Consider the following 56,064-nt stretch of genomic DNA (forward strand, 5'->3'; position numbering starts at 1 on the left):
GGCCGTCGCCGGAACGCCCGCCGAACACCTGGTGGCCGCGGGCCGCGACGCCGACCTGCTGGTCGTCGGACGACGTTTCCGTCGCTCGCCGATGGGCACGCGGCTCGGGGCGGTCGCCCACGCGGTACTGCACCACGCGCCCTGCCCGGTCGCCGTCGTACCGCACGAGTAGGGGGGACGACGGCGCCACGGTGGACGGGTGACGGAACGGAGAGCGGGTGAGCGCCATGGGCGCCACGGTGAGGTTGTGGAAGGGGCGGCACAATCCGCTGATGCGGCGGACGGACGTCGCGGAGGCATGGCTCGGCGTGGCCACGGCGGTGCTGGTGACCGCGCTCGCTCCGCTGGCCGGAGCGGTCCTCGCCGGAAACGTCGACGCCGAGTTGCTGCATGAGCAGCAGGGCTGGCACCGCACCGCGGCCGTACTCACGGAGAACGCGACGGCCACCGAGACCGGTGTGGCGGTCGGCGAGGACACCGCGCGCGCCGATGCGTTGGTGCGCTGGACGGCCCCCGACCACTCGGTGCGCACCGCCATGGCACAGGTGCCCGCGGGCGCCAAGGCCGGTGACACGACGGTGGTCTGGACCGACGCCGGGGGTCGGCTCCGGCACCAGCCCATGACCCCGCACCAGGCGGAGGTGCTGGGTGACCTCGCGGGCGCCTGCGCCGCCGCCGGGGTGTGCGTGCTGCTCGTCGGCGGCCGTCGGGTCGTCGTCCGGGTGGGGCTGGACCGTTACCGCGCCCGGGCCTGGGAGCGCGCCTGGGCCGAGGTCGAACCGCGGTGGACGCACCGCCACGCGTGAGAGCGGAACCGTCGGCTCGCGGCCAGGAGACCACGCTGGAGGTGGCAGATGACGCAGGAAAGGCCTTCCCCCTCGCGCATGGTCGAACTGAGCGAGGCCGAGGCACTGGAGTTGCTGGCGGGTGTGTCGTTGGGGCGGGTGGTCTTCTCCCAGCAGGCGCTACCGGCGATCCGCCCGGTGAGCCACATCGTGGACGACGGCCAGGTGGTCTTCCTGGTGCACGACGGCGCCGCCATCCTGAGCCCCACCGCGGAGCGCGGCGTGGTCGCCTACGAGGCCGACGAGTTGGATCCGTCGCGGCACACCGGATGGAGCGTCATCGTCACCGGCACCGCCCACCTGGTGAGCGACAGCGCGGAAGTGTCCCGCTACCGAACGAAGTTGACGCCCTGGACCGAGACCGGAACGGCGCATGTCATCCGGATCAGCCCGGAGATCATCACCGGTTACCGCCTGGAGGCGGACGCCGGGTGACCGCCGGGCTAGTGCGGCTTCCTGGCCACCAGGGTGGGCTGCCCGGCGTGGATCTCCACCCGCAGCTGGTTGAAGATGGCCGGCAGGGTGGACTCGGTGTATGCGGCCGGTACCTCGACCTCGGCCACCTCCTGGCCGTCCGTGGCGAGCAGCTGATGGGCGGGCTGGCCTTCCTCGACGGCCGTGCCCGACAGGGCGACGAGGTTGCCTTCGGTGTCGTAGAGCACCTGGACTCTCATGCCACTCCTTGTCCTTCGTCCGGGGCGTGAACCTCTTGCCTCAGGGCGTCACCACGGTCATGACGGCCTGGAATTCCTGTGCGTTGAAGTGTGCGTTGTGCCAGGTGACGAGACTGTCGTAGCGCCGGTCGCCGGAAACCACGTCCCAGTCCTGGGCCTCTTTCTCGATTTCGATCGGAATTCCGTCGCTGCGCGGGGTGGGGGTGGCGGAAAGGCGTTGCCAGGTTCGCCAGTCCGCCACCCCCGGCCAGTAATACGCCACCGTCACGTGGGCGTCCGCGGCCAGCACCGAAGGGGGCAGGATCCCGCAATGAACGGTTGCCATGGGCTCGTTTCTTTCTTTTGTGCGATGACCCATGACGTCTTTCGATAGATGGGCCAGACGCGTTACTCCTCATTGTGCTCGCCACCCAAATGTCCGATACCTTCGCCGCCCGTTATTCACTCGGTCGGCCTACTCGGATTATTTATCGCCGGAATCCGGCGCTCCGCCCGTGACAGGAGCAGGATGGACGGTGATGGCAGTCAAGCTCGCACTGGCCGGTGACACGATGCTCGGCCGAGGGGTCGCCGAATGGCTCACGCGGTACGGGCCGGGGGCACTGTTCGCGTCCGAGCTGAGGGAGGCCGTGGCGGAGGCGGACGCCTTCGTGCTCAACCTGGAGTGCTGCGTCTCCGACCGCGGCCGACCCGCCCCCGTAACGGGCAAGCCGTTCTACTTCCGGGCGCCGCCCAGCGCCGTGCGGGCGCTGTCCGAACTCGGCGTGGACGCCGTGTCGTTGGCCAACAACCACGCCCTGGACTTCGGCCCGACCGCGCTCGCCGACACCCGGGAGCTGCTGGCCGCCGCCGGTATCCAGGCGGTGGGCGCGGGCGCCACCGAGGAGCAGGCCCGCGCCCCCGTCGTGCTGACCGTGCGCGGGCTGCGGATCGGGCTGCTGGGCGTCGTGGACCACGCGGAGGAGTTCGCCGCCGGTCCCGACCGGCCCGGAACCGCCTACGCGGACCTCACCGGCGGAGTACCGTCCTGGCTCACCGCGGCGGTGCGCGAGCTGCGCCGGCGCACCGACATCACCCTGGTCGCCGCGCACTGGGGGCCGAACATGGTCGGCCACCCCGTGCGCCATGTCCGCCGGGCCGCGCCCGAGCTGACGGCGGCCGGTGCCACCCTGGTGGTAGGACACTCGGCACATGTGTTCCACGGATTCACCCGCCAAGTCCTCTTCGACCTCGGCGACTTCATCGACGACTACGCCGTCCATCCCCAACTCCGCAACGACCTCGGGCTGTTGTTCCTGGTGACCCTGGACGCCGACACCGTACGGCGGGTGGAGGCCGTCCCGTTGACCCTGAAGTACTGCCACACACGGCTGGCCCACGGTGGCGACCACGCCTGGATCGGTGACCGGCTCCGCCGGGTGTGCGCCCCCTTCGGTACCGAGATCACCGAGCGGGACGGCCGGCTCACCGCCTCCTGGGCGGACGGCTCATGACCGGGCGGCGCGTGCCGCGGCGCCCGAGGGGTGACCGTCGCCCGGCCGCTGCTCCTGGCGCAGCACCTCAAGGACCGCCGAGCCGTCCACCGTCTCCCGTGCGACCAGCAACTCGGCCAGCTGGTCCAGGGCCGCCCGGTGGTCCCGCAGCAGGCCCACCGCGCGTTGCTCCGCCTGCCGCAGCAGCCGGGCCACCTCCTCGTCCACCACGCGCTGGGTCTGCTCCGAGTAGGGCGGCCGGGTCAGCTCCTCGGGGCTCTGGCCGAGGTACTGCGGATTGGACGACGCGTAGCCGATCGGGCCCAACTCCGGTGACAGGCCGAACTCCCGGACCATGCGGGTGGCGATCTGGGTGGCGCCGGCCAGGTCGTTGGCGGCACCGGTGGAGCCCTCGCCGAAGACCACCAACTCCGCGGCCCGGCCGCCGAGTCGTACCGCCAGCAGATCCGTCAGATACCCCTCGCTGTACAAGTGCCGCTCCGCCTCGGGCAGTTGCTCGGTGACGCCCAGCGCCATCCCGGAGGGCAGGATGGTCACCTTGGCGACCGGGTCGGCGTGCTCGCACAGCGCCGCTACGAGCGCGTGCCCGGACTCGTGCACCGCCACCGAGCGCCGCTCGTCCGGCAGCAGGGCGTTGGAGGTCTCCCGGCGGCCCAGCAGCACCCGATCGCGGGCCGCGTCCAAGTCCTCGGCGCTGATGATGGAGCGTTCGGCGCGCACCGCGTTGATGGCCGCCTCGTTGATCAGGTTCGCCAGGTCGGCGCCCGAGAACCCCGGGGTGCCGCGGGCGACCGTGTCGAGGTCGACATCGGGGGCGAGCACCTTGCCGCGGGCGTGCACGGCGAGGATGGCCGCCCGCTCGGACTGGTTGGGCAGCGGTACGGTCACCTGCCGGTCGAACCTGCCCGGGCGCAGCAGCGCGGGGTCCAGCGCCTCGGGCCGGTTGGTGGCGGCCAGTACGACGATGCCGGTGGCCTCGTCGAAGCCGTCCATCTCGGCGAGGAGCTGGTTCAGGGTCTGCTCGCGCTCGTCGTTCCCACCGAGCCGTACCCCGCTGCGTCGGCTGCCGACGGCGTCGATCTCGTCGATGAAGATGATCGACGGCGCCCGCTTGCGCGCGTCGTCGAACAGGTCGCGCACCCGGGAGGCGCCCACACCGACGAACATCTCCACGAACGCCGAACCGGTCACCGACAGGAACGGCACGTCCGCCTCCCCGGCGACCGCCCGGGCCAGCAGCGTCTTGCCGGTGCCCGGCGGCCCGACCATGATCACGCCACGGGGTCCCTTGGCGCCCGCCGCCGCGTAGCGGGCGGGGTTGCGCAGATAGTCGACCACCTCGCTGATCTCCTGCTTCACCCCGCCGTACCCGGCGATGTCGTCGAACCGGGTGGTCGGCCGCTCGGCCTCGATGATCTTCGCGCGGGACCGGCCGATGGCGCTCAGCCCGCCGGTCAGCGAGCTGGCCGTGCGCCGCGCGGTCCACAGGAAGAAGCCGATGAGCAGCAGGAACGGCAGGAAGCCCAGCAGCACCGACAGCAGTGCGTTGCCCCCACCGCCCTGGGTCGCGGTGACCTGCACATGGTGGGACTGCAACTGCTGCTGGAGCTGGCCGGTGCCCAGCGCGGTCGGGATACGGGTGGTGAACTTGGTGCCGTCCTTCAGGGTGCCGTCCACCGCGCCCTTGTCGTCCACGTCGACCGACTGAACCTGGCTGGCGCCCACCTTGCTGACGAAGTCGCTGTAGCTCAGCTGGGTGTGCGGCGCACCGGTCGGCGCGCGCGCCAGCAGCACGATGATCGCCAGGGTGGCGAACACCAAGGGCAGCAGCCAGCGCCGCCACGGCGACGGCGGCGGCGTGTCCGGCCGCTTCAGCGGGTCCTGCGGCGGCCCCGGCTTCACCGGTGGTGTCAGATGCCGATGCGGCAGGCGTACTCGTGTGATCACGGGAGCGATCTCCTCAACGGCCGAGGACGTGTGCGCCGGGCGCACCCGCGCACCACGATGCCGTCCACGGCCCTCTCCTCCCAGTGTCGCCCTCCACGGCCGGGGAGCGGACCGACGTCACACCGGCACGACCACCACCGGGCACCGCGCATGGTGCAGCACCCGTCGCGTCACAGGTCCCAGCGGCAGCCCGAACCGGCCACGGTGCCGACGCGCCCCCACCACGACCAGCGACGCCTCCCCGGAGGCGTCGACCAGCGCTGCCTCCGGCTCCGCGAGCCCCACCTCGATCCGCACCGCCACCGTGGGGAAGCGCTCGCGTACCGGGGCCAGTAGGGCGGTCACTTCCTTGCGCTCGGCTCGATCGATTTCCACGGCCTCCACCGCCGGCACCACCACATGGCCGGGCAACGTCTGCGGGTACAGCCAGCCGCGCACCGCCCGCACCGGGACGCCCCGCCGTTCGGCCTCCGCGAAGGCGAACTCCACCGGCTCTTGTGGCTCGTCCGGCGCCACGCCCACCACCAGCGGCCCCTCTCCGGAGGCGGTGGTGCGCACCACCGCCAGCGGGCAGGTCGAGTGTGCCGCCAGCGTCTCGCTGACCGATCCCAGCAGCAGCGCCGTGAAACGGTTCAGCCCACGCGCCCCCACCACCAGCAGGTCGGCGCCCTCCGCCATGCTCATCAGGTTGACCGCCGGTTCGCCGGGGAGCAGTTCGGTGCTCACGTCGAGTTCCGGGTGGCGTTCGCGTACCCGCCGCTCAGCCCGCCTCACCAGTTCCTCCGCGGCCTCGCGGGCAGCTTCCACCAGATGGCCGCGGTCGGCGTCCAGCAGCGGATGGACGGCCACCCGCCAGGCGTGGCAGATACGCAGTTGGTCATGGCGGGCGACCGCGACGTCGGCCGCCCAGTCCAGGGCCGCCTCCGCGCCGGGCGACGCGTCGATGCCCACGATGACGTTCGGGTCAGCGGCCATCGGTCATCCCGGCTGCACGGCCCGGCGCAGTGCGGGAACGCGGTGTCCGGCGACGGCGGCACCGTGCGCGACGAGCGCCTCCTCCAGCCCGCCGTGCACCTCGAACGCCCTGGACAGCCCCGCGAGGGACAGAGTGCGCAGCACCCGCGGATCGTCGATGACCAGCCCCAGTCGGCCGCCGCGGGCCCGCACCCGGCGCCGCGCCCGGCACAGCACCCCGAGACCGGCGCAGTCGATGAAGGTCACCGGACGCAGGTCCATCAGCAGCAGCGGGCGCCGCCGGGCCGTCAGCCGGTCCACGCAGGCCTTCGTCGCACCGGCGGACACGAAGTCGACCTCGCCGTGCAGTTCCACGACGAGAACGCGGCCGACCGCCCACTCGCGAACGTAGGTCGCTGACTGGCCGTCGTACGACGGCTGGCTTTCCGGCATGGCAGCCTCTTGGTGGCGTTGGCGCCCGGACCGTTCCTCGGCCTGCGGTGCACCTTCAGCAAAGCCGCGCGAGGGGGTCCGCGTAAGGGCGGATGGTCCTCGCTGGCGGGGCCGATGGTCCCTGGCCATGACGGTCCGCAGCCGGGTCATGCGTGGTCGTGCGGTGAGGTGAGGGTGTTCTCGCCGGTGCGTCCGGCCAGGTAGTCCTCGACGTTGCGCGCGGTGGCGTCGACGATCTGGGCGACGGCCTCCTGGGTGAAGTACGCCTGGTGGGCGGTGACCAGCACGTTCCGGAAGCTCATCAGCCGGGCCAGGGTGTCGTCGGTCATCACCTCCAGGGACCGGTCGAAGAAGAAGACCCCGGCCTCCTCCTCGTACACGTCAAGGCCGACACCGTCGAGACCGCCCCGGCGCAGCGTATCCACCAGCGCGGCCGCGTCGATCAGGCCGCCCCGGCTGGTGTTGATCAGGATCGCGTCGCGCTTCATCCGCCCCAACGCCTCCGCCCCCACCAGGTGGTGCGTCTCCGGCACCAGCGGAAGGTGCAGGCTGACCAGGTCGGATTCGGCGAACAGCCGCTCCCGCTCCACGTACTCCATGCCGAGCGCCAGGCACCGCGCGTTCTGTGTGGTGTCCCAGCCGAGCAGCCGCATGCCGAAGCCGTTGGCGATGCCGGCGAACGCGGTTCCGATCCTGCCCGTGCCCAGCACGCCGGCGGTACGGCCGTGGAAGTCCCGGCCCATCAAGCCGGTCAACCGGAAGTCGAACTCCCGGGTCCGCCCGACTGCCCGTACCACCTTGCGGTTGACGGCGAGGGCGAGCGCCCACGCGAACTCCGCGACCGCGTACGGGGAGTACTGCGAGACCCGGGCGACGGTCAGTCCGACCTTGCGCGCCTGGTCGAGGTCGATGTTGTTGTAGCCGGTGGCGCGCTGGGCCACCAGCCGGGTGCCGCCCTGCGCCAGTGCCTTGAGCACGTCAGCGTTCAGGCGGTCGTTCACACCGCTGATCACCGCCTCGTACCCGGCGGCCGTCGGCACGGTGTCCTGGTTGAGCACGAACTCCAGGCAGCGCAGATTGTGCCGGCCCTCGAAGGCCTGCTCCAGCATGGAACGCTCATCCGCGAGCACTCCGTAGGCGATGATGTCCACGCGGGCGGCCGGTCAGTGCTTGCCCTCGACCAGGTCCTTGAACTGTTCGAGGTCGTGCTGGACCAGTTCCTGGATCGCGTCGGACTGCGCGAAGCCCCTGGGACCGCCGAAGGCCTCCCGGGTCCTCTCCGGGTCGTACTCCACCCGCACCTGGACCTGGGTGTGCTGGTCGTCGATCGCCCGCACTGTGAAGGCGCCCTTGAGGTCGGCGCTCTCGCCCTTGGCGGTGTGCCAGAGCATCACGTTGCCCTTCTCGCCGCCCTTGGCCCGGTCGGTGATCTCGGTGTCCACCTCCCGCACCCGGGCGCCGGTCTCCAAGTCGAGATGTGCTTTGCGTTTGCCCTCTGGTCGTGCCTCCCGTACACCGTCCACGAACTGCGGATAGCTCTCCACGCTGTGCAGACAGTCCCAGGCGACTTCGGCGGGGACGTCGACGTCGATCTGCTTCTCGATCGTGCTCATCGTGCACCTCCGTGCTCGCAGGGCCGGACCTCCCTCCACGATGCGCCGTCCGGGGGATGGCCGCACCCTGAAGGTATGAAGGACACCGCGAGCGGGACCGGCCAGGACTACCCGGTCGAAGTGGCCCCGTACGAGAGCGACAACCGCTACCGGCGTGTGCACCTCCAAGGACGCGGGTGGGTACCGCTGGAGCGGGAGGAGTTCGAGCCCCGGGTGCACCAGGCGTTCCCAGGGCTCGACCTGAGCGACCCCAGCAAGGTGCACTGGGACGACCACCCGTGGGAGTGGCCGCCCTGGCACCCGGGGGAGGCGTGAGGCAGGCGCCGCCGCCCAGCACCGCCGCGGCGTGAACCGCTCGGCGAGCGCGGTGTGTTGGCGGTGTCCGGCGGCGGGCGGGCACGCCGGTGTCGGCGCGCGGAAGCCCTCCTGGCGCCGCGCGGGAGACTGGCGGCATGACGACGCGCGGCGCGAAGCGCCTCTATGTGCTCCGGCACGCGAAGTCCGCCTGGCCGCAGGGGGTGGCCGACCCTGATCGGCCGCTGGCCGGGCGCGGGCGGGCGGGACGCCCCGGCCGCCGGGCGCTGGCTGCGGTCCGCCGGCCGCCCGCCGGAGCTGGTGGTCTGCTCCCCGGCCCGGCGCACCCGCGAGACCTGGGAACTGCTGCACGGCGAACTGGCCGCCGACCCCGAGGTCGTCCACGACGACCGGGTGTACGCGGCCGAGCCGCCGGAACTGCTCCGCGTACTACGCCAGACGCCCGAGCGGGTGCGCACCGTACTGCTGGTCGCACACCAGCCCGGAGTGCAGGAGCTGACCCTGGCGCTCGCCGGTGCCGCGGAGGGCGACGCGCTGGAGCGGGTACGGGAGAAGTTCCCGACCTCCGCGATCGCCGTGCTGGACCTGGATGTCCCCTGGCCGCGGCTGGGCGGCGGGTGCGCCGTGCTGGCGCAGTTCGTTGTTCCGCGTGGTGAGAAGAAGCCGGGGTAGCGGACGGCGAGCGCCGGGTCGACACTGGATGTGGCGCTCGCGGCGTTGAGGGACGCCAACCGCCGTGCGAGCGGCGCCAGTTGACGCGGCACGAGTGGAGGACGATGTGCGCCTCACCGACGCCCGAACCGGGCAGCGTGCCGAGCTGCGTACCGCCGGCCGTGGCCTGCTGCGGGTGTGCGTCCATCTGTCGGCCGGCGACCGCCCGGCCGGCCTTGACGATCTGCGGGCGCTGCTGGCGGCCGACGTGCTGTCCAGGACGGCGGAGACCGAGGGCGCCCAGGTGCTGCTCGGCTATGCCGCTCCCGGTCTCACCGAGGAGCGGGCCGAGGCCTGGGCGCGGCACGCCGGTCCGCTCGGCGTCCACCCGCCCGCCGGTCACACCGACTCACTGGATCCGCGGGCGCTCTTCGGCGCCCCGGTGGACGTCCACGTGGGCGCCGGGCAGCCCACGGCCGACGGTCCGTGGTTCCGCACCGGCCCGGTGCGCGCCCCGGGCGTCGACGCGTGCGCGGGCGGCGACGAGCCGCTCGCCGTCCGCCTCGCGCTGCTGGGCCAGCCGCACCAACGGCCCGCCGCCCTCGACCCCGCGGCGCTCACCGAGTCCCAGGCCCTGCTGTTGCACTGGCGGCGGCTGGTCGCCGACTGGGCCGACGCGCCCTCCCGGCCCCCGCACACCGAGGCGCTTCGCCGGGCCTTCAGCGGGTTCCACGAAGACCTGGACACTACAACCGCGCTCACCGTGCTACGGGACCTGGAGTCCGATCCCGGCGTTCCGGACGGCGCCAGGTTCGAGAGCTACCTGCGACTGGACCGGGTGCTCGGCCTCGAACTCCCCGCGGACATCGGGCGTCAGCGAATACGGTGAGCGTCCATCAGGTTGTAATTTCTCCGCGTCGCGTGGGATGTCCGCCCCGCCGGGGGAACCATCCGCCAAGGTGAACAGTCCCTGACTCCAGAGGCGTACGAACGCAACCACAGCCCGAATGTGGGGGGAGCCAAGATGACACGAAGAGTGGCACAGCAGCGCACGGCACGTAAGGCACACAGAGCGGCCGCCGGATCGGCGATGGCGCTGACCGCGGGGCTGGCCCTGGTGGTGGGCACCGCCGGGACCGGCCAGGCCGCCACCACGGTCGGCGGTGCGCAGGCCGTGCCGAACTGCGGCGCCGAGCAGCGAGAGGCGGCGACCGCGGCAGCGGACTCCGCGGCCCCGTCGCCGGCCGCGGTCGGCACCGCCGGGCAGAAGATCTCGTACGGCCTGGCCGGGCAGGCGCCGATCGGCCTGTGGTCGTCCTCCAGCATCACCCTCCGCACCCCCGTATCCAAGGGCACGGTGCGGCTGGACGTCAGCAGCCGGGGCTTCAGCACCGACTCCCTGGAGGTGCAGCGGTACGTTCCGCGCAGCCACCGCTGGGTCGATCTCGACACCAGCCCCGGCGGCGGCAGTTCGCCGCAGCACGGTGTCTTCACCTTCCCGGTCAGCGCGACCGCGAGCGCCAGCCACCCGTACACCGTGGCGCTACGGGTGCAGGACCTCGACCGTCCCGGCAGCTTCACGGTTGCCGCCTCCGTGAAGGACGGCCATGGCCACACCTACCGGGCGGCGGCCCGTACCGCCACGGCCACCCGTCCCACGGTGACGGTCAGCGGCTGGCAGCGCGACACGACGCTGGTGCGGGGCGGTGCGGCGCGTGACCTCACGCTCACCGTGAAGAACACCACCAACCGGGCCTACCCCGCGCTGAACGCCGGCTACTTCGCCTACGGGCAGGGGAACCAGCACGCGCTGGTGCCGAAGGACCTGGTGCTCAAGGAGTACCAGCCAGGGCGTGGCTGGACCCGGATTCCGCTGGTCCCCAACGGTTGCGACCCGGGTATGGCCGCCGCCCTCCACCCGACCGGCAGGACCCCGCTCGCCCCGGGCGCCACCGCCGTCTACCGGCTGCGCCTGTCCGTCGCGAAGTCGGCCCCCGCCGATGTGAGCCACGCGGACGCGGGCCTTTCGGTGGGCAACGGTGAGCAGCAGTTCGCCTCGCAGGAGCTGCCGTTCACCATCCGCCGGTGACAGGTCCCTGCGGCCGATCCTGACCAGGGGCCGCGGCTCCGCTTGTACGTGGTCACTCGCCGTCGCGGCGGAGTTCGGCGCCGCGGCCTCGCGGAAAGCTTTCACCGCCGCGACGGCGAGATCAGCCTGCGCTGACGCGCCAGGCGCGCTTGGCGCGCCGGATGGGACGGCACGGTCGTATCGTGGCCGAAAGGCGCCCTGGAGCGCCACGCCGCAAGCCGTACCGCGGAGGCCGCGATGGCCGATCCCAAAGCCTTCCTGAACATCCCCCGGCGCACCTGCGCCCGCCGCCCGGTCGAGGAGCGGATCGGGGACTGGAAAGAGGTCTACGACGGCCGGAGCCTGCTCCCGATCATCAACGCGCAGGCGGGCCGCTGCATGGACTGTGGAATTCCGTTCTGCCACAGCAGTTGCCCGCTGGGAAACCTGATCCCGGAGTGGAACATGCTGGTCTCCCGGGACGACTGGGACGAGGCGAGCCAGCGGCTGCACGCCACCAACAACTTCCCCGAGTTCACCGGACGGCTGTGCCCGGCCCCCTGTGAGAGCGGTTGTGTGCTGGCGATCAACGCGGATCCGGTGACGATCAAGAACATCGAGATGGCGATCGCCGACCACGCCTGGGAGCACGACCTGGTCCAGCCGCTGCCCCCGCAGCGGCTGTCCGGCCGGACCGTCGCGGTGATCGGTTCGGGCCCGGCGGGCCTGGCCGCCGCCCAGCAGCTCACCCGTGCCGGGCACACCGTCGTGGTGTACGAGCGCGACGACCGGGTCGGCGGGCTGCTGCGGTACGGCATCCCCGAGTTCAAGATGGAGAAACACCACCTCGACCGCCGGATAGCCCAGATGCGGGCCGAGGGGACGAAGTTCCGCACCGAGGTGGCCGTCGGCGCCGATGTCGACGCCGCCGAGCTGAAGGAACGCCATGACGCGGTGCTGGTCGCGGTCGGCGCGACCGAGTGGCGGGAACTGCCCGTGCCGGGAAGGGATTTGGCGGGCGTCCACCAGGCGATGGAGTACCTTCCGCTGGCCAACCGGGTGCGGGAGGGAGACTTCGCCGAGCCGCCGATCACCGCCGAGGGCAAGCACGTGGTCATCGTCGGCGGCGGTGACACCGGCGCCGACTGCCTGGGCACCGTACTGCGGCAGCGTGCGGCCTCCGTCGTCCAGTTGGACATCAATCCCAGGCCGAGCGACTACCGTTCCGACGACGAACCTTGGCCCACCTATCCACGGGTGCACCGGGTCTCGCCCGCGCACGAGGAGGGGCATGTGCTCGCCCAGCAGCGCGGCGAGACGGACACCGGCGGGCTTCCGCTACCGCAGACCGAGGCGGACGTGCGGGTGTTCTCCGCCTCCACCCTGCGCTTCGAGGGCGACGACGCGGGGAGGGTGCGGGCGCTGCACCTGGCCGACACCGAGCCAGGCGAGCGGCGCCCGATAGCCGGTACGGAACGGTTGATACCAGCCCAACTGGTGCTGCTCGCCCTGGGGTTCACCGGCCCCGACCGGGACAGCGGCATCATCGAGCAGCTCGGACTGCGGCTCACCAGCCGCGGCCGACTGGCCCGGGACGACGTCTTCGGCACCGATGTGCCCGGTGTGTTCGTCGCCGGTGACGCGGGCCGGGGCCAGTCGCTGATCGTCTGGGCCATCGCCGAGGGCCGCGCCGCGGCCGCGGCTATCGACCACTATCTGACCGGCCGCACCGAACTGCCCATGCCGGTCCGGGCCACGGACCTGCCCCTCACCGCGTGACGCCCGGGCACCGGCGGTCGCGACGTCACCCGTCGCCCATCGGCTCCGTGTGCCTACACCGTGCGTCGGTCGACCACGCGCCGTATCTTGCCCAACGAGCGCTCCAGCGTGCCGGGGTCCACGACCGTGACCTCCACCGTGACGCCCACGCCGTCCTTGACGCCCTGGGCGATGGCCGTCGCGGCGGTGGCGCGCAGCGGTGGGGCCAGGTCCGGGCGGGCCTCGACGCGCAGCGTCATGTGGTCCATCCGGCCGCGACGGCTGAGCAGCACCTGGAAGTGCGGCGCGACCCCGGGCGTGCCCAGCACGATCTCCTCGATCTGGCTCGGGAAGACATTGACCCCGCGAAGGATGATCATGTCGTCACAGCGGCCGGTGATCTTCTCGATCCGGCGGAACGCCGGACGCGCCGTACCGGGAAGCAGCCGGGTCAGATCCCGGGTGCGGTAGCGGATGACCGGCATCGCCTCCTTGGTGAGCGAGGTGAACACCAGCTCGCCGCTCTCCCCGCCGGGCATCACCTGGTCGGTGATCGGATCGACCACCTCCGGATAGAAGTGGTCCTCCCAGACGTGCAGCCCGTCCTTGGTCTCCACGCACTCCTGGGCCACCCCGGGCCCCATCACCTCCGACAACCCGTAGATGTCGACCGCGTGCAGATCCAGCCGGTCCTCCAACTCGCGCCGCATCTCCTCCGTCCACGGCTCCGCGCCGAATATCCCGACCCGCAGCGACGTGCCGCGCGGGTCGACGCCCTGCCGTTCGAACTCGTCGAGCAGGGTGAGCATGTAGGACGGGGTGACCATGATGATCTCGGGCTGGAAGTCCACGATGATCTGCACCTGGCGGGCCGTCATGCCGCCGGAGGCCGGGATGACCGTGCATCCGGCCCGCTCGGCACCGTAGTGGGCGCCCAGGCCGCCGGTGAACAGGCCGTAGCCGTAGGCGATGTGCACCTTGTGGCCCGGGCGGCCTCCGGCGGCCCGGATCGAGCGGGCGACGACATCGGCCCAGACCGACAGATCGCGCTCTGTGTAGCCGACCACCGTGGGGCGGCCGGTGGTCCCCGACGAGGCGTGGAGACGGCGCACCTCGGCCATGGGCACGGCGAAAGTACCGAACGGGTAGTGCTCGCGCAGATCGGCCTTGGTGGTGAACGGGAACCGGGCGAGGTCCGCCAGCGTACGGCAGTCCTGTGGCGTCACTCCGGCCGCGTCGAACTTGCGCCGGTACATCTCGACATGGTCGTAGGCGTGCCGCAACGTGGCCTTCAGCCTGGCGAGTTGGAGGCTCGTCAGCTCGGCGCGGCTCAACCGCTCACCGTCGTCCAGCAGTTCCACCGGCGGCGCCTCGCCCAGGCGCCGCCGCGGACCCGTGGCAGCGGTCAGGTCGCTGCTCATCCCTGCCTCCCCGCACTCCGTACACCGCGGTTGCCGACCGAACATTCGGTCAGCCTTGCGCACGGTCATGTAACCCAGCGTGCACATCACCTGTCAAGACCTGTGGACGGGAAACCGGACCACCGTATGGACCGCTGACCGGGTGATCCGCCGGGCGGGGCGACCGGGGCGGCGGCGGGTGGAGCGGCATGATCGCCATGGCGGGCCAGGGTCTAGCGCCACGCGGCGGGCGCACGGGAGGTTGCGGTGCACATCCTGCTGATCGCGAGCGCGTTCAACAGCCTGACGCAACGGGTGTTCGGGGAACTCGGCGACCGTGGCCACACGGTGGCGGTGGAACTCGCGCTGGGCGACGAGTCGCTACGGGAGGCGGTGCGGCGCCACACGCCGGACCTGGTGATCGCCCCGATGCTGAAGTCCGCGATCCCGCGCGACGTCTGGTCGACGCACACCTGCCTGATCGTGCACCCGGGACCGGTCGGCGACCGCGGCCCCTCGTCGCTGGACTGGGCGGTCCTTGAGGGCGCCGAGACCTGGGGCGTGACGGTGCTGCGGGCGGAGGCGGAGATGGACGCCGGGGAGGTGTGGGCCTCGGTGCCGTGCCCGATGCCGCCGGTGGCCAAGAGCGACCTGTACCGCAACGAGGTCGGCGACGCGGCGCTGGAAGCGGTGCTGCTGGCCGTACACCGCTTCGCCTCGGGCACGTACACGCCGCGGGCGCAGCGTGCCGAGGAGGCGCGGATCCGGCCGTACTGCGACCAGAGCGTGCGCCGTATCGACTGGGAGACCACCCCGACCACGGCGGTGCTGCGGCGACTGCGCGCCGCCGACTCGCAGCCCGGAGTGCTGGACGAACTGCTCGGCGACGAGTGGTACCTGCACGGCGGCTACCCGGAGGACGTCCTGAGAGGCCGCCCCGGCCAGTTGCTGGCCACCCGGGCGGGCGCGATCTGCCGGGCCACCGTGGACGGCGCGGTGTGGATCCCGCAGCTGCGTCCGCGGCGCCGGCCGGGCGGCCGGGCGACGTTCAAGCTGCCCGCCACGCTCGCGCTGGGCGACCGGCTGCCCGCCCTGCCGGACATCCCCGCCCCCGCCTGGATGCCCGAGCACCGTGAGACCTGGACTGACGTGCGCTACCACGAGGAGGGTGCGGTCGGCTTCCTGCGGTTCTCCTTCCCCGGCGGCGCGATGAGCACCGACCAGTGCCAACGCCTGCTCGCCGCCTACCACTTCGCGTGCTCCCGGCCGACCTCCGTGGTGGTGCTTGGCGGTCCCCGGGACTTCTTCAGCAACGGCATCCATCTGAACGTCATCGAGGCCGCCGCGGACCCGGCCGAGGAGTCCTGGGCGAACATCAACGCGCTGGACGACCTGGTCGAGGCGGTGCTGACCACCACCGACCGGCTGGTGGTCACCGCCCTGGGCGGCAACGCCGGAGCGGGCGGAGCGATGCTGGCGCTCGCGGCCGACCAGGTGTGGTGCCGGCACGGCGTGGTGCTCAACCCGCACTACCGGCTGATGGGCCTGTACGGCTCCGAGTACTGGACGTACACCCTGCCGCGCAGGGTGGGACAGGCCATGGCCGAGCGGCTGACCCAGCGGGCGCTGCCGGTCACCGCGGCGGCGGCGCACCGGCTGGGCCTGGTGGACCGTGTGCTGCGCAAGGCGCCCGGGGAGTTCGCCGCCGAGGTGGCCAGGCTCGCCGCGCAACTCGCCTCGATGCCGCGCACCCAGCGGTACATCGCCGAGAAGAAGGCGGTACGCGAGCGCGAGGAGGACGTCAAGCCGCTGGGCGTCTACCGGGAGGAGGAGCTGAGCCGGATGCGCCGTGACTTCTTCGACCCGGCGGCCCCCTACCACGCCCTGCGGCGGGCCTTCGTCCGCAAGGAGCCGCCGCAGGACACTCCGCCCCACCTGCGCGCCGCCTCTGCGCGATCCGCTGGTGGCCGTCACTGGATTGGTCCCGCTCGGGGCATGGAACAGCCGCTCGCCTGGTAGGAAGAGCCAAGACCGAATTGCGGCATATGCCCAGTCTGTAGTTGTGTCCGTGCCGTTGACTTCCCAGGAGGCCTCCAGATGGCTGCATCGCAGACCGCCGTTGACACCGGCCACGGGCCCGCACAGGGCGGCGAGGAGACCCCGCCGATCCATGTGCTGTGGATCAACGCGGGCCTGAGCTGTGACGGTGACTCCGTCTCGCTCACCGCCGCGATGCAGCCCAGCATCGAGGAGATCGCCCTGGGGGTCCTGCCGGGCCTGCCGAAGGTGGTGATGCACTGGCCGCTGATCGACTTCGAATGCGGTCCGGTGCAGGGCGCGGACACCTTCATCGAGTGGTTCTTCAAGGGCGAGCGCGGTGAGCTCGACCCCTTCGTGCTGGTCATCGAGGGCTCCATCCCCAACGAGAAGGTCAAGGCCGAGGGGTACTGGTGCGGCTTCGGCGACAACCCGGACACCGGCCAGCCCATCACCACCAGCGAGTGGATCGACCGGCTCGCCCCCAAGGCCACCGCCGTGGTCGCCATCGGTACCTGCGCCACCTACGGCGGCATCCACGCCATGGCGGGCAACCCCACCGGTGCCATGGGCGTGCCCGACTACCTCGGCTGGGAGTGGAAGTCGAAGGCCGGGATCCCCATCGTGTGTGTGCCCGGCTGCCCGATCCAGCCGGACAACTTCGCCGAGACCCTGACCTATCTGCTGTACCAGATGGCCGGGTCCGCGCCGATGATCCCGCTGGACGACAAGCTCCGCCCCACCTGGCTCTTCACGGCGACCGTGCACGAGGGTTGCGACCGCGCCGGGTACTACGAGCAGGGGCAGTTCGCGGAGTCCTACAACTCGCCGCAGTGCCTGGTGAAGGTCGGCTGCTGGGGACCGGTGGTCAAGTGCAACGTCCCCAAGCGCGGCTGGATGAACGGAATCGGCGGCTGCCCCAACGTGGGCGGCATCTGCATCGCCTGCACGATGCCCGGCTTCCCCGACAAGTTCATGCCGTTCATGGACGCACCGCCCGGCAGCAAGGTGTCCAGTGCCGCCAGCCACACCTACGGCGGGGTGATCCGCAAGCTGCGCACCATCACCGCCAAGACCGTGGACAAGGAGCCCAAGTGGCGGCGTACCGGACGTGAGTTGACGACCGGGTACCACCCACCCGCCTGAACCCGCCCCGCCCCCAGGGGCGTTGCCTTCCCACCTCGTTTGATGACCAGTAACCCAGGCTCGTAGAAGGGCGCGACACACACAATGGCACCGACGACGAAGGCGGCCGGGGACGGCCTGATGGAGATGTCCTGGGATCCGATCACCCGGATCGTGGGCAGCCTGGGTATCCACACGAAGATCGACTTCAAGCAGAAACGGGTCGCCGAGTGCTACAGCACCTCGTCGGTGTTCCGCGGGTACAGCGTGTTCATGCGCGGCAAGGACCCGCGGGACGCGCACTTCATCACCAGCCGGATCTGCGGTATCTGCGGTGACAACCACGCCACCTGCTCGGTGTACACGCAGAACATGGCGTACGGCGTCAAGCCGCCGCACCTGGGCGAGTGGATCATCAACCTCGGTGAGTCCGCGGAGTACATGTTCGACCACAACATCTTCCAGGAGAACCTGGTCGGGGTCGACTACTGCGAGAAGATGGTGCGGGAGACCAACCCCGGCGTACTGGAACAGGCCGAGCGCACCGAGGCCCCGCACGCCGCGGACCACGGCTACCGCACCATCGCCGACATCATGCGCGCCCTCAACCCCATCGAGGGGGAGTTCTACCGGGAGGCGCTCCAGGTCAGCCGCTACACCCGGGAGATGTTCTGCCTGATGGAGGGGCGCCACGTGCACCCGTCCACGCTGTACCCGGGCGGAGTGGGCACGGTCGCCTCGGTCCAGCTGTTCACCGACTACCTCAGCCGGTTGATGCGGTACGTGGAGTTCATGAAGCGTGTCGTGCCGCTCCACGACGACCTGTTCGACTTCTTCTACGAGGCGTTGCCCGGGTACGAGGAGGTGGGGCGGCGCCGGGTACTGCTCGGTTGCTGGGGGGCCATGAACGACCCGGAGTACTGTGACTTCACCTACCGCAACATGTCCGACTGGGGCCGTCGGATGTTCGTCACCCCGGGCATCATCGTGGACGGCAAGCTGGTCACCAACGACCTGACGGAGATCAACCTCGGCATCCGGATCCTGCTGGGCAGCTCCTACTACCAGGACTGGGAGGGCCAGGAACTCTTCGTCACCCACGACCCGTTGGGCAACCCGATCGACCCGCGCCACCCGTGGAACCAGCACACCATCCCGGCCCCGCAGAAACGCGACTTCTCCGACAAGTACAGCTGGGTGATGTCCCCGCGCTGGTTCGACGGGAAGGACCACCTGGCACTGGACACCGGCGGTGGCCCGCTGGCCCGGCTGTGGTCCACCGCGCTGTCCGGCCTGGTGGACATCGGCTACATCAAGGCCACCGGCAACAGCGTGGTGATCAACCTGCCGCGCTCCATGACCAAGCCGGAGACCACCTTCGAGTGGAAGATCCCGCGCTGGAGCAACACCATCGAACGCAACCGCGCCCGTACCTACTTCCAGGCATACAGCGCGGCGATGGCACTGCACTTCGCCGAGATGGGACTTGAGGAGGTCAGGGCCGGACGCACCCAGACCTGGGAGAAGTTCGAGGTGCCCGACGAGAGCATCGGCTGCGGCTTCAGCGAGGCGGTACGCGGTGTGCTCTCCCACCACATGGTGATCAGGGACGGGAAGATCGCAAACTACCACCCCTACCCGCCGACCCCGTGGAACGCCAGCGTCCGCGACAGCTACGGCACCCCGGGCCCGTACGAGGACGCGGTGCAGAACACCCCGATCTTCGAGGAGAACCCGCCGGAGAACTTCAAGGGCATCGACATCATGCGTACCGTGCGCAGCTTCGACCCCTGTCTGCCGTGCGGCGTCCACATGTACCTGGGCAACGGCCGCACCATGCGGCACACCCACATGCCCACCGGGCTGAGCGGCCTCGCCGAATGAGCGCGCCCAACGGCGCGGTCGACGCGGAGCGCACCGGCAGGAGGGTGGAGGCGGTACTCGACCGACTGGCACGGGCCGGCGACCCCACCGCGACCGAGGCGGCTGAAGAACTGGTCCGCGCCCTGATGGACTTCTACGGCGCCGGGCTCGCCCGGGTCGCCGCGCTGGCAGCGAAGCAGACCGACGGCCCGCTGGCCGCCCTGCTGCAGGACGAGTTGGTGGCCGGTCTGCTGGTGCTGCACGGACTGCACCCCTGGGACGCCACGACCCGGGCGACCCGGGCCGTGGCCGCCCTCGCCGGGCGGCCGTTCGAGGCGGCCGACTTCGACAGCGCCACCGGTACCCTCCGGTTGCGCCCGGCCGGTGGCTCCGGATGCGGCCAGACCGTGGAAGCCGCCAGGGAGCAGCTCGAAGCCACACTGTCCTGCGTGGCGCCCGAAGTCACCGCCGTCGAAGTCCAGCCACCACAAGCGCAGTTGCTGCGCATCGGCCCGACCCGCACCAGGGACGCCGACGCCGAGCCGCGACCGGCGGAGGTGCCGTGAGCGCGCCGCCCGCCACCGGCCTGCGCCGCTTCCTCACCCCCGCCCCCGCCGCACCGGAGTGCTGCGAGCTGTGCGGCCGCCAACTGCCGGACGAGCACCGGCATCTGGCGGACACCGCACAGCGCTCACTGGCCTGCTCCTGCGACGCCTGCGCGGTGCTGTTCACCCGGCCAGGGGCGGGCGTCGGCCGGTTCCATACTGTCCCCGACCGCTACCTGGCCGACCCCGGCCCCGGCATCGAGCAGGCCGTCTGGTCCCAGCTACGGATTCCGGTCAGCGTTGTCTTCTTCTTCCGCAACGGCTCGATGGACCGGCCGGTCGCGCTCTACCCGAGCCCGGCGGGCGCCACGGAGAGCGAACTCGACCCGGAAGCCTGGCAGGCCGTCGCCACCGCCACACCGCTTGCGGAACTGCTCGCACCCGATGTGGAGGCCCTGCTGGTGCGCCACACGGCGGATCGCGGCGAGTGCTACCTCGTGCCGATCGACGACTGCTACCAACTGGTGGGCCGGATGCGGCTGCACTGGCAGGGCTTCGACGGCGGCTCGGCGGCGCACGCCGAACTGGACGCCTTCTTCGACCGGGTGGCGGCGCGCGCCCGCCTGCCGCGGAAGGACGAACAGCGGTGACCGAACTGACCTTCGCCTGCACCGGCGTCCGCGCCGACCGCTACGCCCCAGGACCGGCCCTGGTGTTCCGGCTGCGGATCACCGCGGCGGACGGCGCCCGGGTGCACGCCCTCACGCTGCGCTGCCAGCTGCGCGTCGAACCGGCCCGCCGCCGCTACCAGCCGCCCGAGACCGACGAGTTGCGCGACCTGTTCGGCGAGCCGTCCAGCTGGGGCAGCACACTGCACCCGATGCAGTTCGCCCAGGTCCCGTTCACGGTGTCGGGGTTCACCGGGCAGACCGAGACGGACCTGGTGGTGCCCTGCACCTACGACATGGACATCGCCGCCACCCGGTACTTCCGGGCACTACGGGACGGTGAGGTGCCGCTGCTGATGCTGTTCTCCGGCACCGCGTTCACCGGCGACGGCGGCTTCCGGGCCGAACCGGTGCCCTGGGACCGGGAGGCACGGTTCCGCATGCCGGTACGGGTGTGGCGGGAGATGATCGAACAGCACTTCCCGGGCTGCGGCTGGATCCGCCTGCCCCACGAGACCATGGACGCACTGCTGCGGTACCGCTCACAGCGCGCGCTGCCCTCCTGGGAGGCGACGGTGCGGTCCCTGCTCGGGACGACGGACCAGAGCGAGGTGGTCGCGACATGACCGCGCCGACGCTCACCCCGCGGCAGGACTCGCACTTCCAGCACGCCCGGCAGGTCGCCGACGCCGTGCTGTTCGAGGGCTATGTGCTCTACCCCTACCGTGCCTCGTCGGCGAAGAACCAACTGCGCTGGCAGTTCGGGGTGCTGGTGCCCCCGGCCTGGGGCGCGGGACGCGCCGAGCACACCTACCAGCGCACCGAGTGCCTGATGGAACCGCGACGCGACGCGACCCTCTCGCTGGAGCTGCGCTTCCTGCACGCCCAACGCAGAACCGTCCAACGGCTCGGCACCGACGGCCGGTTCACGACCGTCGACTCGCTGGACGCCGGAGACCGGGTGTACGTCCCATGGGACGAGGGCGTCGAGGAGCGCATCGAACTGAGCGTGCCGGTGGCCGAGTTGGCCGGAGCGGGCGTCAGCCTGCCCTTCACCCGGCCCGCGCACGAGGATGCCGAGGCGGTCCGCGTCGACGGCCGGACCGTCGGCCGCCTGGTGCGCCGCCGGGAGCGGGTGGACGGGCTGCTGCGGCTGTCCGCCACCGAACTCGACGGCCCGTACCGGGTGTCCCGGCTGACCGCGGTGGTGGAGAACACCGCCGACTGGCCATCGAACGGCATGGCCGCGGAGCGCGCCGACGCGCTGCCGCGCTCCCTGGTCTCGGCCCATCTGCTGCTGGGGCTCAGCGGCGGATCGTTCCTGTCGATGGCGGATCCGCCCGAGTGGGCCAGGACCGCCGCCGCGTCGTGCCGCAACGAGCACACCTGGCCGGTGCTGGCCGGGGAGGACGGCCGCGCCGATGTGCTGCTGTCCTCGCCGATCATCCTGGAGGACCATCCGCGGATCGCCCCGGAGAGCCCCGGCGCGCTCTACGACGCCACCGAGATCGACGAGATCCTGGCCCTGCGCACCGCCGCGCTGACCGAACAGGAGAAGCGGGAGGCGCGCGGCACCGACGACCGGGCCGCCGCGGTGATCGACCTGGCCGACACCATGCCCCCGGAGATCCTGGACCGGCTGCACGGCGCGGTACGCGCACTGCGCGAGGTCACCGGCGCCGCGGGCCGGCCCGACACGCCCTGGTGGGATCCGGCGGGCGACCCCACCGTCGACCCCGCCCACGACCGGATCGTGGTGGACGGCCACCAGGTGGGTGCCGGCAGCCGGGTGCGGCTGCGCCCCGGGCAGCGCCGCACCGACGCCCAGGACCTGTTCCTGCAGGGCCGCACCGCCCAGGTGGAGGCGGTACTGCACGACGTGGACGGCATGGTGCACCTGGCGGTCACGGTGGACGGCGATCCGGGCGCGGACCTGCGCCGCGAGCAGGGACGCTTCCTGTACTTCCAGCCCGACGAGGTCGAGCCCGTGGAGGAGCCATGACCAACCCCGCAGAGCGCGTACTGGTCGCGGGCGTCGGCAACGTCTTCCTCGGCGACGACGGGTTCGGAGTCGAGGTGGTGCGGCGGCTGGCGGACCACCGACTGCCGCCGCACGTGGAGGTGGTGGACAGCGGAGTGCGCGGGGTGCACCTGGCGTACCAACTCCTGGACGGCTACCACACGGTGCTGCTGGTCGACGCCGCGCCGCGCGGCGCGCCACCCGGAACCGTCCACCTGATCGACGCCTCGGCACCGAAGGCGGTGGTACCGCGACAGCCTCAACTGGACGGCCACCACATGTCCCCGGACGCTGTGTTGGCACTGCTGGAGACGTTGCGGCAGAGCATCGGCGGCAGCGCGCCCGAGCGCGTCCTGGTCGTCGGCTGCGAACCGGCCAGCGTGGACGAGGGCATCGGGCTGAGCGCACCGGTGGCCGCGGCGGTGGACGAGGCGGTGGACCTGGTCCTGCGCCTGGTGCGGGACGAGCAGCAGTGCACGGCGGTCGTGCCGGACGGCACCTACCCGGAGAGGAACACCCAGCCATGAAGAAGATCGCCCTCGGCGCCGCGGTGGCGGCAGTGCTCGCCATGGTCGCGGCCCGCAACCTGCCCGACCTCAGACGCTATCTGCGCATCCGCGCCATGTGAGCGGGCTGCGGCGAACGGCGTACGCCCGGCCACCCGGGCGGCGCGTCGGGACCGCCGGGCGCTGCCCGCCGCCTGTAATGGAGCACGGCGGACGGCCCCGTTGGCGGCCCCCGCGCCGGACAGGCGACAGAGCCGGAACGCGTGACGGAAGTCGGGACGGGGCGGCGGAAAGAGACCGATGCACGAGATGTCCATCGCCATGGCGGTCGTGGAACAGGTGACCGCCGCCGCCCTTGACGCCGGCGCCGACTCGGTCCAGCAGGTACGGCTTGAGGTCGGCGAACTCGCCGGTGTGGTACCGGAGGCGCTGGCCTTCTCCTTCGAACTCGCCTGCGGGGGAACGGCATTGGAGGGGGCCGAGCTGATCGCCGACCCCGTGCCGGGCCGCGCCCGCTGCGACGACTGCCGCACCGAGTGGCCGACCGGAATGCCGCCGAAGCTGTGGTGCCCGTCCTGTTCGGCGTCCTCGGCGCGGCTGCTGTCCGGCAGGGAACTGCGGATCGTCAGCGTGCGCTGGACCGAGGAGCCCGAGCCCGTACGCGTCCTTGAGGAGTGCTGAGGCCATGTGCCGTGTCGTTGATCTCCAGCAGGCCGTGCTCGCCAGGAACGACGAGCACGCCGACCTGCTGCGCGCCGATCTGGCGGCCCGCGGCACCACCGTCGTCAACCTGCTGTCCAGCCCGGGCAGCGGCAAGACGGCACTACTGGAGCTCGAACTGGCCATGGCCCGGGAGCGCGGTGTGCCGGTGGCGGCCCTCACCGCGGACCTGGCCACCGAGAACGACGCTGTACGGCTGGCCCGTTCCGGAGCGCCGGTCAAGCAGGTGCTCACCGACGGCCTGTGCCATCTGGAGGCCCGGATGCTCGCCGGCCACCTGGACGGCTGGCTGCCCGAGGCGACCCGCCTGCTGTTCGTGGAGAACGTGGGCAACCTGGTCTGCCCGGCCTCCTACGACCTGGGCGAGGCACTGCGCGTGGTGCTCGCCTCCGTCACCGAGGGCGAGGACAAGCCGCTCAAGTACCCTACCGCCTTCGGCCTCGCTCACCTGGTGGTGGTGACCAAGACCGACATCGCGCGGGCCGTGGACTTCGACGAGGGGGCCTTCCGCGCCAACGTCGCCCAGGTCAACCCGGGTGTCGAGGTGCTGCTCACCTCCGCCCGCGCCGGACAGGGCGTCGGCGCCCTGCTCGACCGGGCACTGGCCGCCGGGGACGGCGAACCGGTCCACCGCCCGGTGATGGCCGCCTCCAGCGCCCACCACCACTCGTGACCCCGCAGCAGCAGGCAGCGCCGAGCGCCGCACCGGTACAGCGCCGCCGGGTCACCGTACGCGGAGTGGTGCAGGGAGTCGGGTTCCGGCCGTTCGTCTACACACTGGCCAACGAGTTGGGCCTGGCCGGGCATGTGACCAACACCTCCGACGGGGTGCTGGCCGAGGTCCAGGGCGATCCACGGCTGCTGTCGACGTTCTGCGACCGGCTCGCCGTGGACGCGCCACCCCTGTCCGTGGTCGAGTCGGTGGCCCATGAGACGGTGCCGCCGACCACCGCCTCCGGCTTCGCTATCCTGCCGTCCAGCACCGGCGGGCCACCGCGCACCCTGGTGTCACCGGACACCGCGACCTGCCGCGACTGCCTCGCCGAACTGGCCGATCCGGCCGACCGCCGGCACCGCCATCCGTTCATCACCTGCACCCACTGCGGACCGCGCTTCACCATCGTCACCGGCCTGCCCTACGACCGCGCCAACACCACCATGGCCCGGTTCGCGATGTGTCCGGACTGCGCCCGTGAGTACGCCGACCCCGCTGACCGCCGGTTCCACGCCCAGCCCGTCGCCTGCCACGCCTGCGGCCCCCGCCTCAGACTGCTGGACCCCCCGGCCAGGCGCCCGGTGCACGGCGGGCGGGCACTGGACCGGGCCCGGAGGCTGCTGGCCAGCGGTGCGATCCTCGCGGTCAAGGGTCTCGGCGGCTACCACCTCGCCTGCGACGCCGCCGACCAGCGGGCGGTCAGCACCCTGCGCCGCCGCAAGGGGCGCGGCGACAAGCCGTTCGCGCTGATGGCCAGGGACCTCGCCGACGTCCAGCGGCTGGCCCATCTCGGGCCCAGGGAACGCGAGTTGCTCACCGGTGCCGCGCGGCCCATCGTACTGCTGCGCCGCCGCCAGGGCGCCCAACGCGCCTGGGACGCGCCACCGTTGGCCGAGTCGGTGGCACCCGGCAGCCCCGACCTGGGCATCATGCTGCCGTACACCCCACTGCACCACCTCCTACTGGGTCTGCCCGGCGACCCGCCGGGCCCCCGGCTGCTCGTCATGACCAGTGGCAACCTGGCGGGCGAGCCCATCGTCACCGACGATCAGGAGGCCCGAGAGCGGCTGGCCGCCCTCGCCGACGCCTGGCTGTACCACGACCGGCCGATCCATGTGCCGTGCGACGACTCGGTGGTCCGGGTCTGCGACGGTGAGGAACTGCCGGTACGCCGCTCCCGCGGATACGCGCCGATGCCGCTGACGCTGCCGGTACCGGTGCGGGCCGCGCTGGCCGTCGGAGGAGACCTGAAGAACACGTTCTGCGTGGCCGAGGGACGGCACGCCTGGCTGTCCGCGCACATCGGCGACATGGACGACCTGTCCACCCAGACCGCCTTCGACCGCGCGGTACGACAGCTGACGGCGATCAGCGGGGTGACACCGCGGCAACTGGCCGCCGACCGGCACCCCGGCTACCGCTCCACCCAGTGGGCGCGACGGCACGCCGACGGCCGACCGGTGACGTACGTCCAGCACCACCACGCACACATCGCGTCGGCCATGGCGGACGGCGGACTGGACGGCGCCCGCCGGGTCATCGGGGTGGCCTTCGACGGCACCGGCTACGGCGACGACGGCGCGGTGTGGGGCGGTGAGGTGCTGCTCGCCGACTACACCGGGTTCCACCGCTTCGCCCAACTCGCCTATGCGCCGCTGCCGGGCGGGGACGCGACGGTGCGCCGCCCGTACCGCATGGCGCTGGCCCATCTGCGCGGCGCCGGGATCGACTGGGCGCCCGACCTGCCCTGCACTGCCGCCTGCCCGCCGGACGAACTGCGCGTTCTGGAAGGGCAGTTGACGCGCGGAGTGGGGTGTGTGCCCACCTCCAGTATGGGACGGCTGTTCGACGCGGTCTCCTCGCTCGCCGGGGTGTGCCACCAGTCCCGGTACGAGGCCCAGGCGGCCATCGAACTGGAGGCCGCGGCGCTGGCCGGTGACCCGCAGGCCCCCGGATACGCCTTCGCGCTGCGCCCCGGCGGGGCCGGGGCCGCGGAAATTGTCGCCGATCCCGCACCGGTGCTGGCCGCGGTCACGGCGGACCTGCGGGCCGGGGCCAACGCAGGGCTGATCGCCGCGCGCTTCCACCGGGCGGTCGCCGAACTGGTGCACCGGCTGTGCGTGCTGGCACGGGAACGGTACGGGCTGGAGACGGCCGCGCTCACCGGCGGGGTGTTCGCCAACGCGGTGCTGCTGTCCGCCTGTTGCCGCGCACTGCGCCGGGACGGCTTCACCGTGCTGCGCCACCACCGCGTCCCGCCCAACGACGGGGGCCTGGCGCTGGGGCAGTTGATGGTGGCCGCGGCCCGTACCGACTGACCACCGAACGTACAACGAGCGAGGAGAAGCCATGTGCCTGGCGGTACCGGGCAAGGTGCTGGATATCGAGGACCGGGACGGCACCCGGATGGCCACCGTCGACTTCGGCGGTGTGCTCAAGGAGGTGTGCCTCGAATACCTGCCGGACCTGCGGGTCGGCGAATACGCCATCGTCCACGTGGGGTTCGCCCTGCAACGTCTCGACGAGGAGTCCGCGAAGCGGACCCTCCAACTGTTCGAGAACCTCGGAATGCTGGAAGAGGAGTTCGGCGATCCGTGGGCCGCGGCCGCCGCGACACCGGAGGCGCAGCGATGAAGTACATCGAGGAGTTCCAGGACCCGCGGCTGGCCCAGCGTCTGCTGGACGAGATCCACTCCACGGTGACCCGGCCGTGGGCGATGATGGAGGTCTGCGGCGGCCAGACGCACAGCATCATCCGGCACGGCATCGACCAACTCCTGCCCGACGAGGTCGAGTTGATCCACGGTCCCGGCTGCCCGGTGTGCGTCACCCCGCTTGAGGTGATCGACAAGGCACTGGAGATCGCCTCCCGCCCCGACGTGGTCTTCTGCTCGTTCGGCGACATGCTGCGGGTACCCGGCACCGGGCGCGACCTGTTCAGGGTCAAGAGCGAGGGCGGTGACGTACGGGTGGTGTACTCGCCGCTGGACGCGCTGCGGATCGCCCAGCAGAACCCGGACCGGCAGGTCGTGTTCTTCGGCATCGGCTTCGAGACCACCGCGCCGCCCAACGCCATGACGGTGTACCAGGCGCGCAGGCTCGGCATCCGCAACTTCAGCCTGCTGGTCTCGCACGTGCGGGTGCCGCCGGCCATCGAGGCGATCATGCGGTCGCCCGTCTGCCGGGTTCAGGCGTTCCTGGCCGCCGGACATGTGTGCAGCGTGATGGGCACCGCCGAGTACCCTGAGTTGGCCGAGCGGTTCGGGGTGCCCATCGTGGTCACCGGCTTCGAGCCGCTGGACATCCTGGAGGGCGTACGCCGTACCGTGCGCCAACTGGAGCGCGGCGAGCACACCGTGGACAACGCCTATCCACGGGCGGTGCGCCCGGAGGGCAATCCGGCGGCCAAGGCCATGCTGGAGGACGTCTTCGAGGTCACCGACCGCGCCTGGCGCGGCATCGGCGTCATCCCGGACAGCGGCTGGCGGCTGGCGGAACGCTACCGGGAGTTCGACGCGGAGCACCGCTTCGCCGTGGACTCCATCACCACCGAGGAACCGGCCGCCTGCCGCAGCGGTGAGGTGCTCCAGGGCCTGATCAAACCGCATGAGTGCGAGGCGTTCGGCACCCTGTGCACCCCGCGCAACCCGCTGGGGGCCACCATGGTCTCCAACGAGGGAGCGTGCGCCGCCTACTACCTCTACCGCCGACTCGGCGGCCCCACCGCCCCCAAGGAGACGAGCACCGTTGGCTGAGATCACCCAGGCACCACCCGACCTGACCGCCTGGACATGCCCCGCGCCGCTGCGCGACCAGCCCAAGGTGGTGATGGGCCACGGCGGCGGTGGGGTGATGTCGGCCGAACTGGTGCGGAACATCTTCGCGCCCGCCTTCGGCGGTCGGATCCTGTCCCAACTGGCCGACTCCGCCACGCTGAGCCTCGGCGGGGTGCGACTGGCGTTCTCCACCGACTCGTTCGTGGTGCGGCCGCTGTTCTTCCCCGGCGGCAGCATCGGCGACCTCGCGGTCAACGGGACCGTCAACGACCTGGCCATGAGCGGGGCCGTGGCGGCCTATCTGTCCTGTGGGTTCATCCTTGAGGAAGGTGTCGAGACGGAGGTCGTCGGGAGGGTGGCGCACGCGCTCGGCGCGGCGGCCCGGGCGGCGGACGTCGAGGTGGTCACCGGTGACACCAAGGTCGTCGAGGCGGGTCACGGCGACGGCATCTACCTCAACACCGCGGGAATCGGGCTGATTCCGGAGGGAGTCGACATCGCGCCGCAGCGCGCGGTCCCCGGCGACGTGGTGATCGTCAGCGGCGCGATCGGCGTCCATGGTGTGGCGATCATGAGCGTCCGCGAAGGGCTGGAGTTCGGGGTGGAGATCGTGAGCGACTGCGCCGCCCTCGGCGGTCTGGTCGCCACCATGCTGGCGGCCACACCGGACCTGCATGTGCTGCGTGACCCCACCCGTGGCGGTCTGGCCGCCGCGCTGAACGAGATCGCGGTCGCCGCCGGGGTCGGCGTGGAGATCCGGGAGAGTGCCGTTCCGGTGCCGCCCGAAGTGGAGGGCGCCTGCACGATGCTCGGCCTGGACCCGCTGTACGTGGCCAACGAGGGCAAGCTGGTCGCCTTCGTCCCCCGGCAGCACGCCGACGCGGTGCTCGCCGCGATGCGGTCCCATCCGCTGGGCGCGGCGGCGACGGTGATCGGCGAGTGCGTCGAGGCCCACCCCGGAATGGTCGTCGCCCGCACCGGACTTGGCGGCACCCGGGTGGTGGACCTGCCGATCGGCGAGCAACTGCCGCGAATCTGCTGACAGTTCACATGGATGAGGCCCCCGCCGAACGCGGCGGGGGCCTCATCCTGTCGGTGCTCAGTGGTGGTGGGTGCTCTCCTCCAGCTCCTCCGCCGTGGGCTTGGGGATCTGGCTGCTCTCCCCGTAGTAGGCCTCGGAGAGCTTGGCACGCATCTTGTCGGTGAACTTCACCTTGCGCTCGACACCGGAGTCGTCCACCGCGGGCGGCAGTTCCAGCGGCTCAAGCTGGTCGTGCGCGGTGAGTTCGTAGAGCCGCTCCTGCGGCAGCCGCTCATGGACCTCGATGTACTCACCGTGCGGCAGCCGCTTGATGATGCCGGTCTCCCGGCCGTGCAGCACCTTGTCCCGGTCGCGGCGCTGCAACCCCAGGCACCACCGCTTGACCACGATGAAGACGACCACCGGCAGTACGAAGAAGGCGATCCGGACGAACCAGGTGATGGCGTTGATGGACAAGTCGAAGTGGGTGGCGACCAGGTCGTTGCCACCGCCGAGCAGCAGCACCATGTAGAGCGCCAGCCAAGCGGTGGCCAGCGCGGTGCGCACCGGCGCGTTGCGCGGACGGTCCAGCAAGTGGTACTCGCGTTTGGCGCCGGTGATCCAGGACTCCACGAACGGGTAGACCGCGATGGCCACCAGTACCAGGATGAAGACCACCAGCGGAATGAAGACGCCCAACTCCAGTGTGTGGCCCAGGAAATGGATCTCCCACCCGGGCATGATGCGGATCAGGCCCTCCGAAAAGCCCATGTACCAGTCGGGTTGGGCGTCCGTGGTCACCTGGTCGGAGCGGTAGGGGCCGTAGGCCCAGATGGGGTTGACCTGGGCGATCGCGGAGATCAGCGCCAGGGCGCCGAAGACCACGAAGAAGAAGCCGCCCGCCTTGGCCATGTAGACCGGCATCAGCGGCATCCCGACGACGTTCTTCTCGGTGCGGCCGGGACCCGCGAACTGGGTGTGCTTGTGGTAGAAGACCAGGATCAGATGGGCCACCACCAGCCCGGCCATGATGCCCGGGATCAGCAGGATGTGCACGGTGAACAGCCGCGGAATGATCACCATGCCGGGGAACTGCCCGCCGTAGACGAACATCGTCAGATAGGTGCCGACGATCGGCACCGACAGCACCGCGCCCTCCAGGAACCGGATGCCGGTACCGGACAGCAGGTCGTCCGGCAGCGAGTAGCCCATGAACCCGTCGAACTGGCCGAGGAACAGCAGCAGGAACCCGAACAACCAGTTCAGCTCGCGGGGCCTGCGGAACGCGCCCGTATAAAGGATGCGCATCATGTGCACGAACATGGCCGCCACGAACACGATCGCCGACCAGTGGTGGATCTGCCGCATCAACAGGCCCGCCCGCACGTCGAAGCTGATGTCCAGCGTCGTCTTGTACGCCTCCGACATGCGGATGTTGGTCAGCGGCGTGTACGAGCCGTGGTAGACGACCTCGTTCATGCTCGGGGTGAAGAACAGCGTCAGATAGATGCCGGTCAGGATGATGATGACGAAGGTGTACAGGCAGATCTCGCCCAGCATGAACGACCAGTGGTCCGGGAAGATCTTCCGCAGGTTGGACTTGGCCAGGGCGTAGATGCCGAGCCGGCCGTCCGCCCAGTCCGCCAACCGCTCGCCCGCCTTGGGCTGCCCGGGGCGGCCGGTCGAGGCGCTCTGGGCCGAAGGGGTGGTGCTCATGCGCTGCGCTCCCAGTATCCAGGGCCGACGGGCTTGTCGAAGTCACCGAGAGCCGACAGATAGCCCTGGCCGTTCACGGCGATCCGTAGTTGCGGCAACGGGTGCCCGGCCGGACCGAAGATGACCCGGCCGCCGTCCGCGAGGTCGAACGTCGACTGGTGGCAGGGGCAGAGCACATGGTGCGTCTGCTGTTCGTACAGGCTGATCGGGCAGCCGACATGGGTGCAGATCTTCGAGTAGGCCAGGATGCCCTGATGGCCCCAGTCCGCCGAACGCTTGTCCTTGATATCGCTCGGCATGATCCGGACGATCATGAGCGCTGCCTTGGCCATCACCTCCTGGAAGTCCTCGTCGCTCTCCTGCACGCCTTCGGGCTTGGCGAACGTCAGGGAGCCCACGGCGATGTCCTCGGGCCGCAGCGGCTGGTTGTCGTTCATGTTGATCAGGCGTTTGCCGCCGACCCAGGCGGTGCGCTCCAACTTCTTCTCGGGCAGCGGGCCCAGGTCCCGGAACAGCACGATCGCCGAGAGCGGGACGATGGTCATCGCACCCAGCAGGGCGTTGCGCATCATCTTGCGGCGGCCCAGGCCGCTCTCCGCCACTCCTTGCTGGAAGTCGGTGAAGACCTTCCGGCGTACCTCGGGCGGGGCCGAGATCGGGTGGCGCTCGGAGGCGTACTCCGCGTCGGACATCAGGGTGCGGGCCCAGTGGATGGCGCCGACGCCGATGCACAGCAGCGCGATGCCCAGCGTGCCGCCGAGTGCGAAGTTCTGCGCGCTGACGTGCCCCACGGGGAAGATGAAGACCACCTTCGACTTGGGGATCAGCACATACGACGCGATGAAGCCGAACGCGGCGATCACCGCGAGGACGAAGAGCATCGTCACGACGCGTTCCGAGTGCTTCGCGGCCCGCTCGTCGATGTCCTGACGGCGCGGCTCATGGGCGGGCAGGCCCGGATCCGCGAAGGGGTCGACGGCTTTGCCGGGCTTGCCGCGCTCCGGCAGGTGGTCGGCTGCGTTGCTGTCCTGATGGGTCATTACTTCCTGGCCTTTGCGGTCCGGGCGGCGATCCAGATGGAGGCGGCGACCAGCACGCCCAGTCCGAAGATCCAGCCGAAGAGTCCCTCGGGGACGGGACCCAGTGACCCCAGGCTCAGGCCGCCGTAGCTGGGGTTGCTGCTGGGGTTCGTGACATGTGTGACGAACGCGATGATGTCGCGCTTCTGCGGCTCGGGCATCGTGGTGTCCGGGAAGGACGGCATGTTCTGCGGGCCGGTCAGCATGGCCTCGTAGATGTGCTTGGGGGAGACGTTGCGCAGTTCGGGCGCGAACTTGCCCTCGCTCAGGGCGCCGCCCGCACCGGCGAAGTTGTGGCACTGGGCGCAGTTGGTGCGGAACAGCTGACCGCCGTTGGCCACGTCCCCGGGGGCGTACTGGGAGGGGTTCGGAATCGCCGGGCCGGGGCCCAGCGAGGCCACGTAGGCCGCGAGCTGGTCGATCTGCGGCTGGGTGTAGACGGGGCGCTTCTTCGGCACCTGGGCGCCCGGCTGCTGCGCGGGCATCCGGCCGGTGCCGACCTGGAAGTCCACCGCGGCGGCACCCACGCCGACCAGGCTCGGCCCGTTGTGGGAGCCCTGCCCGGAGGTGCCGTGGCAGGAGGCACAGCCGACGTCGTACAGCCCTTTGCCCTGGTCGATCGCCAGCGACTGGGCGGGGTTGGCCTGGGCCCGCTGGGTCGGCGCGAACGCGGCGTACAGTCCGCCGGCGGCCGCGAGCGCGATGAGCAGGGCGACGAGCGCCGCCAGCGGATGACGGCGTCGTGCGGAGATTTTTTCCACGGACAACCCCGGTGTGCTGAGCGTGATGTGTCGGCTGGGTGGCCGTTCGGTCGACGAACAGGCGCTGGCGACGAAAGCCCCTATTCACAACAAATCGATCAGAACGGCCAGCCCCTAGGACATCACACCTGTGTTCGTGATCCGTGGCTCTCGGTGATCGTGTCTCGTTGCTACTACCGGTTCACGCTCGCCCGGCACGCCGGGCACGCGGGAGAATCGCACCATGACCGAACGCAAACCGCCCGGTGTCAGCTTCGAGTCCTGGGTCGACCGGCAGATCCGCGAAGCGGCGGAGCGCGGTGAGTTCGACAACCTGCCGGGAGCCGGAAAGCCGCTGCCCGAGCTGGACCAGCCCTATGACGAGTTGTGGTGGGTCAAGCAGAAAATGCGCCGTGAAGGCGTCAGCTACCTGCCACCCGTGCTCGCGCTGCGCAAGGAAGCGGAAGACGCGCTGGCCGCCGCCTCGCGGTCCGGTTCTGAGGAGGAGGTGCGGCGGATCCTGTCGGAGGTAAACGACAGGATCCGTGAGGCGCTCGGGAACCCGCCGCCGGGACCGCCGCTGAAGCTCACCCCCTTCGACGTCGAACGCGTCGTCCGCGAGTGGCGCGAGGGGCGTTCCGGATAGCCCCGATCGCCGACCGGGCATCGGCTCCTTCGGCGGACAGGATCGGCTCAACCTGCGCTATGCGCGCCGGGGTGTCGGTGGTGACATGAACCCACCAACTCGCCCCAGCGGGTTCCGCACAGCGACCGAGGGGAAATCATGCTCAAACCCATGCTCATCGGCGGCGCCGCCGCCGCACTGCTCGCCATGCCGCTGTCCCCGTCAGCGGCGGCCCACGGCCTGGACTCGCCGCCGCCCGGAAAGATCGTCATCGACCTGGTGAACGTCAACGGCTCCGGCTGCCCCGCCGGTACCGCCGCCGTGGCGGTGTCCCCCGACAACACCGCGTTCACCGTCACGTACAGCGACTACATGGCGCAGGTGGGCGTCGGTGCCAGACCCACCGACTTCCGCAAGAACTGCCAACTCGGGCTGGACGTGCACGTTCCGCAGGGCTTCACCTACGCCGTCGCCGAGGCCGACTACCGCGGCTACGGGCACCTGGAGAACGGCGCCAGCGGCCTGGAGCGGGCCAACTACTACTTCCAGGGCATGCAGCAGACCTCGTACATCGAGCACCCGTTCAGCGGCCCGATGGACGACGACTGGCAGACCACCGACACCACGGACGTCGCCTCGCTGGTGTACGCGCCCTGCGGTGAGGAGCGCAACTTCAACATCAACACCGAACTGCGGGTCAACGCCGGTACCTCGGACCCGAACACCACCAGCTTCCTGTCGATGGACTCCACCGACGGGAGCATCACCACCGTCTACCACTTCGCCTGGAAGCAGTGCCCGTCGCGGTAGCCGAACCGGCGGCCCGGATCCCCTCGGCCGGGATCCGGGCCGCCGCACGCCTAGGACAGGTGCGCCCCCACCAGATGGCCGACGAGGAACGTCATGCCCGTCGCCAGCGCGCCCAGCGCGAACTGCCGCACGCCGCCGACCAGCATCGGACGCCCGGTGAGCCGGGCCACCGCACCGCCACCGAGGAACGCCGCGAGACCGGCGAGCACCAGGGCGAGTACGAACGAAGGCAAGCCGAGGAAATAGGGCAGCAGCGGAATGAGCGCACCGACCGTGAACGACGCGAAGGACGCCCCAGCCGCCGTCCACGGCGACGGCAGATCATCCGGGTCGATGCCCAACTCCTCGCGCACATGGACCGCGATGGCCTGCTCCGGGTCGGCGGAGATCTGCCGTACCACCACGTCCGCCAGATGGGGGTCGACCCCGCGCTTGACGAAGACCTCGGCCAGCTCGCGCTGCTCCGCCTCGGGGTTGCGCGAGTGCTGGAGCTGCTCGACGGCCACCTCGGCCTGGGTCAGCTCGTTCTGCGAGCTGACCGAGATGTACTCCCCGGTGGCCATCGAGAAGGCACCGGCGATCAACCCGGCGAGACCGGTGAGCAGGATGGTGTGGTCGGCGGCACCACCGCCGCCGACGCCCGCGATCAGCGAGGCGTTGGTGACCAGTCCGTCCATGGCGCCGAACACCGCCGGCCGCAGCCAGCCGCCCGACACGTCGCGGTGCCGCAGCGCACGGTGCCGCCCGCCCGGCTCCCGCCTGGGCGGCGCGGCCGGTACCACGGGGGGCATGGCCGGCGGTGGGGGGACGGGCATCGTGAACTGCTGGGTGGCGTACGGACCAGCGGGCTGGGCGCCGGTCGCGTCCATGCCGGCGGAGTACGGCTCGGGGGGTGGACCGGGGGAGTGGAGCCACTGCGTGTTGACCGACACGTCTACCCTCCATCAGCACGGACACGTCGCTTCGGGTTGGGTAACGGAAGCGTCCGGTCCGCGGTTCAGCAGCGACGCTCCCTCGGCGTACGCCGACGTACGATCAGCGGCAGCGCACTGGACATCGACATCAGCCGGGTGACCGGAGGTGACCCGCCCGGCGCCGGGCGGACGCTGCACCGGCTGAAGATGACGCTGAGGAAGGCGGCCATCTCCGCCCGGGCGAACTGCTCACCGGCGCATCCGCGTACGCCGCTGTCGAACGGGATGTACGCGTCCCGGGGAATCCCCGGACTCGACTTGGGCAGCCAGCGGTCGGGGTCGAATCGCTCCGGGCTGGCGAAGAGTTCGGGGTCCCGTTGCAGCGCGTAGACGGAGAACAGCACGGTGGATCCGGCCGGAATCCGGTAACCGCCCAATTCCACCGGGCTGTTCGGCCGCCGGGCGAGCATCCAGGTGGACGGGTAGAGGCGCAGCGTCTCGGCGATCACCCGCTGCTGGAAGGCCAGTTCCCGCAAGGTCTCATGGGACACCTGATGTACGTCGCGGCGACCGAGCGCCTCGTCCAGCTCGCGCTGGAACCGCCGTTGGGCGTCGCCGTCACGGCTGAGCAGATAGCAGGCCCAACTCAAGGCGCTGGCGGTGGTCTCGGTACCGGCGACGAGCATCGTGACCAGCTCGTCGTGGACCTGCTCGTCGCTCAACCCGGCGCCGCTGTCCGCGTCGCGCGCGGTGAGCAGCATCGACAGCAGATCACCGTGCTCCAGCCCGTCGGCCCGGTACTCGGCGATGGCCCGGTGCACCGCCTCCTGGAGGGTGCGCTGCGCCCGGCGGAAACGCAGGTTCACCGGCATGGGCAGCCTGTCCAGCGCGCCGACCGGGGTCAGCGCCCGCCTGCCCAGCCCTTCCAGCAGCACGGGTAGGGTACCCCGCACGTCCTCGGCCAGGCGCGCTCCGGCCCGGCCGCGGAACAGGACCTGGGTGACCGTCGTCAGGGTGAGGGAGAACAGCTCCTGGTCCAACAGGATCTGCGCGCCGTGCCGCCAGGAGTCGACCCTGGCCTCCGCGATTTCGCACATGGTCGCCGCGTACTGCCGGATCCGGGACGGATGCAGCACCAGCCCGACGGACCCGCGCCGGCGCAGCGAGGCGGCCTGCTCCGCATCGGCCACCAGCATCTGCCGGATCAGCGCGGGGGAGTTGACCGCGTAGGCCCACCGAGGCCCGAGCCGAAAGCGCACGACATCCCCTCGCGTCCGCAGGGCCCGCACGAACTCCGATGGCTGCCTGCGCAGTTGGGGAATGTGCCCGAGCAGAGGCATCGCGCCGGGCAGGGACGGAATCCTCACGCGGTGGACGGTGCTGGCACGCATGCGTCGATTCCTCCCCGGCGAGCGGTCGCTGCGGCTCACACTTTCCCCGGGGCTCCACGCGAAACGTCCGGTGGTGCGGCGACCGGAGGCGAAGGGTGCGGGACGGCGCGCGGGGTGCGTTCTGTGGGGGCACCACGCGTGGCGCGGTCGGCTCGGCGCCGACGGACTACGCCGTGATGGTTGCCCGCCGTCGCGGCGGGAACCTATAGGGGGCTGGCGCGGCGGCGAGCAAGTCGAACGGCGCCGGTCGGCGGTACCAGGCCGACCGCTATCCCTTACCCTGTGGCCGTCCGGACGAACAAGCGAGGCAAGGACGAAATGGCACAGCACCGCGCGGACGCGCAGGAGAACGCCTCCGCCGTGGACCCGGCGCAGTTCGCGAGGGAGGAGTTCCGGATCCTCGCCCCGATACGGCCGACCATCTCCAAGGTGAGCTGTCCGCACTGCCCGGGCGCCGCATTCTTTGACGGCACGTCAGGTTGGGTGTGTATGAAGTGCGGCCCGGTGTTCGGGGCGACGCTGCACGGGGACGGCCTCGGCCGCGAAGCGTCACTGGACGACAGCGCCGGGTGACGAACCCTTCACGGTTCCGGGGGACCGACCAGGGACCAGCTCTGCGCCGAGGCGCAGCGCCGCCACATCAAGGGCCGCTCCTCGATGAGCAAGTCCGAACGGACGGACGTTTTCGGCGAGTAGCCGCGGAACCGGGCGCGACCGGGACGGGCAGCGCCTAGTCTTCTGGACCATGACGCCAGGAGACTCGCTCGCGAACGGCCAGCGCTCACTGGGTGATCCGGACATCGGCTATCCGCTGTGGCCGCCGCTGACGAGCGGCTGTCCGCGGACGAGCACCGACGAGGTCGCCTATCCGCTGGAGGTCGACTACACCTACGAGAAGGTGGACCGGGCGCTGTTCACTCGGCCCGGACACGTGAACCGCGGGGACGGTCACGACCGTTGGGCTCCGCTGCTGCCGCCACTGTCCGCGCCGGGACTCGGCGAAGGGGGCACTCCCCTGGTCGAGATCGGCGATGGTGTCTTCATCAAGGACGAGTCGCGCAATCCGACGTGGAGCCACAAGGACCGGTTGAACCGCTGTACGGTCAGCGCCGCCGTCGGCGTGGGGGCGGAGGGCATCGTCGTCGCTTCCTCCGGCAACCACGGCGCGTCGGCCGCGGCCTACGCGGCCCGTGCCGGACTGCGGTGCGTGGTGCTCGGCTCGGACAGCATGCCGCCCGCGGTGGACTCGTTCCTGAACGCGTACGGCGCCGTCGTGCTTCCCGTACCGCAGGAGGACCGGTGGCCGCTGATGCGGCGGCTGGTCGACCGGCTCGGCCTGCATCCGGTCAGTAACCTCACCGTCACGCACACCGGGCACCCCTTCGGCCCCGAGGGCTACAAGACGATCGCGTACGAGGTCTTCACCGAACTCGGCGTCCCGCGAGCCGTCTTCGTGCCCACGGGATACGGGGAGCTGCTCTACGGAGTGTGGAAGGGGTTCGCGGAACTCAAGCGGCTCGGTGTCGCGGAGCGAACCCCGCGGATGTTCTCCTGCGAGCCCGCCGCCGGTGGTCCGCTGGCCGCCTCCCTGCGGTCGGGGCGACTGGGTGCGCCGATCGAGGTGGGGCCGACGTCCGCGTACGCCATTGACTGCTCGGTCGCCGGCCACCGGGGCGTCGTCGCCATCCGGGAGAGCGGCGGGCAGGCGCTGCTGGTCAGCGATGAGGAGATGCTTTCCGCCCAGTCGGAGATGGCCCGGCAGGGGCTGTGGGCGGAGGTTTCCAGCGCCGCGGCGCTGGCCGGCCTGCGTGGCCTGGGCGGCTTCGACGGGCCGGTGGTCTGCGTCTCGACGTCCAGCGGATTCAAGGACCTCGCCGTCGGTTCGCGCAGGTCAGAGCCGGTCGAGCCGACGTGGGAGGCGGTGGCGGGCCGCCTGCGGAAGGCGGGCTTCCCGGCCTGACCGGCTCGCGCTCGCCGCGCGATTGCTGGAAAGGCGCCCGCCGGTCCACGTCGGAAGGGCTGTGGGCCTCGACGATATGAACCGGCGGTCAGCGGGGTCTTACTTCAGGCCGCCGGCCTTGGCGCACTGCCAGGCGTTGGGGCCCTGCATGGCCAGCAGCTTGTTGGCGACGGTGATCTGCTGGTCCTTGGTGGCGTAGTCGGCGCGCGGGGCGAACTTCAGGCCGCCGGCGGCGGCCCAGCTGGAGGGCGAGAACTGCAGGCCGCCGTAGTGGCCGTTGCCGCCGGTGTTGTGGTTGGACCAGTTGCCGCTGGACTCGCACTGGGCCACGCGGTCCCAGGTGGCGACGGAGGCGGCGGAGGCGGTGGTCGAAGCGAGGACGGGGAGGGAGATCGCGGCGGTGGCGACACCGGCGAGAGCGGCGAGACGGGTCTTGGAGGCGCGGTGCAGCTTGAGCATGGTGTGATTCCTCACCGACGCCTGCGAGGTCAGCTGTCGGGTTCGGGCCAGTGAGTGCCCGGTCGTGGCCTTGAAGGCACGACTTCACCCCAAGCCGGTTCCGTCCCCTGCGGTGAGGGGCGGTTCCGGCGGAGAACCTTGGGTCCCCCGCTCCTGCCTACGGCGCTGTTCGCGTCGACTGTTCCCATCGGTCGGCGGCAGGACTCGGCGTTCCAACCGGCGGGGCCCGCGAAGGCGAGCGATGTAGACAGAAACACGGACTCCCGGGGTGGGGCAAGACCCCCCTCAGTGGGGCAAAACGGGCAATTAGCGATCACTGGAAGTGTGTAGTCGCAGGTCAATGGGGGTAAAGTCCGAAAACTGACCGATTGGTCCACCTTTGCGGGGAGAGGTACGTCACACCAGGGGCCGGTCCGCCGGGGGACGGTCGTCCTCCCTGTCCGGCCAGCTCACGCCGCGTACCATCGCCGCATGCGACCGGCCAAATACAGCGACGAGGACCTGGAACAGCACGCACTGCGCCGCAGGGTGTCCGATGAGGGGCAGCGCTCCGGGTTCGAGCATGACGTCGACCGGATCCTGTACTCCACCCAGTGGCGGGCGCTGGCGGGCAAGAGCCAGGTGGTGGCCAGCGGTGAACTCGGCGCCTACCACACGCGGTTGACGCACTCGATGAAGGTGGCACAGCTCGGTCGACGGATGGCCGAGCGCCTGGAACGTCGCTACGGCGGCCCCAACCCGGCGCTGGTGGAAGCCGCCTGTATGGCCCACGACATCGGCCATCCGCCCTTCGGGCACGCGGGCGAGACGGCGCTGCGCGCCACCATGGACGAACTGCGGGAGGCGGACCGCGCGCTCGACAGCTTCGAGGGCAACGCCCAGACCCTGCGGGTGCTGACCTTCCTGGCCGCGCACAAGTACCCGGGCCACCGCGGGCTGCACCTCACCCGGGCCTGCCTCGACGCGTCCACCAAGTACCCGTGGGAACGTGCCCCGTGGGCCGAGGACCCGGCACGGCACGCCAAGTGGGGCGTGTACGCGGCCGACCGGGAGGCCTTCGCCTGGGTGCGGGCCGGCCGCACCGGAACCGAGGTACCGGTCGAGGAGCAGGTGATGGACTGGGCCGACGACGTCACCTACGCCTGCCACGACGTGGAGGACTTCTATCGCACCGGCCTGATCCCGCTGGCCGCCCTGTTCCCACCGGACGGTGCCGCCGGCGGTGACACCGAACGTGAGACCAGGCGCTTCCTGGACTACGTGGCGGCCAAACGGGCCGGCGCCGGGCAGCCGTTCGACCGCGCCGAGGCGCGGCAGCTGATGGCCGACATCGGCAAGCGGCTCCAGGTTCCCGCGCCCTACAGCGGCAGCCATGAGGACGCCGTCGCGGTGAACCGGCGCACCGCCGACCTGATCGCCTACTTCACCCGGGACATCCACCTCGAAGTCGGCGGCGCGGCCGCCATCCGCTACGGCGCGCGCCTGGTCATCCCCCAAGAGCGGCGCGCGGCCTGCGACTTGCTCAAGGAACTCGTCTGGTGCTACGTGATCGACCGCCCGGCGCTGGCCACGCAGCAGCACGGAAAGCGGCGCATCGTCAGCGAGTTGCTGCGGTGGAGCCATGACGCGCCCGAACTGCTGCCGCCCGAGCGGGCGGAGGAACTGCGACTCCACGGTGACCCGCTGCGCGCCGCGGCCGACCATGTCGCCTCGCTCACCGAGGACCAGGCCATCGCACTGCACCACCGGCTTTCCGGCGTCGGCCTCGGGTCCATGAACGACAACATGTGGTTGTGACGGGGACGGGAGGCCTTACCGCGGCCTCCACCCCGGTGCGAGGCCGGGAAACGCGCTGGGAGTGCTCACCCTCATCCTGGTGCCGCCACGGACGCTGCGCCCGGAAGAACGGGAGCAGTGCACACGGGTCGCGGACGAACTGGCCCGCCAACTGGCCGGTTCGGGCGAGGGGTCTACGGAGGACTGCACCGCGATGCCGCTGCTCCTGCTGGTGGAACCCGATCAGGGGTCCGGGGAGGCGGTCAGCTTCTCCCCGCTGTACCAGGTCTTCCGGCTGGCGTCCTCACTGACCGAGGCCGTGCGGATCAGGGACGTGCTGGACGTGGTGGTGTCCCGGATCGTGGCGCCGTCGGGCGCCCAGGGGCGCGACCCGAACCGCCCAGCGCTACTGCCGCGGCGACAACCACTGCGTCGCGGCGGCGGCCCGCACCCGCGGCGGCCGCGTCGTCACCGCCGTGAACGCCTACCACTTCACCGGCGGCCCGTGCGCCGAACTCGTGCTCATCGGTACGGCCGCGTCTCAGGGCGACTACGACCTCTCCACCATGGTCGCGGTGGCCGACCAGGACCGGGGCATCATCGCGCCCTGCGGTCGCTGCCGCCAGGTCCTCTTCGACTACTTCCCCGCCCTCACCGTCAACGTCGGTCCCACCACCGCCCCGCGCGCCGTCTCCATCGCCGAACTGCTCCCGGACACATACGTGTGGGCGGAGCACGGCGCGGACGCTGACCGCTGCTGATGTGGCCGTGGTTCCTACGGTAGTGCGTATGGGACGACGCGGACTCTGCGCCATCTGTTCGGGAGAACAGTACGCTCATGCTTATGACTAGCAGAGTGAAGTGGTCGGGGCCGTCACGGACCAGCCAGGCTGTGGCCCTGACCAGGGCCGAACTGGACCGGCCGTGCAGCGAGCAGGGGGACCCGCAGGCGCAGCGGCGGCTGTGCGCCGGGATGCGGGCCGTCCCTATCGACCGGCTGCGATCCCGTCTGGCCGCCCGCACCCGCTTCTTCGACGAGCAGGTGCTGGCGGCCGTCGACTCCGGCATTGCTCAGGTGGTCGTCCTGGGCGCGGGCTACGACGACCGGGCGTTGCGGTTCCGCTCCCCGGGCGTGCGGTTCTTCGAACTCGACCACCCCGCCACCCAGACGGACAAGGCCCGGCGGCTGGCGGAGCTGCTCGCCGGGGCCGCGGGCCCGGTCCTGGCACCCGCCGACTTCAGCCAGGACGACGTGGCCGCCGTGCTGGAGGCGCACGGGCACGACGCGGAGCGGGCCTCACTGTTCATCTGCGAAGGGCTGCTCGTCTATCTGGACCAGCCCACCATCCTGCGACTCCTGGCCCGCCTGCGCTGCCGCGCGGCCGGCGGCAGCGTGCTCGTCGCCAGCCTCGCCGTACACCCCGAAGGCGAGGACTCAGACGCACTGGCGGCCGCAGCCAACGCCCGGCGCCGCGCCGGCCGCAGCGAGCCCTGGCGCACCATCCTGCCCGCGCCCGCTCACCTGGACCTGCTCGTACGATCAGGGTGGCAGCCGCAACTCGCGGCGGACGACGCCCAGTTGGACGATGCGGCGCCGCCCGGTAGGTCACTGCTCGTCGCCGCCCAGGTGGGTGACCAGGCCACAGGCACCCTGGCCTAGGCCACCCCGGGCGCACTATCGTCGTGGCCCGGGAACTGGCGGGCGGCAGACAGGGGGTCGGTAACGGTGAGTGCGCACACCCTGATCGGGACCGGCGAGCACCATGTGATCGCGCTGCACGGCTGGTTCAGTGACCGCACCGGCTACCAGGGCCTGTGGCCGTACCTCGACCAGCGGGCGTTCTCGTACGCGTTCATGGACTACCGCGGCTACGGCGAGGCGATCGGCGCCGCAGGGGAGTTCACGATCGACGAGATCGCGTCTGACGTGCTCGCGCTCGCCGACCGGCTCGGCTGGGCCGAGTTCAGCCTGATCGGCCACTCGATGGGCGGAGTCGCCATACAGCAGGTGCTGGCCCGGGCACCGGGCCGGGTGCGCAAGCTCATCGGTGTCTGTCCGGTGCCCGCCTCGGGGTTCCCGTTCGACGACGACGGCTGGCGGCTGTTCTCCAGCGCCGCCGACAGCGCCGACAACCGGCGGGCGATCATCGATCTGACCACCGGACGCCGACTCGCGGACGGCTGGCTGGACGCCATGACAGCCCGCTCGCTGGATAGTTCGGCCCGGGACGCCTTCGCGGCCTATCTGCCGCAGTGGGCCGGGGCGGACCTGGTGCACCTGGTCAAGGGCAGCCCGCTGCCGGTGAAGGTGGTGGTGGGTGAGCACGACCCCGCTCTGTCCGCCGACTTCATGCGCGCCACCTGGCTGACCACGTACCCGAACATCGAACTCGAGGTGATGGCCAACTCCGGCCACTACCCGATGGACGAGACCCCCATCGCCCTGATCGCCTCCGTGGAAGCGTTCCTCAGCCAGTGACCGCCCCACCGCTGGACGAGCGGCAACGCGCCGACGCCGCACGGATCCTGAGCCCCGACACCTATGCGCACGGCATGCCGCACGACGCGTTCCGCCGCCTGCGCGCGAGGGCCGCGGTCGTACGCTTCGAGGAGCAGGGAGTCGTCGCCGTGCTGCGGCAGGCCGAAGTACGGCAGGTGCTGCGCTCGCCGCGGCTGTACTCCTCGCACCTCGGCGGCACGCAGATCATCGATCCGGCGACGCCGGAGGACTTGGCGGCGGTGCGCCGGATGATGCTCAACATGGATCCGCCCGACCACTCCCGGCTGCGCTCGCTGCTGGCCCGCGCCTTCACACCGCGTGCGGTGGACGCGTTGGGGACGCGCGTCCGGTCGCGCGCCCGCGCGCTGGTCGACGCGGTGGCCGAACGCGGAGAGTGTGACTTCGCCACCGAGGTCGCCGCCGACCTACCGGTCGCCACCCTCGCCGAGATCCTCGGCGTCCCGGCCACCGACCGCGGGCTGCTGTACGACTGGTCCAACCGCGTCGTCGGCTACCAGGACCAAGAGTACGCCGCCTGCCACACCGTCGACCCCCGCACGACAAGCGAAGCGGCCCGCCACGCCCTGGAGTTGCGCCCCCAGCCCGACGCCGAAGGCCGGATGCCCGACCCGCGCTCCCGCCACGGCATGCCCGACCTGTACGCGTACGCCTACCGACTGGGCGAGTTGAAGCGGAAGGGCACACCGGACGACATCATGGGCGTCCTGATGCGCCAGGTCGACACGGACGGCGGCCGGGTCACCGTCGAGGAGTTCGAGCAACTCTTCTGGCTGCTGACGGTCGCGGGCAACGAGACCCTGCGCAACGGCCTGCCGGGTGGTCTGCTCGCCCTGATCAGCCACCCCGACCAGTACCGCAGGCTACGCGAGGACCGGTCACTGCTGCCGGGCGCGGTGGAGGAGATGCTGCGCTGGTGGACGCCCGTGCTGCACATCCGCCGCACCGCCACCGCCGACACCGAACTCGGCGGGGTGCCGATCAGGGCCGGGGAGAAGGTGGTCGTCTACTTCGGCTCGGCCAACCGCGACGAGCGCGTCTTCAAGGAGCCGGACACGTTCGACGTCGGCCGGGCACCGGCCGACCATCTGGCGTTCGGTCACGGCCCGCACTTCTGCCTCGGTGCCCAACTGGCCCGGTTGCAGATGCGGGAGATGTTCGCCGCGGTCCTCGACCGGCTTGGCGAGGTCGAACTAGCCGGGGAGCCACGGCGGTTGCGGTCCGACTTCCAGAACGGCGTCAAGCATCTGCCGATCCGCTGGCGGCCGGTCGCCCGTTGACGGTGCGCGTGCCGCGCAGCAGCAGGGCGGCCAGCGCCAGTGCCGTGCCGCGCGGTGCGGACAGGTCGAGACCGGTGAGTTCGGTGATCCGGGCGAGCCGGTTGTCCACCGTATTGGGGTGCAGGCCGAGTTGGCGTGCGGTGCCGCGCCGGTCCCGCTGGCTCTCCAGATAGGTGCCCAACGTCGCGAGCAGCTCCGGCCGGTCCGCTATCGGGTCCAGCAGGGCGGCTATCGGGGCGCTGCTCTCGGTGTCGCGGGACAGATGGAACTCCAGCAGCACGTCGTCCAGCCGGTGCAGCCCCGGCGGCCGTCCGCAGGCCCGGGCCACCCGGATCACCTCGGCCGCGGTACCGGCGGCCTCGGCGAAGTCCGCCGCCGTGGCGGCGGGCACGGCGGCCAGCCGCACCTCGGCACCGCAGTCCCTGCGCAGCAGTTCGGTGAGCCCCTCGGGTACTTCGGGCATCCCCTGGCCCTCCCGCCCGGGTACGACCGCATGCCCGCCGTCGTCCGTGAGCACGGTGAGCACCTCGCCGCCGAGACCGCCCTCCAGCGCCGTCCGCAGCCGCCGTCTGCGGCGCCGCTCGGTCAACGCACGCCCCGCGACCGACGCCGGCGACTCGACCCGCAGGCACAGCACCAGCCCGCCGTGCTCGACCCCCAGCGCGCGCACCGCCTCGTCGTCCGCCGCCCGGGTGCCGTCGAGCAGCCCGCGCAGCACCGAGCGGCGCCGCTCATAGCGTTCGGCGTCGAGCGCCGCCCGCTCGTCGAGATACGTTTCGGCGACCGCGCCCATGATGCCCTCCTGAGCGCGCAGCAAAAGCCCGGCCAACTCGGTCAGCGCCGCCTCCTCGCCGGGCCGCGCGCTGTCGTGCAGCGCCTGCCACAGCACCCGCACCCCGAGCGCGTGGCTGCGCAGCAGCCGACGCAGCGGTACGCCCTCCTCGGCGCGCTGCGCGGCGCGCTCGCGGAACGGGCGGTAGTCGTCGGCGCGGCCCGCGGGGTCATGGGTCCCGCGGGCGAACAGCCGTAGACCGTAGCGGGCGGTGGCGGCGATCTCGGCGTCCTCGAAGCCGCCCGGCGACTGCGCGCCCTCCGGGACCTGTTCGCCTCGGTCCCGCGATATCCGCCGGGCCAAGTCGTCTATCCGGGGTTCGCAACGGGCCACGAGGGCACGGGCGTTCGGGGAGACCTCGTACCGGCTGGGCGGACGGGTCGTCCGCGGACGTGCGGTCATCGCGGTCCTCCGAGCACTGAACGTCGCCTGCCGGTCTGTGATTCATCACAGTATGAACGGTTACCGGATCCGTAACCTGGCGGGTCCGTCGGCGTTCTCACAGTGGCTGCCTCATGCAATGACCTCGCGGTCGAGGCAGCGGTGCCGCGAGGGCCCGTCGGTCGAAAGGCTGCCGCAGTGCTGCGCATCTCAGCCACGCCCCCGATGCCGGTCCGTGTCCTCGACCCGGCGGGCGCGGAGTACCACCGCGCCTTCCAGACGTTCCTGGCCAGTACCGACCAGAAGCGGGTAGCCGAGGATCAGCTGTCCACGGTCCTACGCAGGCTGCCGCACCGCCGCCTGTTCGTGGACGTGGGCGCGGGCGACGGAGCCACCACCAGCCGCCTCGCCCGGCACTTCCAGCGGACGCTCGCCATCGAGCCCAACGCCGATCGGCACGACGCGCTGCGCGAGGCCTGCCCGGCCGCCGAACTGCTGCCCGGCACCATCGCCGAGGCGCACCCCGACACACCGGCCGACCTGGTCCTCTGCTCGGACGTCCTGTGCCACGTACCGCGCCGGTCCTGGGCCGAGACGACCCACCGGATGCTCGACTGGCTCGCGGACGGCGGCGAACTCCTCGTGGTGCTGCAGAACCCCGACAGCGACTGCCAGCGCCTGGTGCGCCACTTCACCGGCGTACACCTCGATCTCGCCGAGTTGCGCGACGAGTTGAACGGGGACGGCGTGGTGGCGGAGGTGGAGACGCTGACCTCCCATGTCCAGGCCGGCACCTTGGCGGATGTCGTGGTCATCGCGGAGTTCCTGCTCAGCATGGCACCGTTGGACCAGCTGGGGCCGCCCGACCGCAGGGATCTGGAGGTGTACGTCCGGCGGGCGTTCGCCGACTACTCCGGAGGCTTCTCGTTCACCTGCACCCAGGACTTCCTCCGCGTCCGGAGGGCCGACTGATGCGCCGCTCCCGAACGCCGGTACGGCTGCTGCTCCTTGGCGTCCTTCCCGGGCTGCTGTGTGGTTGCATGGCGGTGCCCTCGCCTTCGCGGTCCACCGATGCCGCGAACCCGTTCGGTCCGTCGGCTGGTGCCGGTGCGGCGGGTTCGGCGAGCGCGCCGCCGGGGGAGGGTACGTTTCCGGCCGCGCTGCCCTTCGCGCGGATCACCGCCCCCGCCGCGCCGTCACACAGCCGGCCCGCCGCTGTTCAGCACCTGGACGCCCCCGCCGGTCTGCCCGCGCAGTCCCCCAGGAGTGAGAGTCCCCGGCAGCCGGTCCCGCAGCAGCCGGTCCCGCACCACCTGCGGCAGAACCGTGCGCCGGTTCAGGCCCGGCCGCCGGTGAACGTCCCACCGGGTATGTGCGACCAGGCGGAGTGGTCCGGCCAACTGCCGTCGGGTCTCGGTTCGTCCTGCCGTCAGATGTTCGGCCGCTGAGGAGTCACAGCCCGCGAAGCCGGTCGATCACCTCCCGCAGCAGTCCGGGATCCGGCTGGTCCATGGCCGCCCGGGCCGACGCGTTCCCGGCCGCGGGGGCGGTGCCTACCAGAACGAGGCGGCGTTCTCCACGAGTTCGGCGGCCATATGGATGACGTCCGCCACCGCCTCGGCGGCGATGCCGACCTTGGGCATCGTCGGCACCACGGCGAGGGGACACGGTGCCATGAGGACGTCAAGGTGACGGGCGGGTGCGGCTGAGGGCGAGCACCGCCATGTCGTCCGCGTCGTGTCCGCCGGTCCATCCGCCGACGTCCCGCACCAGGACGTCGATCGTCTCCCGGGGCTCCCCGAACGGGCCGCGCCCGGCCAGTCGCGCCGCCGGATCGTAGAAGTGCCCGGCCCGGTCCCGTGCCTCGGTCACTCCGTCGGTGACCAGCAGCAGCGTGGCACCGGACGGGAAGGGAAAACTGTCCGCGGCTGACCGCTGGGGATTCAACTTGCCCATGCACAGCGGAAGATCGGGTTCCGTCGGGTCCAACGTGCTTACCCCACCGTCCTCGTGCAACAGGTAGGGCGAGGGGTGGCCGCGGTTCAGCAGCCGTACCGCGCCGTGCTCCAGGTCGAGTTCGCCGACCAGTGCGGTGACGAAGCCCTCCGCCCGCTCGTCGCCCTCGCGTCGCCGCCCCTCCCTGACCAGCGCGTGCTCCAGCCGCCCGGCCAACTCCACCAGATCGGCCGCCTGTTCGGCGGCCTCCCGGAAGGCGCCCAGCAGCACCGAGACGGCACGCACCGCCTCCAGCCCCTTGCCGCGCACGTCCGCCATCAGCAGCCGGACCCCGTACGGGGTCTCCTCCACGGCGTAGGCGTCACCGCCGATCCTGGCCTCGCTCTGCGCCGCCCGGTACAGCGCGGCCACCGACAACGGGCCGAGTCGGCGCGGCGGATCCGGCAGCAGGGCGAGCTGGGCGGCCTCCGCCACCGTGCGCACCGCCTCCAACCGGCGCCCGTAGCGGGAGATCACCCGGTTCACCTCAAGGCCGACCAGCGCCCCGATGATGACGTTACCGGCCTCCACCGCGCCGTGGAGCGGGCCGAACGTGCCCTGCCGGAACGTCCACCACAAGGTGGCCACCACCATGGCGGCCGCCACCACCACGGTGCGCCGCAGCGGCAGTGTCGCCCCGGCCGCCACACAGGCCACCGCCACCAGCGGGCCGCCGGAGTACTGGATCGGCGTCAGCAGGTCGAAGACGACCCCCGCGCCGATCAGCGCCGTGGGCGCCCACCGGACCAGGCCGAGCCACGACTCGGCGGCGGGATCCATCAGCCGCTCAGAGCACGGTCGGGTCGGTGGCGTCCGGGGGCGCGCAGCAGGACTCGCGCCGCAGCTGGGTGCTGACCGCCAGCCACACCGACTCGTCCACCCGGTGCGGATCGGTGTGGTCCGCGTTGTGGTCCGGGCTGAACGCGTTCACCAGGTCCGCCTGGCGGTGAACCACCCCGTCGCGCAACACCATGCTGGTGCGCACCAGATGGTTGAAGTCCTTGAAAGGATTGCCGTCGATCACCGTCAGGTCCGCGAGCTTGCCCGGCTCCACCGTGCCGAGGTCGTCGCTGACCCCGAACATCCGCGCGGGCGCCGCGGTGGCGGTGCGCAGCGTCTGCGCCACGGTCAGCCCGCCGAAGCGGTGCAGCCCTCGCAGCGCCAGGTGCAGATGGATGCCGTACGGGACGAGCGCGGCGTCGGTGCCCACCGCCAGGTTGGCGTGCTCGCCGATCAGCCGGTGATAGATCTCCATCTCCCGCCGCAGCGCCCGCAGTTGGTCGTCGCTGGGCCGTCTGTCGGCGGTGTTCCTGATCAACGCCGCGTCCCAGCGCGGCATCAGCGTGCTCACCCGGGGATCGTCGGCCAGGTACGGGTCGGCGCCCAGCAGAGGGGAGGCGGTGAACGGGGTGACGATGATCTGGAACTCGGCGTCCCGGTAGATCTCGTCGATGTCCTGGTAGCAGTGCCGGGTGGGGGACAGCGCGTGCCCGTACTCCAGCCGCTGGGTGGCGTGCAGATGGGTGGTGAGGTCCAGCCCGAGCCCGACTCCGGGTGCGCACAGATGGCCGCCGGTGCGCACGCCCAGGATCTGGTGGGCGGTACGGGCCGCCTCGGCCATGATCCAGGCGGACGCCCTGACGTACGTCTTGACGAAGTCGTAGTCCAGCGCGACGGCGCGTTGCAGGCTGCGCCGCACCCCGTCGGCCGTGCGGTGCGCGCGGTCGTGGTTGGACGCCACCCGGCTGCCGTCGATCAGCTCGCCGGTGGCGAACTGGCGCGGCCCGTTCATCGTCCCGGCCGCCACCGACTCGCGCACCCGCACCGACTCGTAGGCCAGACCGCCCATGAAGACGCAGCTGGTGATGCCGTAGGCGAGCATCAGATGGTTCTGCCGCCCGCCGTAGCAGAACTGCCAGGGGTGGATGTGGGCGTCCCACAGCCCGGGGATCACGGTGCTGTCGGAGGCGTCGACAAGATGCTCACCGCGGTGTCCGGCGCCTCGGCGGTGCGGTTCGATCGCGCTGATGCGGTTGCCGGTGATGACGATGTCCATGTCGTTGCGGACCGTCTCGCCGGTGCCGTCCCACAGCCGTCCGGCGTGCACCCGGGTGACCGCGGTGCGCGGCGGCAGCCGTCGGCCGTACTCCAGCGGGACCGGGACGGTGCGACGCCCGGTGCCGTCCCTGCGGATCAGCCGCAGCCGTCCGTTGGACAGGTACAGCAGCGTCATGGAGTCGGCCGCCCAGGACGGGTGGTCGGCGGCCTCCTCGGTCAGCCGCTTCGGCGGGCCGCTGGGCGTGCCGTCCGGCTTGACCGGCAGCACCCACAGCGCGGACTCCATGATGATCGCCATCCAGGCGCCGTCCGGCGACCAGACGGGCCCGCTGTCGCCGCGGTCGGACAGCGGAGAGTGCGGCAGCGGCAGGTGCGAAGTGCAGTTGCCGGTACGGGTGTCGACGATGCGGATGTGGTTGTAGCCCTCGCGGAAGCGGTAGTTGAGCCGGTTGCGGTCGCAGAACGCGATGTAGCGCCCGTCAGGGGACCAGCTCGGCCGCCCGGGGAGCCCCCCGCCGTGCAGCGAGGAGGCCAGGGCGCGCTCGGTGCCGGAGCGCAGGTCGCGGACGATGAGCTTGCCGGTGACGTCCTGGCAGGCCAGCCGGGTGCCGTCGGGGGAGAGTGCGGGGTTGAGCCGTCCGCCGGTGGCCAGCACGGTCTCGCTCTGGTCGGCCAGCGATCTGCGGTGCACGGCGAAGTGCCCGTCCCCGTCGTACGCGTACAGGATGCTTCCGCCGTCCCTGGACCAGGACGGCATCTGTACGTACCGGGAGGGATCTGCCTGGGCGAGCTTGCTCGGGCGCCCGCCGATCGGCATCAGCCACAGGGCGTTGAGCGCCACGAAGGCCACCGACCGCCCGTCGGGGGACAGCGCCGGAAGGTGGATGCCGCGCACAGGTACCAGGGAGGTGGAGTCGAAGTCGTACCGCTTGGAGCGGTAGCGCGGGCGGGGCACGTCCAGGCGCGCGGTGAACGGGATCTCCTCGGCGGCGTCGGACCGCGACCCGGTGCCGCGCACCTTGACCCGGCCGTCGGCCACGTAGAACAGCTCTCCGCTCGCCGCCCAGCAGGCGGGCTGCGGGCAGACGTCCTCGCCGTCGGTGACCGTGAGGCCGTCCACCTTCAGTGTGGAGGTGCGCGAGCCGGTGGGCAGCGGGCCGGGGTCGAGGTAGACGTAGGCGATCCGGCCGTCGGCGGACACCGCGGGGCCGGAGACCGCGCCGACCCGCACGCTCTGCTCCACCCTGACCCTGCCGCCGTGGGCGGGCACCGAGGCGATGATCCGGCCGTTCTCCTTGGTGTTGCCGCTGACGTGCTCGGCGCGTACGAAGACCACCCTGCCGCCGCCCGGGTGCCAGGTCGGGTCGTAGTCCTCGTGCGGTCCCTCGGTGAGCCGGTGGAGTTCACCGGTGTGCGCGTTGACCTTCCAGATGCTGTACGAGCTGCCGACGACATCGTCCCCGCCGCGCTCCGAGGAGAACGCGATCCACTGGCTGTCCGGCGACCAGGCCACACCCCGGTCGTCCCAGGGCCCGTCGGTCAGCTGGCGCAGCTGGGAGCCGTCCGGTGCCATGGTCCACACATGGAAGGAACCGCCCCGGTAGGCGCAGAAGGCGATCCGTGAGCCGTCCGGCGACCAGGCCGGGCGGGTGGGTTCCAGGTCGATCGGGGTCAGTGCCCTCGCCGTGCCGCCCTGCCGGGGCAGCGACCACAGCACCCCCTGGACCTCAAGGACAAGTTGGTCCCCTTTGGGGGAGACGGTCACGCAGGCGTTGGTGCCGCTGGTGAAGGTGACCGTCCGGGTGCCGGCCGTCTGAGGTGAGGCGTCGGGGGCGGCGGTCGCGGTCGGCGTGAGAGCGGAGATGCCCGCTCCGGTACTCGTCAGGGCCGCCGCTCTTACGAAGCCTCGCCGGGTCAGGTGGTCCACAAGGGTTCCTTCCGATGTCTCGGCAACAGGCCTTGGCGGCAGTCCACATGAAGTATGAAACTGTACGAAAAACCCGATCCCTCCACTTGAGGACGTGTCAGGCGGTACAGACAGCCCGAAAGCAGTACGCCACCACCCGTACTCCGGTCAGCAGTGCGAATCGCCGCTCTGGCGTACGGGTCACCCGCTTGACTGGAGTGCGGTGGCCGCCGAAGTGGGTCTTCGCGGCGGGGGAGAGGCGGGGAACACCAGCCGACCAGCACGGTCAGACCTTGACGGAGCGCGTGCGCAGGCGCATTCGGGGTGATCGGTGTTCGCCGGGTTCCGGGGTCGGCCACCGGGCGTCCGGCCCCCGCCGGGCGAGCGGCGGGGGCCAGGGCGGGTGCCGCTACGCGACGTTGATGGACCGCGTGAAGGCGGTCACCGACAAGTCGCCGTTGGTGACGATGTGGTTGAACGGAATGGTCAGGTGACCGCGGGAGGCGGGCGGGGTGACCTCCAGGTAGGCGGCCCGCACCATGCGCGGTGCGTCGGCGTCGGCCCACACCAGGTCCGCCTCGGCGGACTGGCCGGGGCGCAGCACGATGGTCTTGGCACCCGGGTCGGGCACGAAGTAGGTGGCGCCCCAGTGGGTGTGGGTGGTCTGCGACTGGTGGTGAGCGTTCTCCAAGCGCAGCCCCGGGTAGCCGCGCAACGCGCAGGTGCGGCCCGAGGTGTTCTTCAGCACCAGCACCTTGCCTATGTGCGACATGCCGGCCTGGCCGCCGCGGCCCTTGTCCACCAGCGAGGCGTGCAGACCGGAGGTGGTACAGGTGGCGGTGCCGCGCGCGGCGGGTGCCGCTGCGGCGACCCCGGAGGCGGCGAGGACGGTACCGGCGGCGAGTGCGATTCCCGCGGTGACCGCGGCCGTCTTGCGAGCGCTGTTCCGCATCATCGGATGGCTCCTTCGGTGTGTTTCGGGTACCGGCCGCCCATGGGGCACAAGGGGCGCGCGGCGCGCAACGGTGCGCGGGCGGCCTCATCCGTCACTCTGCGGGATGGATGTAGCGGTTCTGCCACACGCTCGTAACCGCTTCTCGCCGTTGTTCCGGGGCAGTTATGGTGACCGGCCGTCAATGCAGGCCGGGCGTACGGCGGTTACTCGCGCCCTGCGCGCGGCGGGCTCGGGCACGGCACGCCCTGCTCCGTACCGCCCGCTCACTGGTACCGCGTCTTCGATGGTAGGGCGTCCGGGCCGGATCGGCTCCCGCACGGTCCGCGACCAGCACCCGTATCCTTGCCGACGTGCACATTTGCTTCGTATGCACCGGGAACATCTGCCGCTCGCCGTCCGCCGCGCTGGTCTTCGCAGAGCATCTGCGCCGGGCGGGGCTCGCCGACGCCGTGCGGGTCAGCAGCGCCGGCACCGGCCCCTGGCACGCCGGTGAACCGATCGACGCGCGGGCCGGTGCGGCGCTGAAGCGTCGCGGCTACCCCACCGTCCATGTGGCGGCGCAGGTCAGCGCGGAGCAGTTGGACGCCGATCTGCTGCTGGCGTTGGACACCGGGCACGAGAAGGCGCTGCGGCGCATGGTCGACGAGCCGGAGCGGGTGCGGATGTTGCGTTCGTTCGACCCGGACGCCGATGCGGCCCTGGACGTTCCGGACCCGTACTACGGCGGGTCCGAGGGCTTCGACGAGGTGCTGGACATGATCGAGACGGCGATGCCCGGACTGCTCGCCTGGGTGCGCGACCAACTCGACGCATGACCGGCGGCAACGGTTGCCGACCCGCCGAGCGGCCGGAGGCCGCGGCGGCCAGGCTGACCCGCCGCCGCACCACCGCGCTGCGCCGACTCTCCGGGGCGATGACCGAGGTGGTGCTGGACGGCGGGGACGTCGTCGTGGTGAAGCGCGGGAACGGACCGAACGCGACCCGCGCCGAGGCGGCCGGGCTGCGCTGGCTCGCCGCCGCGGGCGCCGTGCGGGTACCGGCGGTACACGGCCAGGACGAGGACTGGCTGGTCATCGACCGCGTCGAGGAGCGGCAACCGACCCCGGCGGCGGCCGAGCGGCTGGGCCGCGAACTGGCCGCCCTGCACGACTGCGGTGCGCCCGCGTTCGGGGCGCCGCCGCCCGGCGGCCCGGCGGACGCCTGGATCGGCCTGGCCCCGCTGGCCAACGTGCCCGGCGCGAGCTGGCCGCAGTGGTACGCCGAGCGGCGGGTGCTGCCCTATCTGCGCCGGGCCGTGGACGAGGGGACGATCGACCGGGCCGAGGCCGCCACCGTTGAGCGGGTCTGCCGGCGGCTGCCGGAACTCGCCGGACCCGCCGAACCCCCGGCGCGGCTGCACGGCGACCTGTGGAACGGCAACGTGTTGTGGGGGAGCGACGGGAACGCCTGGCTGATCGATCCGGCGGCGCACGGCGGCCATCGGGAGACCGACCTCGCCATGCTCCAGTTGTTCGGCTGCCCGCACCTTGACCGGGTGCTCGCCGGATACCAGCAGGTGCACCCGCTCGCCGACGGCTGGGCGGACCGGACCGGGCTGCACCAGCTCTTTCCACTGCTGGTGCACACCGTGCTGTTCGGCGGCGGCTACGCCCGGCAGGCGGTGGCGGCGGCCAGGAGCGCGCTGGCGCTCTAGTACCAGATGGCCACCGGCAGACCGCTGGCAGTGCGCTCGGGCGGGTCGGGCAGCGGCACGGCGGTGCGGTCACCGATCCGGCCCGCGCTCCAGGCGGCGGCGCAGGCGTCCAGGAGGTCGTCGGGCGGCACGGTGCCCACCACACCGTCGAAGTGTTCGGGCAGCGCGATGCCGTGGGCGCCCAGCAGTCGCCTCCTGGCCATCTGACCGTTCCAGCCGCGTTTGCTCCAGGAGATCGGCTCGCCGTCGTTCATGGCGGCGAAGGAGACCTCCGGGTGCACCTCGTACAGCCGCTGATCGCCGTTGCCCCGGCGGGAGTTGGCCTCGCGGAGCTTGACCTTGAGCGCCCAGGTCTGGCGGCTCAACCCGGAGCCGGTGAGTTCGCGGCACCGCAGGTTCGCCGTGGCGTAGTCGGGCGCGTCCCAGACCGGTCGCGGCGCCACCCGGAAGACGCGGGAGCGGTGCCGTCCGAGCCGGGTGGCGGCCAGTAGGTCGGCGCGCCGCCAGGTGGCCGTCTCCAGCAGCCCCAACGGCATGTCGATGCCGATCACCGCCGCGTCCGGCACTTCGGCCAGCAGCGTGTCCAAGTCGCGTGCCGCGCAGGCCCGTAGGAACGCGCCGTCCCGCAGCGCGACGCCGACCCAGCCGGAAGCGCAGGCGTCCACCCCAAGCACCGTCATGACAGCAATCCTGGCAGCGCGCGGCGGCCGGGGCGTGCCCATGGCCCCGGATATTCGCCCGGCGTGAGCTGGGCGATATGGCGTGGATCACTATTTCCGGCCGGAGGTGTGACCTTCGCAATGTGACCTGCCTCACTACGAAGCGCAATAGTGCGAGAAAAGGGACTTTCGTCCCAGATGGTGCGTGATGCATGAGGATCCCGCTTAAAGCGGCATACGGCCCTTCATAGTAGAAAACCGCTATTGACCAGGATTTATATGCCGCTAACACTTCCGGTACCCGCTGGGCTTTCCCCGGGTCCCCGAAAGGTTGAGGTGGTCCTCGCATGCAGTTCTCCGTGATGTCGAAGTTCGGTCGGCTGGCCAAGACCGCGAAGTACTCCGTTGGCGCCACGGTCGCCGGTGTCGCCGTCGCCGCGGGTGCGCTCGCCGCCGCGCCGGCCGCGTCCGCCGCCCCCGCCTACCAGAACAACCTCAACGGCTGGATCAACCAGGCGCTCTCCGTCATGCACTCCCACGGCATCCCGGGCAGCTACGACGGCATCTACCGCAACGTGATGCGCGAGTCGTCCGGCAACCCGAACGCCATCAACAACTGGGACTCCAACGCGGCGATGGGCATCCCCTCGAAGGGGCTGCTCCAGGTCATCGACCCGACGTTCAACTCGTACCACGTCCAGGGCACGTCCTGGAACATCTACGACCCGGTCGCGAACATCACCGCCGCCGCCAACTACGCGGCGCACCGGTACGGCTCGATCGACAACGTCAACTCCGCCTACTGATCGGCCCGTTCCGCCCGAGCGAGAACGTGTGGCGCCCTGCGCGCGAGGACAACGGGGTCCTCGTGCGCGGGCGCTTTCGTGTGTCCGCCATTTGCCCAAGCGATCCACCCGCAGGTGTGCCGTACGGCGTCGACCGGCCGCGACGGCCGTGAAGTCGAGCCGCAGCGGCGAGACTTCATGGCAGTCGCGACCGGCGTGCCGGTCGCCGTCGTGAACCGCCCTGCAGGAGACGGGCGATGGGTGACACGGCAGCAGCGGGCGCTTCGGGTCGCCCGGCAGCCCGGAGCCCGGGAAGCCGCGCTGGCGGCGCGCGGGAGCGCGGATCGCGGCGCCGGTACGCAGGG

At 71.3% G+C, this 56,064-nt stretch carries 55 protein-coding genes, 3 pseudogenes and 1 riboswitch (1 of these 59 cut by a window edge); of the genes and pseudogenes, 38 read left to right on the plus strand and 20 right to left on the minus strand.

The annotated features are described in order from the left end of the window. The 3 genes in view from P3G67_RS10070 to P3G67_RS10080 are tightly spaced (at most 55 nt apart) and all read left to right on the plus strand, a layout consistent with a single transcriptional unit that may run on beyond the window. Positions 1–172 carry the final stretch of a universal stress protein gene (locus P3G67_RS10070; RefSeq protein ID WP_276093117.1) on the plus strand. It extends 692 nt beyond the left edge of the window, so the window shows 172 of its 864 coding nt (coding positions 693–864); its start codon lies beyond the left edge, outside the window; its stop codon occupies positions 170–172. Between the two features lie 55 nt (positions 173–227). Beyond that, positions 228–806, plus strand: a complete 579-nt coding sequence (locus P3G67_RS10075; RefSeq protein ID WP_449343249.1) for an Rv1733c family protein — start codon at positions 228–230, stop codon at positions 804–806. A 48-nt stretch (positions 807–854) separates the two neighbouring features. Continuing rightward, on the plus strand, positions 855–1,280 hold the full coding sequence (locus P3G67_RS10080; protein WP_276093119.1) for a pyridoxamine 5'-phosphate oxidase family protein: 426 nt from the start codon (positions 855–857) through the stop codon (positions 1,278–1,280). An 8-nt stretch (positions 1,281–1,288) separates the two neighbouring features. Here P3G67_RS10080 and P3G67_RS10085 read toward each other — a convergent pair whose 3' ends face one another. Both P3G67_RS10085 and P3G67_RS10090 read right to left on the minus strand, forming a co-directional pair. Continuing rightward, positions 1,289–1,519: a hypothetical protein gene (locus P3G67_RS10085; RefSeq protein ID WP_276093120.1), complete on the minus strand. Its 231-nt coding sequence runs from the start codon at positions 1,517–1,519 to the stop codon at positions 1,289–1,291. 40 nt (positions 1,520–1,559) lie between these two features. Next, the gene (locus P3G67_RS10090; RefSeq protein ID WP_276093121.1) at positions 1,560–1,844 is read right to left on the minus strand and encodes a hypothetical protein; all 285 of its coding nucleotides are present in this window, start codon (positions 1,842–1,844) and stop codon (positions 1,560–1,562) included. 193 nt (positions 1,845–2,037) lie between these two features. Here P3G67_RS10090 and P3G67_RS10095 point away from each other — a divergent pair, with 193 nt between their 5' ends. After that, entirely contained in the window at positions 2,038–3,012 is a 975-nt protein-coding gene (locus P3G67_RS10095) for a CapA family protein (RefSeq protein ID WP_276093122.1), read from the plus strand. Here the strand turns inward: P3G67_RS10095 and ftsH are convergent. From ftsH to P3G67_RS10120, 5 genes are all read right to left on the minus strand, one after another. Beyond that, a complete protein-coding gene (gene ftsH, locus P3G67_RS10100; protein WP_269858253.1) occupies positions 3,007–4,959 on the minus strand; it encodes an ATP-dependent zinc metalloprotease FtsH in 1,953 nt (650 codons plus the stop codon). The two genes, P3G67_RS10095 and ftsH, sit on opposite strands and share 6 nt — an antisense overlap. Positions 4,960–5,076: 117 nt before the next feature. Continuing rightward, entirely contained in the window at positions 5,077–5,934 is an 858-nt protein-coding gene (locus P3G67_RS10105; RefSeq protein WP_276093123.1) for a universal stress protein, read from the minus strand. A gap of 3 nt (positions 5,935–5,937) precedes the next feature. Next, positions 5,938–6,366: an STAS domain-containing protein gene (locus P3G67_RS10110; RefSeq protein WP_276093124.1), complete on the minus strand. Its 429-nt coding sequence runs from the start codon at positions 6,364–6,366 to the stop codon at positions 5,938–5,940. Between the two features lie 146 nt (positions 6,367–6,512). Beyond that, the gene (locus P3G67_RS10115) at positions 6,513–7,517 is read right to left on the minus strand and encodes a 2-hydroxyacid dehydrogenase (protein ID WP_276093125.1); all 1,005 of its coding nucleotides are present in this window, start codon (positions 7,515–7,517) and stop codon (positions 6,513–6,515) included. A 12-nt stretch (positions 7,518–7,529) separates the two neighbouring features. Continuing rightward, positions 7,530–7,979, minus strand: coding sequence for an SRPBCC family protein (locus P3G67_RS10120; protein ID WP_269858257.1), 450 nt, complete (start codon positions 7,977–7,979; stop codon positions 7,530–7,532). 75 nt (positions 7,980–8,054) lie between these two features. Between P3G67_RS10120 and P3G67_RS10125 the strand changes: the two genes are divergently transcribed. From P3G67_RS10125 to P3G67_RS10145, 5 genes are all read left to right on the plus strand, one after another. Next, the gene (locus P3G67_RS10125) at positions 8,055–8,294 is read left to right on the plus strand and encodes a hypothetical protein (RefSeq protein ID WP_269858258.1); all 240 of its coding nucleotides are present in this window, start codon (positions 8,055–8,057) and stop codon (positions 8,292–8,294) included. A 165-nt stretch (positions 8,295–8,459) separates the two neighbouring features. After that, positions 8,460–8,966 carry a SixA phosphatase family protein gene (locus P3G67_RS10130; RefSeq protein WP_313879925.1) on the plus strand — a complete coding sequence of 169 codons (507 nt, stop codon included), beginning with the start codon at positions 8,460–8,462 and terminating at the stop codon, positions 8,964–8,966. 106 nt (positions 8,967–9,072) lie between these two features. Then, positions 9,073–9,834, plus strand: coding sequence for a hypothetical protein (locus P3G67_RS10135; protein ID WP_276093126.1), 762 nt, complete (start codon positions 9,073–9,075; stop codon positions 9,832–9,834). Between the two features lie 135 nt (positions 9,835–9,969). Further along, positions 9,970–11,034, plus strand: a complete 1,065-nt coding sequence (locus tag P3G67_RS10140) for a hypothetical protein (RefSeq protein WP_276093127.1) — start codon at positions 9,970–9,972, stop codon at positions 11,032–11,034. Positions 11,035–11,271: 237 nt separating this feature from the next. Next, positions 11,272–12,792, plus strand: a complete 1,521-nt coding sequence (locus tag P3G67_RS10145; protein ID WP_276093128.1) for a glutamate synthase subunit beta — start codon at positions 11,272–11,274, stop codon at positions 12,790–12,792. A gap of 53 nt (positions 12,793–12,845) precedes the next feature. Here the strand turns inward: P3G67_RS10145 and paaK are convergent, their stop codons facing one another. Then, on the minus strand, positions 12,846–14,192 hold the full coding sequence (paaK, locus tag P3G67_RS10150) for a phenylacetate--CoA ligase PaaK (RefSeq protein ID WP_276093129.1): 1,347 nt from the start codon (positions 14,190–14,192) through the stop codon (positions 12,846–12,848). A 246-nt stretch (positions 14,193–14,438) separates the two neighbouring features. Between paaK and P3G67_RS10155 the strand changes: the two genes are divergently transcribed. The 15 genes from P3G67_RS10155 (at position 14,439) to hypE (ending at position 29,188) form a co-directional block, all read left to right on the plus strand. Further along, complete coding sequence (locus P3G67_RS10155; protein WP_276093130.1) at positions 14,439–16,190, plus strand: enoyl-CoA hydratase-related protein; 1,752 nt, start codon at positions 14,439–14,441, stop codon at positions 16,188–16,190. Between the two features lie 78 nt (positions 16,191–16,268). Next, positions 16,269–17,354 (plus strand): NADH-quinone oxidoreductase subunit B family protein, encoded by a 1,086-nt coding sequence (locus P3G67_RS10160; RefSeq protein ID WP_276093131.1) that lies wholly within the window; start codon positions 16,269–16,271, stop codon positions 17,352–17,354. An 84-nt stretch (positions 17,355–17,438) separates the two neighbouring features. Further along, positions 17,439–19,217: a nickel-dependent hydrogenase large subunit gene (locus tag P3G67_RS10165; protein ID WP_269858266.1), complete on the plus strand. Its 1,779-nt coding sequence runs from the start codon at positions 17,439–17,441 to the stop codon at positions 19,215–19,217. Beyond that, positions 19,214–19,762: a hypothetical protein gene (locus P3G67_RS10170; RefSeq protein WP_276093132.1), complete on the plus strand. Its 549-nt coding sequence runs from the start codon at positions 19,214–19,216 to the stop codon at positions 19,760–19,762. Before P3G67_RS10165 ends, P3G67_RS10170 begins: the two co-directional genes overlap by 4 nt. After that, positions 19,759–20,391 carry a DUF5947 family protein gene (locus P3G67_RS10175; RefSeq protein ID WP_269858268.1) on the plus strand — a complete coding sequence of 211 codons (633 nt, stop codon included), beginning with the start codon at positions 19,759–19,761 and terminating at the stop codon, positions 20,389–20,391. The genes P3G67_RS10170 and P3G67_RS10175 overlap by 4 nt, the downstream gene beginning before the upstream one ends. Further along, complete coding sequence (locus tag P3G67_RS10180; RefSeq protein ID WP_276093133.1) at positions 20,388–21,035, plus strand: DUF6084 family protein; 648 nt, start codon at positions 20,388–20,390, stop codon at positions 21,033–21,035. The genes P3G67_RS10175 and P3G67_RS10180 overlap by 4 nt, the downstream gene beginning before the upstream one ends. Then, positions 21,032–22,411: a hypothetical protein gene (locus P3G67_RS10185; RefSeq protein ID WP_276093134.1), complete on the plus strand. Its 1,380-nt coding sequence runs from the start codon at positions 21,032–21,034 to the stop codon at positions 22,409–22,411. The genes P3G67_RS10180 and P3G67_RS10185 overlap by 4 nt, the downstream gene beginning before the upstream one ends. Next, entirely contained in the window at positions 22,408–22,956 is a 549-nt protein-coding gene (locus P3G67_RS10190) for a hydrogenase maturation protease (RefSeq protein WP_276093135.1), read from the plus strand. The genes P3G67_RS10185 and P3G67_RS10190 overlap by 4 nt, the downstream gene beginning before the upstream one ends. After that, on the plus strand, positions 22,953–23,057 hold the full coding sequence (locus tag P3G67_RS36005; protein WP_391858230.1) for a DUF6893 family small protein: 105 nt from the start codon (positions 22,953–22,955) through the stop codon (positions 23,055–23,057). The genes P3G67_RS10190 and P3G67_RS36005 overlap by 4 nt, the downstream gene beginning before the upstream one ends. 178 nt (positions 23,058–23,235) lie before the next feature. After that, positions 23,236–23,616 carry a hydrogenase maturation nickel metallochaperone HypA/HybF gene (locus P3G67_RS10195; RefSeq protein WP_276093136.1) on the plus strand — a complete coding sequence of 127 codons (381 nt, stop codon included), beginning with the start codon at positions 23,236–23,238 and terminating at the stop codon, positions 23,614–23,616. Positions 23,617–23,620: 4 nt separating this feature from the next. Next, positions 23,621–24,328 (plus strand): hydrogenase nickel incorporation protein HypB, encoded by a 708-nt coding sequence (hypB, locus tag P3G67_RS10200; protein WP_276093137.1) that lies wholly within the window; start codon positions 23,621–23,623, stop codon positions 24,326–24,328. After that, complete coding sequence (gene hypF, locus P3G67_RS10205; protein WP_276093138.1) at positions 24,325–26,688, plus strand: carbamoyltransferase HypF; 2,364 nt, start codon at positions 24,325–24,327, stop codon at positions 26,686–26,688. Before hypB ends, hypF begins: the two co-directional genes overlap by 4 nt. A gap of 31 nt (positions 26,689–26,719) precedes the next feature. Continuing rightward, entirely contained in the window at positions 26,720–27,004 is a 285-nt protein-coding gene (locus P3G67_RS10210; RefSeq protein ID WP_269858275.1) for a HypC/HybG/HupF family hydrogenase formation chaperone, read from the plus strand. Further along, a complete protein-coding gene (gene hypD / locus P3G67_RS10215; RefSeq protein WP_276093139.1) occupies positions 27,001–28,125 on the plus strand; it encodes a hydrogenase formation protein HypD in 1,125 nt (374 codons plus the stop codon). The genes P3G67_RS10210 and hypD overlap by 4 nt, the downstream gene beginning before the upstream one ends. Next, positions 28,118–29,188, plus strand: coding sequence for a hydrogenase expression/formation protein HypE (hypE, locus tag P3G67_RS10220; RefSeq protein ID WP_276093140.1), 1,071 nt, complete (start codon positions 28,118–28,120; stop codon positions 29,186–29,188). The genes hypD and hypE overlap by 8 nt, the downstream gene beginning before the upstream one ends. Positions 29,189–29,245: 57 nt before the next feature. Here hypE and qcrB read toward each other — a convergent pair whose 3' ends face one another. From qcrB to qcrC, 3 genes are read right to left on the minus strand one after another with little or no spacing between them, the layout of a single operon-like run. After that, a complete protein-coding gene (qcrB, locus tag P3G67_RS10225) occupies positions 29,246–30,883 on the minus strand; it encodes a cytochrome bc1 complex cytochrome b subunit (protein WP_276093141.1) in 1,638 nt (545 codons plus the stop codon). Beyond that, positions 30,880–31,923 carry a cytochrome bc1 complex Rieske iron-sulfur subunit gene (gene qcrA / locus P3G67_RS10230; protein WP_276093142.1) on the minus strand — a complete coding sequence of 348 codons (1,044 nt, stop codon included), beginning with the start codon at positions 31,921–31,923 and terminating at the stop codon, positions 30,880–30,882. Before qcrA ends, qcrB begins: the two co-directional genes overlap by 4 nt. Next, the gene (qcrC, locus tag P3G67_RS10235) at positions 31,923–32,723 is read right to left on the minus strand and encodes a cytochrome bc1 complex diheme cytochrome c subunit (RefSeq protein ID WP_276093143.1); all 801 of its coding nucleotides are present in this window, start codon (positions 32,721–32,723) and stop codon (positions 31,923–31,925) included. Before qcrC ends, qcrA begins: the two co-directional genes overlap by 1 nt. Positions 32,724–32,946: 223 nt before the next feature. On the opposite strand from qcrC, the gene P3G67_RS10240 reads away from it, so the two are divergent. Then, the gene (locus P3G67_RS10240) at positions 32,947–33,348 is read left to right on the plus strand and encodes a DnaJ family domain-containing protein (RefSeq protein ID WP_276093144.1); all 402 of its coding nucleotides are present in this window, start codon (positions 32,947–32,949) and stop codon (positions 33,346–33,348) included. 138 nt (positions 33,349–33,486) lie between these two features. Further along, entirely contained in the window at positions 33,487–34,137 is a 651-nt protein-coding gene (locus P3G67_RS10245; protein ID WP_276093145.1) for a DUF4360 domain-containing protein, read from the plus strand. A gap of 50 nt (positions 34,138–34,187) precedes the next feature. Here the strand turns inward: P3G67_RS10245 and P3G67_RS10250 are convergent, their stop codons facing one another. Further along, positions 34,188–34,928 carry a VIT1/CCC1 transporter family protein gene (locus P3G67_RS10250; protein ID WP_391858238.1) on the minus strand — a complete coding sequence of 247 codons (741 nt, stop codon included), beginning with the start codon at positions 34,926–34,928 and terminating at the stop codon, positions 34,188–34,190. A gap of 206 nt (positions 34,929–35,134) precedes the next feature. Next, positions 35,135–36,442, minus strand: a complete 1,308-nt coding sequence (locus tag P3G67_RS10255) for a cytochrome P450 (RefSeq protein ID WP_276093147.1) — start codon at positions 36,440–36,442, stop codon at positions 35,135–35,137. 318 nt (positions 36,443–36,760) lie between these two features. Here P3G67_RS10255 and P3G67_RS10260 point away from each other — a divergent pair, with 318 nt between their 5' ends. Beyond that, a complete protein-coding gene (locus P3G67_RS10260) occupies positions 36,761–37,015 on the plus strand; it encodes a hypothetical protein (RefSeq protein ID WP_276093398.1) in 255 nt (84 codons plus the stop codon). A gap of 172 nt (positions 37,016–37,187) precedes the next feature. Next, on the plus strand, positions 37,188–38,402 hold the full coding sequence (locus P3G67_RS10270) for a threonine synthase (protein WP_276093148.1): 1,215 nt from the start codon (positions 37,188–37,190) through the stop codon (positions 38,400–38,402). A 105-nt stretch (positions 38,403–38,507) separates the two neighbouring features. Here P3G67_RS10270 and P3G67_RS10275 read toward each other — a convergent pair. Next, positions 38,508–38,861, minus strand: a pseudogene (locus P3G67_RS10275) (transglycosylase family protein); the annotation flags it as partial. Positions 38,862–38,864: 3 nt separating this feature from the next. Continuing rightward, a riboswitch (cyclic di-AMP (ydaO/yuaA leader) is annotated at positions 38,865–39,036 on the minus strand. A gap of 296 nt (positions 39,037–39,332) precedes the next feature. Here P3G67_RS10275 and dgt point away from each other — a divergent pair. The 5 genes and pseudogenes from dgt to P3G67_RS10300 all read left to right on the plus strand — a co-directional run bounded on the left by dgt (position 39,333) and on the right by P3G67_RS10300 (position 44,435). Beyond that, positions 39,333–40,658, plus strand: coding sequence for a dGTP triphosphohydrolase (gene dgt, locus P3G67_RS10280; RefSeq protein WP_276093149.1), 1,326 nt, complete (start codon positions 39,333–39,335; stop codon positions 40,656–40,658). Positions 40,659–41,011: 353 nt separating this feature from the next. Further along, positions 41,012–41,398, plus strand: a pseudogene (locus tag P3G67_RS10285) (cytidine deaminase family protein); the annotation flags it as partial. A gap of 83 nt (positions 41,399–41,481) precedes the next feature. Beyond that, on the plus strand, positions 41,482–42,297 hold the full coding sequence (locus tag P3G67_RS10290; protein ID WP_276093150.1) for a class I SAM-dependent methyltransferase: 816 nt from the start codon (positions 41,482–41,484) through the stop codon (positions 42,295–42,297). Positions 42,298–42,363: 66 nt separating this feature from the next. Then, a complete protein-coding gene (locus P3G67_RS10295) occupies positions 42,364–43,116 on the plus strand; it encodes an alpha/beta fold hydrolase (RefSeq protein ID WP_276093151.1) in 753 nt (250 codons plus the stop codon). Then, positions 43,113–44,435: a cytochrome P450 gene (locus P3G67_RS10300; RefSeq protein WP_276093152.1), complete on the plus strand. Its 1,323-nt coding sequence runs from the start codon at positions 43,113–43,115 to the stop codon at positions 44,433–44,435. Before P3G67_RS10295 ends, P3G67_RS10300 begins: the two co-directional genes overlap by 4 nt. Here P3G67_RS10300 and P3G67_RS10305 read toward each other — a convergent pair. Further along, a complete protein-coding gene (locus P3G67_RS10305; protein WP_276093153.1) occupies positions 44,395–45,669 on the minus strand; it encodes a PucR family transcriptional regulator in 1,275 nt (424 codons plus the stop codon). The genes P3G67_RS10300 and P3G67_RS10305 overlap by 41 nt on opposite strands. A 177-nt stretch (positions 45,670–45,846) precedes the next feature. On the opposite strand from P3G67_RS10305, the gene P3G67_RS10310 reads away from it, so the two are divergent. Continuing rightward, complete coding sequence (locus P3G67_RS10310; protein WP_276093154.1) at positions 45,847–46,620, plus strand: class I SAM-dependent methyltransferase; 774 nt, start codon at positions 45,847–45,849, stop codon at positions 46,618–46,620. Further along, entirely contained in the window at positions 46,620–47,096 is a 477-nt protein-coding gene (locus tag P3G67_RS10315) for a hypothetical protein (protein ID WP_276093155.1), read from the plus strand. The genes P3G67_RS10310 and P3G67_RS10315 overlap by 1 nt, the downstream gene beginning before the upstream one ends. Before the next feature lie 105 nt (positions 47,097–47,201). On the opposite strand, the gene P3G67_RS10320 is transcribed toward P3G67_RS10315, so the two are convergent. The 4 genes from P3G67_RS10320 to P3G67_RS10335 form a co-directional block, all read right to left on the minus strand. Continuing rightward, a complete protein-coding gene (locus P3G67_RS10320) occupies positions 47,202–47,324 on the minus strand; it encodes a hypothetical protein (RefSeq protein ID WP_276093156.1) in 123 nt (40 codons plus the stop codon). Positions 47,325–47,331: 7 nt separating this feature from the next. Next, complete coding sequence (locus P3G67_RS10325) at positions 47,332–48,423, minus strand: PP2C family protein-serine/threonine phosphatase (RefSeq protein ID WP_276093157.1); 1,092 nt, start codon at positions 48,421–48,423, stop codon at positions 47,332–47,334. Between the two features lie 7 nt (positions 48,424–48,430). Continuing rightward, a complete protein-coding gene (locus P3G67_RS10330) occupies positions 48,431–51,628 on the minus strand; it encodes an amidohydrolase family protein (RefSeq protein ID WP_276093158.1) in 3,198 nt (1,065 codons plus the stop codon). Between the two features lie 388 nt (positions 51,629–52,016). Beyond that, positions 52,017–52,562 carry a DUF4232 domain-containing protein gene (locus P3G67_RS10335; protein ID WP_276093159.1) on the minus strand — a complete coding sequence of 182 codons (546 nt, stop codon included), beginning with the start codon at positions 52,560–52,562 and terminating at the stop codon, positions 52,017–52,019. A gap of 350 nt (positions 52,563–52,912) precedes the next feature. Between P3G67_RS10335 and P3G67_RS10340 the strand changes: the two genes are divergently transcribed. Both P3G67_RS10340 and P3G67_RS10345 read left to right on the plus strand, forming a co-directional pair. After that, a complete protein-coding gene (locus P3G67_RS10340) occupies positions 52,913–53,377 on the plus strand; it encodes a low molecular weight protein-tyrosine-phosphatase (RefSeq protein ID WP_276093160.1) in 465 nt (154 codons plus the stop codon). Further along, entirely contained in the window at positions 53,374–54,255 is an 882-nt protein-coding gene (locus tag P3G67_RS10345; protein ID WP_276093161.1) for a fructosamine kinase family protein, read from the plus strand. Before P3G67_RS10340 ends, P3G67_RS10345 begins: the two co-directional genes overlap by 4 nt. Here P3G67_RS10345 and P3G67_RS10350 read toward each other — a convergent pair. Beyond that, positions 54,252–54,935, minus strand: a complete 684-nt coding sequence (locus P3G67_RS10350; protein WP_276093162.1) for a DUF429 domain-containing protein — start codon at positions 54,933–54,935, stop codon at positions 54,252–54,254. The genes P3G67_RS10345 and P3G67_RS10350 overlap by 4 nt on opposite strands. Positions 54,936–55,384: 449 nt before the next feature. On the opposite strand from P3G67_RS10350, the pseudogene P3G67_RS10355 reads away from it, so the two are divergent. After that, positions 55,385–55,720: pseudogene (locus P3G67_RS10355) on the plus strand (transglycosylase SLT domain-containing protein); the annotation flags it as partial. Positions 55,721–56,064 lie beyond the last annotated feature (344 nt).

The organism is Streptomyces silvisoli, assembly GCF_029269905.1.
Taxonomy (GTDB): Bacteria; Actinomycetota; Actinomycetes; order Streptomycetales; family Streptomycetaceae; genus Streptantibioticus_A; species Streptantibioticus_A silvisoli_A.

Coding starts and splice junctions, on each gene's coding strand:
- P3G67_RS10085 (WP_276093120.1), bottom strand. CDS start 1,519: ATGAGAGTCCAGGTGCTCTACGACACCGAAGGCAACCTCGTCGCCCTG.
- P3G67_RS10130 (WP_313879925.1), top strand. CDS start 8,460: ATGTGCTCCGGCACGCGAAGTCCGCCTGGCCGCAGGGGGTGGCCGACC.
- P3G67_RS36005 (WP_391858230.1), top strand. CDS start 22,953: ATGAAGAAGATCGCCCTCGGCGCCGCGGTGGCGGCAGTGCTCGCCATG.
- P3G67_RS10320 (WP_276093156.1), bottom strand. CDS start 47,324: ATGGCACCGTGTCCCCTCGCCGTGGTGCCGACGATGCCCAAGGTCGGC.
- P3G67_RS10095 (WP_276093122.1), top strand. CDS start 2,038: ATGGCAGTCAAGCTCGCACTGGCCGGTGACACGATGCTCGGCCGAGGG.
- hypB (WP_276093137.1), top strand. CDS start 23,621: ATGTGCCGTGTCGTTGATCTCCAGCAGGCCGTGCTCGCCAGGAACGAC.
- P3G67_RS10345 (WP_276093161.1), top strand. CDS start 53,374: ATGACCGGCGGCAACGGTTGCCGACCCGCCGAGCGGCCGGAGGCCGCG.
- P3G67_RS10290 (WP_276093150.1), top strand. CDS start 41,482: ATGACTAGCAGAGTGAAGTGGTCGGGGCCGTCACGGACCAGCCAGGCT.
- paaK (WP_276093129.1), bottom strand. CDS start 14,192: ATGAGCAGCGACCTGACCGCTGCCACGGGTCCGCGGCGGCGCCTGGGC.
- P3G67_RS10185 (WP_276093134.1), top strand. CDS start 21,032: ATGACCGCGCCGACGCTCACCCCGCGGCAGGACTCGCACTTCCAGCAC.
- P3G67_RS10260 (WP_276093398.1), top strand. CDS start 36,761: ATGGCACAGCACCGCGCGGACGCGCAGGAGAACGCCTCCGCCGTGGAC.
- P3G67_RS10255 (WP_276093147.1), bottom strand. CDS start 36,442: ATGCGTGCCAGCACCGTCCACCGCGTGAGGATTCCGTCCCTGCCCGGC.
- P3G67_RS10090 (WP_276093121.1), bottom strand. CDS start 1,844: ATGGCAACCGTTCATTGCGGGATCCTGCCCCCTTCGGTGCTGGCCGCG.
- P3G67_RS10325 (WP_276093157.1), bottom strand. CDS start 48,423: ATGGATCCCGCCGCCGAGTCGTGGCTCGGCCTGGTCCGGTGGGCGCCC.
- dgt (WP_276093149.1), top strand. CDS start 39,333: ATGCGACCGGCCAAATACAGCGACGAGGACCTGGAACAGCACGCACTG.
- P3G67_RS10335 (WP_276093159.1), bottom strand. CDS start 52,562: ATGATGCGGAACAGCGCTCGCAAGACGGCCGCGGTCACCGCGGGAATC.
- P3G67_RS10120 (WP_269858257.1), bottom strand. CDS start 7,979: ATGAGCACGATCGAGAAGCAGATCGACGTCGACGTCCCCGCCGAAGTC.
- P3G67_RS10105 (WP_276093123.1), bottom strand. CDS start 5,934: ATGGCCGCTGACCCGAACGTCATCGTGGGCATCGACGCGTCGCCCGGC.
- P3G67_RS10170 (WP_276093132.1), top strand. CDS start 19,214: ATGAGCGCGCCCAACGGCGCGGTCGACGCGGAGCGCACCGGCAGGAGG.
- P3G67_RS10110 (WP_276093124.1), bottom strand. CDS start 6,366: ATGCCGGAAAGCCAGCCGTCGTACGACGGCCAGTCAGCGACCTACGTT.
- P3G67_RS10270 (WP_276093148.1), top strand. CDS start 37,188: ATGACGCCAGGAGACTCGCTCGCGAACGGCCAGCGCTCACTGGGTGAT.
- P3G67_RS10125 (WP_269858258.1), top strand. CDS start 8,055: ATGAAGGACACCGCGAGCGGGACCGGCCAGGACTACCCGGTCGAAGTG.
- qcrB (WP_276093141.1), bottom strand. CDS start 30,883: ATGAGCACCACCCCTTCGGCCCAGAGCGCCTCGACCGGCCGCCCCGGG.
- P3G67_RS10075 (WP_449343249.1), top strand. CDS start 228: ATGGGCGCCACGGTGAGGTTGTGGAAGGGGCGGCACAATCCGCTGATG.
- P3G67_RS10245 (WP_276093145.1), top strand. CDS start 33,487: ATGCTCAAACCCATGCTCATCGGCGGCGCCGCCGCCGCACTGCTCGCC.
- P3G67_RS10080 (WP_276093119.1), top strand. CDS start 855: ATGACGCAGGAAAGGCCTTCCCCCTCGCGCATGGTCGAACTGAGCGAG.
- hypD (WP_276093139.1), top strand. CDS start 27,001: ATGAAGTACATCGAGGAGTTCCAGGACCCGCGGCTGGCCCAGCGTCTG.
- P3G67_RS10145 (WP_276093128.1), top strand. CDS start 11,272: ATGGCCGATCCCAAAGCCTTCCTGAACATCCCCCGGCGCACCTGCGCC.
- P3G67_RS10250 (WP_391858238.1), bottom strand. CDS start 34,928: ATGCCCCCCGTGGTACCGGCCGCGCCGCCCAGGCGGGAGCCGGGCGGG.
- P3G67_RS10160 (WP_276093131.1), top strand. CDS start 16,269: ATGGCTGCATCGCAGACCGCCGTTGACACCGGCCACGGGCCCGCACAG.
- P3G67_RS10190 (WP_276093135.1), top strand. CDS start 22,408: ATGACCAACCCCGCAGAGCGCGTACTGGTCGCGGGCGTCGGCAACGTC.
- P3G67_RS10140 (WP_276093127.1), top strand. CDS start 9,970: ATGACACGAAGAGTGGCACAGCAGCGCACGGCACGTAAGGCACACAGA.
- P3G67_RS10195 (WP_276093136.1), top strand. CDS start 23,236: ATGCACGAGATGTCCATCGCCATGGCGGTCGTGGAACAGGTGACCGCC.
- P3G67_RS10315 (WP_276093155.1), top strand. CDS start 46,620: ATGCGCCGCTCCCGAACGCCGGTACGGCTGCTGCTCCTTGGCGTCCTT.
- P3G67_RS10210 (WP_269858275.1), top strand. CDS start 26,720: ATGTGCCTGGCGGTACCGGGCAAGGTGCTGGATATCGAGGACCGGGAC.
- P3G67_RS10350 (WP_276093162.1), bottom strand. CDS start 54,935: ATGACGGTGCTTGGGGTGGACGCCTGCGCTTCCGGCTGGGTCGGCGTC.
- P3G67_RS10240 (WP_276093144.1), top strand. CDS start 32,947: ATGACCGAACGCAAACCGCCCGGTGTCAGCTTCGAGTCCTGGGTCGAC.
- qcrA (WP_276093142.1), bottom strand. CDS start 31,923: ATGACCCATCAGGACAGCAACGCAGCCGACCACCTGCCGGAGCGCGGC.
- P3G67_RS10305 (WP_276093153.1), bottom strand. CDS start 45,669: ATGACCGCACGTCCGCGGACGACCCGTCCGCCCAGCCGGTACGAGGTC.
- P3G67_RS10165 (WP_269858266.1), top strand. CDS start 17,439: ATGGCACCGACGACGAAGGCGGCCGGGGACGGCCTGATGGAGATGTCC.